This window comes from Ruania zhangjianzhongii, from assembly GCF_008000995.1.
GTDB lineage: Bacteria > Actinomycetota > Actinomycetes > Actinomycetales > Beutenbergiaceae > Ruania > Ruania zhangjianzhongii.
The window spans coordinates 2457114-2514385 of the sequence record NZ_CP042828.1; the positions used below are offsets into that span (position 1 = coordinate 2457114).

Genomic DNA, 57272 nt, shown 5'->3' on the forward strand with positions numbered 1-57272 from the left:
TGGCGCTCTCGAAGCGCGTAGTGGACGTGGCCCACGCGGTGGGCGTCTCGGTGGAGGCCGAGCTGGGCACGATCGGCAAGACCGACGGCTATGCGGAGGCCGGCACCGACGACATCATCTACACCGTGCCGGCGGATGCGGTGCGATTCGTGCAGGAGACCGGGGTGGACTCGCTTGCGGTGGCGATCGGTACCCGACACGGCCTCTATCCCTCGACGCTCACGCCAGAGCTGAAGCTTGACCTGCTGGACGAGATCGACGCGGCCGTGGACGCCCCGCTGGTACTGCACGGCGGCTCGAACAACCCCGATGCCGAGATTCGGGAGGCGTGCCGGCGCGGCATCAACAAGGTCAACATCTCCTCAGATATCAAGGTGGCCTACTTCCAAGCGATGCGGGAGGTGCTGCGGGATACCGGCCACCGCGAGCCGAACGTGATTCAGCCGCCCTGTGAGGCGGCGCTGAAGACCGTGGCCGCAGCGAAGATCGACCTGTTCGGCGCTGCCGGCAAGGCCTCGCTCTACTGAGGCCGTGATGGGTGCGGAGTCCGAGGTGCTGCTCGGGATGGGCGGCTGTGTGGATCACGAGGTGCGCTGGGACGCGGCCGTGATCGAGAAACTGGTGCGTGAGCACCGGATCTCCGCCGCTGAGCTCTCCGAGCCGGGGCATCCGGGTGAGGGCGGCAGCGTGCACGGCGAGCGCGAGATGCTCCTTGTGCTGCTCTCCCAGCTCGTCCGGGGCAGCGGGAGCGAGCGCTTCGTTGATGAGCCGACGGCGTTGCTCACGTTCTCCCGCAGGTTTCCGGTTCGCAAGAGCCTGGGTGGGTCCAGCGTGCGCGCCGCCGTCGCGCTGGACCGCCTCGGCTTGTCCTCGACGCTGCACCTGGTCTCGATTGACGACGACGTTCGCCGTCTGCTGCCGCGCTCCGCGACGTACATGTGCAGTGCGAGGCTGGACTCGACCCACCCGCACGTGATCGTGCAGTACCCAGCGGGCGCGCGCGTACGGGTGGGCGAGGAGGTTTTGGAGGCGCCGCAGGCCAACCGGCTCATCTTCGTGAACGATCCGCCGAACTCCGAGCTCCGGATCGCACCAGAGTTTGGCTTGGCCGTGAGTGCTGCCCGGGTGATCGTGATCTCCGGGTTCAACACGATGGCCGGTCTCGAGGCGGTGGGCGAACGCGCGGGACAGGTGCGCGAGCATCTGGCCGGGCGCACCCCTGGCGCCGTGGTGGTGTACGAGGACGCAGGGTTCCACCACGATGATCAACGAGAGGTGGTGCTACGGACCTTGCGTGACGGCGTCGATATCTGGTCCATGAACGAGGACGAGGCGCAGCATTATCTGGGCCGGGAGCTGGACCTGCTTGACCCGGCTCAGGTCGTGACTGCGGTGGACGAGCTGCACGATCTCGTGACGGTCCCGACCCTGGTCCTGCACACTCGATACTGGGCGCTCGCCCACGGACCCAGAGATCTTCGCGCAGCCTTGGCTTTGGGAATCTCGACGGCGAGCGCACGGTACGTCCATGGCGATGACTGGCAGCCCACTGAGCGGGATGCGATTGCCGGCATGTCCGCGACTGGGGAGGCGGAGCGCGCGGCAGCGGACATCGAAGCCGGGCTGGGCAGTACGGCGGTGGCAGCCGTGCCTGGGCTGGAGGTCGCCGAGCCCACGACGATCGGCCTGGGCGATACCTTCCTCGGCGGACTCGTGGCCGGGCTGGTGCAGTCATGACCGAGACTTCCTACCGAGCTGCGCGGACGGTGCACGAGTGGGCGGGGTTCTATCACGCGCTCGTGGTCCGCCGATCGGCGTTGGTGGCCGGCGCGGGCCCGATCGTGACCGGGTTTTCCGCGACCACCGATGCCCTGCACCGGATCACCGGCGCCTCGCTCACGCGGCTGCTCACCGCGGGGCCGAGCGGGTCCGAGATCTTCGATGCAGGGCTGGGGACGTTGGGGGGCTGGCTGGCGGAGGGACGCGACGGTGAGTTGTTCATCGACGATGTGGGCGGCGAACCACTCCTCGAGGCGCTGGTCGGCATGGCCGAGAAGGTGCAGTGCGGTGGCACATCGGTGCAGGCGTCATGGAGCTGGTCCCAGCTGGGGCTGCACCCCCTGCTCGCCCTGCTGAACCGCAACCCTCGGCAGCTCGGGGCCACTCCCGCAGGGGTGCGCTTGGCCACTGCTGACGGCGGGGTGCCGGTGCACAGCATCACTCCGGTGGCGGGCATGAGCGTGCCGTCGAACCATGTTCTGGAGCTGTCGGCTGGCCTCACCGGCGCAGGGGTCCAGGTACAGCGTTCGAGTCGCATCACCGTGGTCTTCGCCCGCAAACGCCTCCAGCTGGACGAGGCATTTCTCAGAATCTCGCCGAGCGCCGTACGCGGTGGGGTAGGCATGGTGTCCGGACTGAATGGCCTCGGCCGTGCGCGCGAGAAAGTATTGCCGATCGTGGCCGACACGGTGGCGGCGTGGAACGATGGCGGTGCCCGCCTGGTGCACCTGGAGCTCGCCGAGTACGCGAGCCCCGGCGAGCTGGCGCAGGTGATGACTGCCGTGGGGCCGCACGTGCACTCGGTGGGGATGAACGCGAGCGAGCTGGAGCGGCTCGTGGGTGGGGGAGACCCGGCACAGCGCGCCGCCGAGTTCGCCGCGGCGCACGGGCTGCTCCGGGTGGTGGTGCATGGCGACCACTGGGCAATGAGCGTGCACCGCGCCGATCCTGAGCGTGAGGAACTGGCGCTGGGTGCGGGCAGCTTGGCGGCTGCCAACCGCGCCGCGAACGGTGAGCCGCAGGCCGAATGGGCCGTGCCCGTGCGGGCGCGATTCTCCTCGGAGCTACCCGTGGCCGGTCGTCTGGACGGCGGTTACCGGATGACCATCGTTGCCACGCCCTATCTGACCACGCCGAGATCCACGATCGGGCTGGGGGACACCTTCGTCAGCGGTGACCTGCTGGTGCAGGCCAACCCCCTCGATCTGAACCGACACAGGAGAACACTTTCATGGAACACCCGCAGACCCTGACTGGCCGCCGCGTGATCGTCACTGGGGGAGGAGTCGGCATCGGCCTGGGCATCGTTCGGCAGTTTGCTGCCGCCGGTGCGCAGGTGGCCCTCACCACCCACAGCCGCGCCGCCACGGACGTGGTGCAGACCTTGGCCGGTGGCGGACTGACGGTGATCGGTGCTCAGCTTGACGCCACCGACAGTGCTCAGGTGAACACGGTGGTCGACGATCTGGCAGCGAATCTTGGCGGGCTCGACGTGGTGGTGAACAACGCCGGCGGACTGGTCGGCCGGCACACGTTCGCAGAGACCAGCGATGAGCACTGGGCCACGGTGTGGAGCGTGAACGTGACCTCGGCGTTCTACGTCTCCCGCGCCGGGCTGCGGCACCTGGGCGAGGGCGGCCGGATCATCAACATCTCCTCGCTGGCCGGGGAGAACGGGGGCGGAAACGGCTCGGGCCCCTATGCCACCTCGAAGGCTGCGGTGGACGGGCTGACCCGTGCACTGGCGAAGGAAGTGGCGCCGGCGGGCATCACGGTGAATTCCATCGCGCCGGGGCTGATCCTGGACACGCCGTTCCACGAGACCTTCACCCCCAAGGCTGCCCAGCAGCAGACCATCGCCGGGATCCCGGTGGGCCGGCCCGGCTATCCGGCCGACGTGGCAACGGCCGCGGAGTACTTTGCGCGGCTCGACTCGGGCTTCGTGACCGGTACGGTGCTGGACCTGAACGGGGGAGTGCACTTCTCCTGAGGTGCCGGAGGGCCGTGTGTCGGGCCCTGGCAACGAATGGGCGCCTCGGCCCTAGCTCCGGCTGAACCCCTTGAAGGAGTGCACACCGTCCCAGTCGGCGTCCGAGGCCGACTTGGATCGGTTGGTGCTGAAGTACAGGGTGCCGTCGCTGATCCCGAGGCTCTCGATCTCGAACAGGCGTGGATACGTCGAGGACGTCACCCGGAAGGACCGTTCAGGGTCCGGGGTGATCGCGCCTGAGGTCTCGTCCGTCACGTTCGGGTAGTGCAGCACGATGCTGCGGTTGCCCTTGGTCAGCGGGTGGAAAAGGTCCTTCACGTTCTCGTCGTAGAAGAAGCCCTGGTTCGTGAAGTCCCCGATGTCGGGCACTACCTCGCCGTCGACCTTGGCACCCGCGGTGTCGAGCGTGAACGCCTCGGTGATGTCGATGGTGCCGGAATCGTCCCGCAGCCCGATGCTGCCGCGATAGACGTTGAGCACGCTCTTGAAGAGGAAGTCGATCCTGGTACTGGTCTTCGCGGTCCGAGTGATCCCGGAGACCGCCTTCGCCGTGCCGCCGAGGTGGATGGCGAAGGTACCGACCTTGTAGTAGGTCTTTGAGACGTACTTCAGCTTCACCAGCTGGGCGCCCTCGGTGGTCATCGTGACGATGAACATGTAGTACTCACCGTCGATCGTGGCGAGGGTCATGTCATTGGCGTGCCCGAGCCAGGAGTTGTAGGCCACACCGTCCGTTCCGTTGGTCATGATCTCTGTGGCACCGCTCGTCCGGTTGGTCCGGTAGATGATCGCTCGGGCATCGTCCGAACGGATCTTCACGGAGTAGAGATAGGTCCCGCCGGCGGCAAAGCCCTGCGCCGCCGTGCACCCATGTGCGTTCGGAATCCTGGCGATCGTCTCGTAATCGTTGTAGTACGCGGCCTGTGCGCTACCGGCCGGCACAGTCGCCAGCCCCACACCAGCAGCGAGGATGAGCGCGGACCGTCGTGTGATCTCCATCGGAGTACCCCCTCGGCAGTGAAGAACTGACCTAGCGAAACCTCACGCTATGGCAGCCGGTTATCGCCGTCAACGGATCTCTCACCCGGCCCTCACCACATCCCACAGCGGCGTTGCCGGAACGAACTGCCCGTGCGCGCCCGTCGCCACGAAGTCACGATCCCGGACGACTGCCTCCCCGCGAACCAGCACCGTGACCGGCAGGCCACGGATCTCCCGGCCCTCGTACGGGGTGTAGTCGGTGGCCATGTGCAGCGTGCTTGTGCCCACCGTGGCGGTCGCTTCTGGGTCCCAGATCGCCAGGTCCGCATCTGAACCGGGTGCGATCAGTCCCTTGCGTGGGTAGAGGCCGTTCAGCCGCGCCGGGGTGGTGGCGGTGAGGTCCACGAACTGGGTCACCGGCATCAGACCGGACGAGACGAACTCGCTGAAAGCCACGGGCAGTCGAGTTTCGACGCCGGGTAGCCCGTTCGGCATGGATCGCACGTCATGCTTGGTGAGGAGCTTCTGCTCGGTGTCGTAGCAGCAGTGGTCGCTACCGATCGTGGAGACCCCGCCGGTCAAGAGCTTGCTGCGCAGCCCCTGCACGGTGCGCGCCGAGCGCAGCGGTGGGCAGCACACGAACCGCTCGGGGTGCTCGGCGGAGTACTCGCTCTCATCCAGGGTGAGATGGTGCACCACGGCCTCCCCGTACGCCTGGCGGCCCTCGCTGCGAGCGTGCTCCACGAGTGCGACGGCTTCCGGGGTTGACTGGTGCACGAAGTACACCGGTGCGCCCGCATGCTCGGCCAGCGCGAGCACCGCCGCCACGGCTGCGGACTCGGCAAGCTCCGGGCGGGTCTCGTGGTGGTGCCCGGCGCTGATGTCTCCGCTGCGCGCGACCTGGTCCTGGGTGTCCTCCACGATGGTGTTGGCCTCGCAGTGCACGTAGACCATGCCGCCGAGCGGGCTCAGGTGCTTCATCGTGCGCAGGATGGTCTCTTCGTTGGCCATCGTCTCGTCGCGGTAGGTGGTGAACAGCTTCACCGTCACCACCCCTTCACCCACCAGCTGGTCCAGCTGCGCCCCGGTGCTCTCGTCCCAGTCCACCACGCAGGCATGCAGCGCGCTGTCGCAGAAGCCTTGCGTCGCCTGTGCCCGCTGACGGTGCACGGCATCGACCACGCGTTCGCCGCGGGTCGGGATACCGAAGTCCACGATCGTGGTGGTACCGCCGTGGACCGCAGCCCTGGTCGCGGCCGGATAGTCATCGAGCGTGGTGAACTCACCGGAGGTGAAGCCCACGTGGCAGTGCGGGTCCACCCCGCCGGGGAGCACGAGCATCCCGGTGGCGTCCACTTCGTCATTGCCCGACGGCGCATGGCCGGGTTCGGTCAGCGCCGTCACCCGGCCCTGGCTCACGCAGATATCGGCGCGCACGATCGAGTCGGCGTTGACCACCTCACCGCCGCGGACCACCAGGTCTGGTCGGCTCACGCGTTCTCCCGCTCGGCCAGGTAGGCACGCCAGCCGCCGTGCTCGGTGATCTCCACCGTTCCCTCGGCTTCGATCGCCTCGGTGCGCATCACCATCGACAACGAGCCGGTACCGTCCTCGAGCTCAATGATGCTCAGCTCCAGCTCGGGCGGCTCCAGCGGCAGCAACTCGCTGCGCAGGGCCGCGTAGGAGACCTCGTACAGCTCTCCGGCGATCGAGGACCCACCCCGCTCCGCCCAGGACAACCCCGGAAACTCCGCCCGCACCGAGTAGAAGCGGTACGCGGCCGCGGTGGTTGCCGCACCCAGGAAGCGCGCGTTGCGCAACCCGGAGCTGATCGATCCGCCGGACATCGCCTGCCCGTTCACGAACATCTTCACCAGTTCCATCACAACTCCTTCGTCAGTGCCTCAGCGCTGGTGCGCTACGGCTTCGAGTTCCAATCGATCCACGCCCAGGTCGGCCACCGGTTCTGCGGGGCGGTTTCCTTCCACCAGGTCACGCAGCACGTGTCCCCACAGCGGAGCGAGGGTGAACGCGTACGTGCCGCCGGCCACGAAGAACCCCGGGCTGGAGGGCACCTCGCCGATCACGGGCATCTCGTCCGGGGTGGCGGCCAGCGGCCCCGCCCAGGTCCGCAGCAGGCGTAGCTCCCGTAGCACCGGCAAGATGGCCGCGGCCTGATGCAGGTTCCCGCTGATGCTCTCGGTGGCAACGCGACTGCGACCTTCACTGCGGAACTCGGTGGCTGGCCAACCACCGCCGATCAGGATGTTCCCCGCCGTCACCTGCTTGACCGACATTCCCGCGCCGATGTGCTGCACCAGGCAGCTCAACGTCCGTGGCGGCATCCGGGTGGTGATGTGCATCTGGATCGCCACCGGGCTCATGTCCAGCGCGATCCCGGCCAGGGCCGCCACATCGGCGATCCACGGACCCGCCGTGTCGATCACCGCGGCGGCCGACCACGCCCGGTGACTCGACCGCACCACGTACGCTCCGCCGTCGCGCTCGATAGCGGTGACCGGGCTGAAGGCTTCCACCTGAGCACCGTGCCGGCGGGCCGCGGCCAGGTAGGCGGGAGTCACCAGCAGTGGGTTGGCGTACCCGTCCTCGGCGCACCACTCCGCGGCGATCACCGATTCGGACAGCGCCGGCATCCGCGAACGGGCCTCGTCACCGGAGACGATCTCGCAGGACAGCCCGAGTTCGAGCTCCACGGCCAGCTTGGCGTGCAGCTCGGCGACCTGGTCCGGCGTCTCGGCCACCATGAACCCACCGTTACGGGTGAGCTCGATATCGGCATCCAGCTCGTCCGGCAACGCTGACCACATCGCCGATGCGGTGCGCTGCAGGGGCAGGAAGCGGAGATTGTCCGCCGCCACTGCCTGGCCAGGTCGTTTGGTGTGGATGCCCTGGATGTGCAGGTTGCCGGCCGTGGTCCCTGAACCCTCGCGGTTCGGTGCTCCTCGTTCGAGCACGGTGACCTGGTGACCGGCTCGAGCCAGTTGGTAGGCCGCCGAGGCCCCGAGGATCCCACCGCCGATCACCACCACGTCGGTCCTGATCACAGCTGCCTCTCCTCCATGGCCATCGCGGCGCGCACCGGGATCGGCTTCACCGGCATCCGGGCCGGCTGGCAGCCGACAGGTTCGCCGGTGCACGCCGAGACCAGGCAGGAGACGGTGCTGGCGCACTCGCGCCCTTGGCACGGACCCATACCGGCGCGAGTGGCGCCCTTGACCCCGTTCCGGTCATTCCAGCCGAGCCGGGCAGCTGTGCGAATCTCCCCGGCGGTCACGCTCTCGCAGCGGCAGACCATCGTGTGGTCGGGCATGGCCAGCATCGGCTCCCGGTCGTGCGCATACAGGTCGCTGGTCAGCCGGCTGAAGTCGTCCAGTCGGCGGGACCGTCGTTCATACCTGCGCACCGCCCGCTCCGGCGGTGCGGACAACCCCAGCTCCTCCCGAATCGTCGCCGCGGCGAGCCAGCCACGCACCTGGGCCCCCTTGCTGCCGGCGATCCCACGAGCCTCGCCGACGGCGTAGACCCCCGGGGCACTGGTCGCGCCCCGGGCGTCCGTGTCTGGGATGGGCACCCCGAGCTCGGGGTCGAGGCTGCACTCCACCTCCAGCAGCTGCAACAGCTCGGTGGCGGGGCGGAACCGGACCGCGGTGGCCAGGGTGTCGACGTCGAACGAGCGGTTGCCGGTCGTAGTCGCGATGCTGACCGTGCGTAGCCGCCCGTCGGGCCCCGCGGTGGATTCACTCACGTGTGCGCCCTGGAGGATCGGCACCCGGTGCCGGGCCAGCACGGTCAGGTACCGGGCCAGCTCGCCCAGCATGCCCGGATGCGCGGCGGCGCCGAGGGCGCGCGCCGACGGCCGCAGCGGCCTGCCCGCCTCGACCACCGCGGCTACCTCGCTGCCGGAGGCGAGCACGGCGCAGGCCACCGGCAACAGGAACGGACCGCTCCCGGCGATCAGCACCCGCTGACCCACCCGCACCACATCGGTGGTGGCCAGGTGCATCGCATGCCCGGGGGTGATCACCCCGGGCAGCTGCCAGCCCGGAAACGGGAGTACGTGCTCGGTGGCGCCGGTCCCCACCACGATCGCCCGGGCGGTGAACCGCACCGCATCAGGGCTGGTGGTGGAGGTGGTCAGCAGCGCCCGGTCCGGCGTGGTTCCCCACACCAGCCGGTTGGTGTGCACCTGCACCCCAGCCTGGCGAACCTGCGCGATCAGCGCGGTCCCGGCGGGGCGGAAATCACCGTGCCGGGCCAGCACCTGGCCGCGGCGGCGCTTGTAGTACTGGCCGCCCAGCTCGGCGCTCTCCTCGATCAACGCCACCCGAGCCCCCGCCGTCGCCAGTTCTCTGGCGGTGACCAGACCGGAGGGGCCGCCACCGACGACGACCACGTCATAGTCGAGGTGACTGGGAGCGGCCGCGGGCTGTGGGTCAGTCGTGGACACGTCCCACCCCCTCAGTGCGAACCACCAGGCCGCGTTCGACCTCGACCATGCACGCGCGGGTCTCCGCCGAACCGTCCACGTGCAGCTCGCACTCGTAGCACACGCCCATGCCGCAGAACGGAGCCCGGGGAGAACCGTCCACCGGGTTGCTGCGCCACGTGCGGATGCCGGCTGCTTCCATCGCCCCGGCCACCGACTGGCCCGCCAGGGCGCGGAGCGGATCGCCGTCCACGGTGATGGTGAGAGGGGCGGCGTCGTTGCTGCGGCTCATACCAGCTGGCCGAGGAACTTGCGGGCGCGCTCGGTCTTCGGATTGTCGAAGAACTCGGCCGGGCTGGCCTGCTCGACGATCTCACCGTCGTCCATGAAGATGACCCGGTCGGCTGCGGCCCGGGCGAAGGCCATCTCGTGGCTGACCACGATCATCGTCATTCCGTCCTTGCGCAGGTTGATCAGCGTCTCCAGGACCTCCTTGACCATCTCCGGGTCCAGGGCGGACGTCGGCTCGTCGAAGAGCATGATGTCTGGGCGCATCGCCAGGGCGCGAGCGATCGCCACCCGCTGTTGCTGCCCGCCAGAGAGATGGCTGGGGTAGTTCGCGCCCTTGTCCGGCAGCCCCACCATCGCCAGCAGCTCCTTGGCGGCGGCGGCCGACTTCTGCTTCGACTTACCGGCCACGTGGATGGGCCCGGAGGCCACGTTCTCCAGCGCGGTCATGTTCGGGAACAGATTGAACTGCTGAAACACCATCCCGGTACGGCGGCGCTGCTCCGCGATCCGGCTCTCCCGCAACGGGCGCAGGCCCTTGCCAGTGCGGCGCTGTCCCATCAGCTCGTCGCTGATGGTGATCTCGCCGGAATCGATGGTCTCCAGCACGTTGAGGGTGCGCAGCAGCGTGGACTTCCCGCTCCCGGAGGGACCCAGCAGAAGCACGACCTCGCCCTTGTGGATCTCCAGGTCGATGTCCTTCAACACGTGCAGGCTGCCGAAGGACTTGTTCACCTTGTGCACCCGCGCCACGATCTCGGTGGTCGGCTTGCTGGTGTGCGGCGGTGTGGCCAGAGTGCTCATCGGCTGACTCCTTCCAACTCGGATTCCAGCTGCAGCTCCCTGGCCTCGCTCTGGTTGGGTGCTGCCCGGTGGCTCTTGTTCAGGACGGACTCGATGCGGCTCTGGATCAGGGTCCAGATCGAGGTCATCAAGAGGAAGTACAGGGCGGCGGCCACGAGGCCCTCCAGGACCCGGAAGTCGACTTGTACGGCGTACTGCGTGCGTCGGAGCAGTTCCTCCACGGAGATCACCGAGACCAGGGTGGTGGTCTTGAGCATCCCGTTCAGACTGTTGCCCAGCGGCGGGACCATGATCCGGAATGCCTGGGGGAGTACCACCACGCGCATCACCTTGATCGGGCTCATCCCCAGAGCCCGCGCGGCTTCGTACTGGCCCTTGGCCACGGACATGATGCCGCCGCGGACTATCTCGGAGAGATAGGCCGCTTCGTTCAGCGAGAGGCCGATGATCGCGCACCAGACCGGGGAGAGCTTCAGGCCCAGCTGCGGCAGTCCGGTGTAGATGATGATCAGCTGGACCAGGACCGGCGTGCCACGGAAGAGCCAGATGTAGAAGTTTCCGAACCAGCGCAGCGGCAGCACCCGGGAACCCCGCGCAATCGCCAGGACCAGTCCCAGGATCAGGCCGAGGACCATGGTCACGACCGTGAGCCAGATGGTGGTGACCGCACCCTGGAGCAGGGTCTCGGCGGTCAGGTAGGTCAGGAAGGCGTCCCAGGACCACATGTCAGGTGTCCTCACCTTCGAGTTCGACCGGACCGGTGGTCACTTCGTACGGGCCGGGGTACGGAGTGACTCCGTAGCTGTCGAAGAGCTCCTGGACGAATCCGTCGTCCACCATCTCGCCGTAGGTTTCCGCGACGATGTCGGCGAGTTCGTTGTCCTTGGCGAACCCGAACGCCAACGGGCCGGGGTGCAGGCCCGAGATGGCGGTGGTGAACCGGCCGTCCTCCTCGTAGAAGCTGGTGACGGCCTCGACGATCGCCACCCCGTCGATCTGACCGGCCGAGAGTGCCTGGAAGGCGTCGGCGTTGGTGAGGGAGGTGTTGATGTCGAGTGGGTCGAGGCCTGCGTCGACGATCTCGTCGTTCACGGCGTTGACCGAGTCGAACTCATAGCCCGGGGCCTCGACTCCGATGGTGAGACCGGCCAGGTCCTCGACGGTCTCGATGCCCTCGGCTTCGCCGTCCTGCACCGAGATGGCCACAGCCTGGACCTCGTACGGCACGAGGTCCAGAGTCTCGGCACGCTCCTCGGTGTAGAACATGCCGGTGTTGATCAGGTCCCATCGGTCGCCCTGCACGCCCGGGATCTGTGCGTCGAAGGGGACGTTCATCACTTCGGTCTCGAGGCACAGTCGCGTGGCGATCTCGGTGACGAGCTCCACGCGCATGCCGACCACCTCGTCGCCGTCCACGTACTGCATCGGGGGCAGGGTGGCGTTGGTGGAGAAGGTGAGGGTGCCGGGGGTGATGAGCAGATCGTCGGAGACTGCTGGCTCGCAGCCGCTGAGGTCAGGCTCATCTTCGCCGCCGCCGGAGCAGGAGGCGAGGACGAGGGCACCGATGGCGGCGCCGACGGGGAGAAGTCGCGTGGTACGCATGGTCACTCCTTGTGACTGGGCTGGTGGGGGCTGAGTCCTGCTTCCGCCAACGCATGGGCGAGGTCGGTGCTGTTCTCCTCGGCCATGGCCAGCAGTGGCGGGCGGACCTGTCCACCCGGTTGACCGAGGAGGTTCATCGCAGCTTTGAGCTGCGAGGTGGGGGAGGCGAACTTCGAGCTGTAGTCGTTGTTGACCAGCACGGAGACCAGGCGCGCGTACCGGGTGCCGTGTTCTCGGGCGGCCTCGAGATTGCCGGCGAAGACCTCGTTGTAGAACGGGACGGCGAAAGGAGCACCGAGCCCGCCGCCGTCGATGTTCCCGTCTCCGCCCACGCCGAGCATGAAGGCCATCCCGCGTGGGTGGATGAACCGGCCGAAGGCGCGCACCCGATCGGCCACGGCCTCCACGGTTTCCATGCACTTCAGCTCGTCGCCGGTGCTGTCCTTGATGGCCACCACGTGCGGCAGGTCCGCCAGGAGCGAGGCCGTCTCCACCGAGATGTCCACGGCGGTGCCACGGGGCCAGTTGTACGCCATCCAGGGGATCTCGACGGCGTTCGTGACCGTCTCGTAGAAGGCGTAGATCTCGTCCTGGGACGGGTGGGCGTACGGGGGAGGGGTGGCCAGCGCGCCATCCGCGCCGATCGCCTTGACCTCGCGGGCGAGTTCGATGGTCTCGCCCGGGGTGTACGTGGTGCATCCGATGACCACCGGGATTCGGCCGGCGACCGTGGCCACGGCGATCTCGGCCACCCGCCGGCGCTCTGCCCGGGTCTGGGAGAACCACTCGCCGGTGGTCCCGTTGATCAGCACGCCATGAACGCCCTGGTCGACGTACAGCGCCAACAGCCGCACCAGGCCGTCCTCATCGAGTTGCCCGCCGGCTGTGTAGGGCGTCGGGGCGGCGGGCCAGTAGCCGCGCCACGGCACATCGCTTCGCTGCATGGGGTCCTCACTGACTATTGGGATCGATCCCAAGAATGAAAGCAGGATCATGACACGGCGTCAAGCACTCCACCCACGGTAGGCGTAGATACGCTAGCGTTATCAGCGGAAAGTCGAGATGAGTCTGGAGTTGGATCAATGGCATCGATCCCAAAGCGGAGGGCAACGCTGCTCGACGTGGCTGCCGCTGCTGGCGTTTCGCGCAGTACGGCGAGCCGGGTGCTCAGTGGTGAGGGGGCGGTATCCGCCGGCACCGAGGAGCGCGTGCGGGCCGCGGCGGCGGAGGTCGGGTACCTGCTGAACAGCGCTGCGCGCACGTTGCGGACCAGCCGCACCATGCTCACCGGGCTGGTCCTGAACAACCTGGTGAACGCCACGTTTCATGTGGTGGCCGAGATCGTGCAGCAGCGGCTCGCGCAGGACGGGTATCGGATGATCCTCTGCGTCACGGGCGGGCAGGCCGAGGAGGAGGCCGAGTACCTCACCACGCTCGCCGAGCAGGGGGTGGACGGGATCATCGTGGTGGGCAGCGGCGCGAACATCGAGCAGCTGAACGCAATCCACCGGGCCGGTACCGGGATCGTGAACCTGATCCGGGCCGGTAAGGGCGCGCCGGGGGACCGGGTACTCGCCTCAGACCGGGACGGTGCGGTACTGGCCACGGAAGAGCTGCTCGAGCTGGGCCATCGCCGGATCGGCTACATCGGGGGACCGGCGCAGACGAACTCCGGACGTGAACGCTTCCAGGGCTACCAGAACACGATGCACGCCGCCGGCCTGTTCGCCGAGGACCTGGTGCTGCGTGGGCCGTTCAGCCCCGACTTCGGTGCGGAAGCGATCCAGCAGATGCTGCGGGTGCCGGAGCCACCCACCGCGGTGTACGTGGCCAACCACGAGGCATCCTTCGGTGCGCTGCCGACGCTGCGCGACCTGCAGGTGCGCCTACCTGCCGACCTTTCCCTGATCGCCCACGACGAACCCTCCTGGTTCCAGTACTGGGACCCGGCGGTGAGCATCGTGGACAGCGGACCGGTGGAGCTGGCCGAACTCGCCGCGACCCGACTGATCGCCGCCATGCGGCCAGGCGGGTTGGCAGAGCGGCCGCGGGAGTTCCGGGTGGGCGCCCGGCTGGTGACGCGTGGGTCGAGTGCGGCGCTAGGGTCTTGAGTGGGCCCGGTCAGGGCTGTTCAGATTGAAGCGGCGAAGGTGAGGCCCTTCATCATGGGCTGGCGTCAACTGCCATCAGGACTGCCGCACGATCAGCTCGGGTGTCAGCAGCACGCTCTGGACTTCGGTGTCGCCGTCAAGCTTGCGGATCAGCGCGTCAGCGCTCAAGCGACCGATCTGCTCGGCGCTGATCGCCACTGTGGTCAGTGGGGGCTCCCAGAGCTGCGCCTCGAGAAGGTCGTCCGATCCGACGATGCAGGTGCGTTCCAGCAGACCAGGAGAGTGGTCCCGCAACGCCCGAGTGGCGCCGAACGCGATGGTGTCGTTGTGGAAGATCAGCGCTTCCGGCACCTGCCGCTCTTGGAGCAGCTGCGCCATACCGGTCCGGGCAGCCTGCGCTGTGAGGCTCGTGGGAACGTCGAACGACAGCTCGATGCCTTCCGCTGCCAGGACCTCCCGGACGCCGGACACGCGATCGGAGCGCAGCGTGAGCTCATGGGGTGCACCGAAATACCCCACAGACGTACAGCCACGTGCGACAACGTGCTTCGCTGCGAGTCGGCCGCTGAGCGGAATATCGGCAGTGACCGTGGTGAGTTGGCTGCCCTGCAGGGTGCGCATGCAGATGACCAGCGGAATGTCCAGCGTGGACAGCGTGGCGCGCAACGTCTGATCCGAAGCGACCGCCGGCATCACCGCCAGCGCATCCACGCCACGCTCCAGCAGTGCCCGGATCAGCGCATCCTGCCGGTCGGGATCCTCATAGGAGTGCACCGACAGCGCGGTGAACCCACGGGCGACCAGGGTGAGGTCGAAGGCCTCGATGAACTGCCCCATGAAGACGTTGGCGGAATTCGGAGTAATGACTCCGATGGTGCGCGTGCTGCCCTCGCGCATCGCTGCCGCGCCGCGGTTGTAGACGTACCCTAGGCGCCTCATTGCCGATCGGACCCGCTCCCTCGTCGGCTCTGGGATGTGCCCGCCGCCCCGAAGCACCAGCGACACCGTCGACTTCGAGACCCCTGCCGCCACGGCAACGTCCTTCAAGGTGGGCCGTTTCGGCGCTGAGCTGTCTCCCTGCCCCACGCTCCGGTTCTGATCGTGTGCTGACACTGTCTTGATCCCTCGCTGTTCAGGACGATTCCTCGTCAGGCTAGCCCGCTCGTGAGAACGGACGACCGGATTCGTCGCACCCTCCGTCTTGACAACCCCGACTCGAGGGTTCAGGATTGCATCCTAGTGGAACGTTCCACTGAAAGCCATCTCCGTTAGTACCGCACCACAGGTCAAGGGTGACGATGAATGACTGAACCGCTTTCCCCGCCAAAGATCGCAGTCCGTGCAGTTGGCAAGTCTTTCCCCAGCAAGAACGAGGCTGTTGCTGTCCTTGATGAAATCAGCTTCGACGTACAAGCCGGTGAGTTCGTCGCCCTCCTGGGCCCCTCTGGGTGCGGAAAGTCGACTCTGTTGAGCATCATCTCTGGCCTTGCCGACGCCACAGCCGGGGAGGTTCGTCAGGATGGCGCCGCCATCAATGGGCCCGGACCCGAACGAGGTGTGCTTTTCCAGGACTACGCACTGTTCCCGTGGAAGACAGTTGAGCAGAATGTTGAGTACGGGCTCAAGCACGGCCCCAAGAACCGACGCCCAAGCAAGGAAGAGCGGGTCGCGACCGTCGAGCGTCTCATCGCGATGGTGGGGCTGGCCGGCTCGGAGCACAAGTATCCTCAGCAGCTCTCCGGCGGCATGCGGCAGCGTACGGCGCTGGCACGCCTCTGGGCACCGAACCCGGATGTGCTGCTCATGGACGAACCGCTGTCCGCCCTCGATGCGCAGACCCGGATGGTGATGCAGGACGAACTGCTGCGCATATGGGGCCAGGAGAAAGACTTCGCCGACCGGAAAACAACCATCTATGTCACCCACGCCATCGATGAAGCCGTATTTCTGGCGGATCGTGTGGTGGTGATGTCCACGAAGCCTGGCCGTGTCCGCGAGATCATTGATATCGATCTCCCGTGGCCCCGAAATAGCGACGTTCGCACTGATCCCCGTTTCGATGAGCTCCACAACAAGATATGGGATCTCATTCGCGAAGAGGCCTACAACGCGACCCTCGCTTCCTAGTGCAAAGAAGAGGTCAATCATGAACAACATTCCACGCCGCAGTGTTCTTGCTGGTCTTGCTGCTGTCCCTGTCGTCGGCCTTGCCGCGTGTGGGAGTGACGGAGCAGGCTCCTCGGGCGGGACTTCCCTCGGGGTCTCCGTGGGACGTCAGCCCTACGCTGCCGGAAACTCACCCATCACCCAGTACATGTTCGAGAACCAACTGTTCGAGGAGGCTGCCGCAGAGTACGGCTACGACCTCACTGTCGAGTACCAGGACTTCCCGTCAGCCGCGCCCCAGGTAGAGGCCATGTTGGCCGACCGCCTCGACTTCGGCATGTGGGGCAACACCCCGGTGGTTCGCTCGAGCGCTCAGGACCAAGCGGTCAGCGTCATCGGCGTCGGTGAGGGTTCCATGCGGTTCCTGCTGGTGACCCGCAAGGACTCCGGGATCACCGACATCGCACACCTCGAGGGTAAGAGTGTCGGGGTGACCATCGGTGGCGATCCGCACCTGTGCCTGTTGCAGATGCTCGAAGCGGAGCTGGGCACCAACGACGTCGAGGCCCTGGGCATCTCTCTGGTGGATACCCCGTCGCCCGCCGCCGCTGCGCAGGTGCCACAAGGCGTCGACGCCACCATCACGATCCACCCGGCCTACCTGGCGGAGATCGCACAGAACGACAACGTCATTGCCGTGGCGAACAGCTACGGCCAGACCGAGGATGGCTACTCCGGCGAGCTGGGCGAGGGCGCTGGGCATCACTACCCGAGCGCGGACGAGTCCACGTTCGCACCCGAAGGTTTCTACGCTCACCGGTCCTTCTGGGTGACGCGTGACGCGATGATCGACGAACATCCCGACGTTGTCTCCGCCTTCCTGCAAGCCCAGCAGACGGCGATCTCCGCGCTGATGGAGATGGAGGGAGCCGACGTCGCCAGTCTGGTCACCGAGTACTGGGGCGAGGACGTCGAGGCCGGTGCCCGGATCGTCGAGGACGAGTTGCTCTTCCGTCGCGGCTGGCCCTGGGCCACGAACGGCGACGGGCAGGTCCTGTTGAAGCTGTCGGAGTCGCTGCACACGGCTGAGGTCATCGACGCACCGCTGACCTGGGAGGACACGGTCGCCATCTTCGAGCAGGCGAGCGAGCCCGCCGGGACGGCGTATGACAGCGCCGAGTCGGCGCCGGCACCTGAGGAGTTCGAAGTCACCGATACCGATGACGCCCGTGGCGCGCCGCAGTGGGAGCTGGACGGCTGGGAGGCGCCGTGACCGACGAAACGAGCCGCGATGGATGAGCAGGAGATGCTCCCGCCCATCTGCCAGACGTCAGTGGAGTCCCACCAGTGAACCGAACTCTCACCCGTGTGTGGTGGTACCTGCGTGCTCTTCTCCCAGCAATCGTGCTGTGGCAGATCATCGCCATGGTTACCGCGAACCCGGTGATCCTGCCGACGCCGGTCGTGGTCGCGGAGTCGTTGGCGGCGATGATCAGTGACGGAACGCTGACCGAGGCCACAGGTATCAGCCTGAGACGACTCGCCATCGCCTACCTCCTGGCCGTCGTGAGCTGTGTGCCCCTCGGTCTCCTCATGGGCATGTCCAGAACCCTGCGCGACGTCATCGACCCAGTAGTGGAGATGCTGCGACCGATCTCCGGCATCGCCTGGATCCCGCTCGCTCTGGTGCTCTTCGGCTTCGGCGACACCTTGGTGCTGTTCATCATCTTCTACGGCGCCGCGTTCCCGATCCTGCTCAACACCATCGCCGGCGTAAGGGAAGTGGACACGAACCTGGTGAACTCCGCGAGGACCTTCGGCACTCCCCGGCTCGGGGTGGTCACCCAGGTGATCCTGCCGGGCGCGCTGCCCACGATCTTCGTCGGGCTCCGTCTGGGTCTGGGCACAGCGTGGATGTCTCTGGTTGCGGCCGAGCTCATCGGCGCAGGCTCGGGGCTCGGCTACCAGCTGTCCTTCGCGCGGCAGATGCTGATGTCGGCGGAGATGATGGCCGGCATCGTCGTGATCGGCATCCTCGGCGCCCTGAGCAGCTTCCTCATCACCGGCTTGCAGCACGTCATCGCCCCCTGGTCGGCGAAGGAGGCCGCGTGAATCGCACCGACAACTCGCCCTTCGTGCGGCGCCTCGCTCTCGGCACGGTCGCGATCGTCGCCCTGGTTCTGCTGTGGTGGTACCTGACCCGCAGCACAGAGGCCAATGTGCCCCGGCCGCTGGACGTCCTGGCAGAGGGCCGAGACATGATCATCGACGGCACCCTGCTGGGGTCGCTGCTGACCAGCCTCGTCCGGGTTGCGGCAGGGTTCGTGATCGCCTTGGTCGTCGGATCCGTGGCCGGGATCGTGATGGCCCGCTCGCGGGTGATCTATCAGGTGCTCGACCCACTGATCGAGACGGTCCGGCCGATCGCGCCGGTCGCCCTGGTGCCGTTGGCGATCCTCTGGCTCGGCACGGGTTCCGAGACCGCCATCGCGATCATCGCCTACGCAGCGTTCTTCCCCGTCGTGCTCAACGCCTATGCGGCCGTGCGGGACATGGGGGAGTCGCTGATCAACGCCGCTCGAACGTTCGGTAGCTCCCGTATGGACGTCGTCTTCCAGGTGATCCTGCCCGGCGCCGTGCCCGGTCTGCTGGTCGGGGCGCGTCTGGCGATCGGACTGGGTTGGGCGGCGGTCATTGCCGCCGAGCTGGCCGTCGGCGTCGGCGTGGGCAGCACCAGCGGCATCGGCCAGCTGATGTTCAAGTTCTACCAGTTCGAGGCAGACCCGAACCCGATTGTCGTCTGCATGATCGCCGTCGGGCTCGTCGGCATCGCGCTCGACGCGCTCCTGCGCGAGACCGGCCGACTCCTGATGCCGTGGCGCAGTGACTCTCGCCGGCCACGCCGCCAGCGAACCCGGGTCGCCGCCTGACCACCCTCACGCACAACCGAAGGAACACGAAACAGCAATGACCAGACGGACCGATTCATCCGCCGACGCCGACTCCCGCACCGTCGGAAAGACGTACGCCGACACCGAACCCTGGTGGGAGGAGCCGACCCGCCCGCCGGCCGGCAGCCCGGATGTCATCGTGATCGTGCTCGACGACGTGGGCTTTGGCAGCTTCGGATGCTACGGCTCCGAGATCGACACCCCGAACATCGATGCGCTGGCTGCCGGGGGCATGCAGTACAGCAACTTCCATGCCACCGCGCTCTGCTCACCGACGCGCGCCTCCCTGCTGACCGGCCGCAACCACCACTCCATCGGCATGTCCCTGCTCTCGAACGCGGACAGTGGCTACCCGAGCAAGCGCGGGGCGGTCACCCGCAGGTCTGCGACCATCGCCGAGACGCTGCGGGAGAACGGCTACTCCACGGCCGCCTTCGGTAAGTGGCACCTCACCCCGATGGATCAGACCTCCAGCGTCGGGCCGTTCGAGCACTGGCCGCTGGGGCGTGGCTTCGACCGCTTCTACGGCTTCATCGAGGGCCTGAACGACCATTTCTACCCGGAGCTGGTGCGGGACAACTCTCGGGTACCTGCCCCGAAGACGCCCGAGAAGGGCTACCACCTCAGCGAGGATCTGGTTGACGAGGCGATCGGTTTCCTCGCCGACCAGAAGTCCCTCGCACCGGACAAGCCCTACTTCATGTACCTCGCGTTCGGCGCCGCACACACCCCGCACCAGGCGCCCCTGGAGTACCTCGAGAAGTACCGCGGCCGTTACGACCACGGTTGGGACGCCGTCCGCGAGGAGCGCCTGAAGAAGCAGAAGCAGCTGGGCCTGGTTCCGGCGGAGACCGAGCTCGCCCCCCGTAACGACGGCGTCCAGGCGTGGGACGACCTCACCGACGACGACCGCCGCGTGATGGCGCGGATGCAGGAGGCCTTTGCGGCCATGGTGGACCACACCGATGCTCAGATCGGCCGCCTGCGGGCGCGACTCGACGAGCTCGGCACCGCGGAGAACACCCTGATCGTCCTGATGTCGGACAACGGGGCGAGCCAGGAAGGCGGTCTGGACGGGACCACCAATACGATCGCGTTCGAGAACGGCGACGCCGTCAGCACCGCCCAGAACCTCAAGGATCTGGACGACATCGGCGGCTCTCGCAACCACACGAACTACCCGCACGGCTGGGCGCAGGCGGGCAACACCCCGCTGAAGCGGTACAAGCAGAACGTGCACGCCGGGGGCATCCGGGTGCCGATGGTGATGAGCTGGCCCGCGGCTGCGCGGGACGACTCTACGCCGATGCGCCACCAGTTCCACAGCGTGATCGACATCGCCCCGACCATTTTCGAGGCGACCGGCGCCGTGATCCCAGAGACCTACCAGGGGGTCGAGCAGATGCCGATCCACGGCGAATCGATGTCGTACACCTTCGCCGAGGCGGAGGCGCCGAGCGTGCGGCACACGCAGTACTTCGAGATGTACGGCCACCGGGCGATCTGGCACGACGGCTGGAAGGCGGTGGCCTACCACGAGCGGCACAGCCGCTATGAGGACGACGTCTGGGAGCTGTATCACCTGGAGGCGGACTTCTCCGAGTGCCACGACCTGGCGCAGGCAGAGCCGAAGCGGCTGGCGGACCTGATCGAGCGCTGGTGGGCGGAGGCCGAGCGTTACGGCGTGTTCCCGCTGGACGATCGCAACTTCGCCGAGCGGGCCGCGAAGTACCACTCACCGGTCTCGCCCCGGCGCTTCCGCTCCTACCGGCTCCACCGCGGGATGAGCCTGGTCCCCGGCGGCGTGACCCCGCTGATCTACGACCGCTCCTACGATCTGCTCGCCCGCGTCGAAGCCACCTCGCTGGACAGCGGTGTGCTCCTGGCTCAGGGCGACGTGAACGGCGGGCACATCCTGTACGTGCACGAGGGTGCCCTGCACTACGAGTACAACCACCAGGGCACGCGGTACCGCAGCTCGGGGATCCTGCCCGCCGGCGCGATCGCGGAATTCGGGGTTCGCGTGATCAAGACCGGCGAGCGGCAGGCCCGCACCGAACTGGTCTGCAACGGCGCGATCATCGGCAACGGCGAGATCGCTTCGACGGCGCGCTACCTGATCGGCTGGCAGGGGCTTACTGTGGGGCATACGGAAGGATCCCCGGTCACCTGGGATGTCGACCTCGCCGGCGGCTTCCCGTTCACGGGAACTCTCAGCGTGGTCGATGTGGAGCTGCACCCCGACGGCCCGCACGACGTGCACGAGGTCATCGACTGAGCAGCGCTGGGTGAGCGCACCGGCACCGACCGTCACCGGTGCGCTCACCGTGTACTAGCTGGGGCTTCTCCTGCTCGACGGCGCATCTCGCCGGGAGTGCACCAAGGAGCGTGGCACAGTCGGTACAGTTGGCATCCTTCGACTATCAGGTACGGGAAGTACTTGACGTACTTACCCATCCAAGCGGATCATGGATTCATGGACACGTCCGCACGAGTCACCCGCCACTTCCCGTCGTACACGCACACGCGCGAGCACCTGCGCGATGTGCTGGATGCTGCCGGTTCGGGTCTCGTCACGTCGGTCACCAGGGGCAGCGACAAATTTGTGGTCGTGCGTGCCGAGCAACAGCGCAGGATGCTCTCGCTGCTTCGTCCTGCTGACGCTCAAGTCGTGGCGGAAGGCGGTGGGTGGGCCGTCATCTTCCCGGGATTGCCGGTACACGGCGACGCTGAAACGTTCGATGGTGCCGTTGACGACGCGCTCGGCGCACTGCGCGAGTATGCGGAAGCGTGGAATGACCACCTCCACACCGCTCCGAATCACGTGGACAACCGCGCGGTGGTCGAGCTCATTGAGTTGTCCTCCGACGGTGAACTGCGAGCGTGGGTGCTCGGCGGGGAGGAACCGCGCGTCGAGGCAGGCGCGTGAATCCGGGGAGCCGCCGCGACCACAACAAGTTCTGCATGACGGAAGGCTGGACGCGAGTCGGCAATGCGCGTGGTAAGAAGGCAAGCCACCACGTCACCTACGAATTTCCCCTGCCAGACGGACGGGTGCTACGGACCCGCATCTCGCATCCGGTCAACGCAGCGACCTACGGCGCCAGCCTGTGGGCTCACATCCTCCGGGAACAATTGGATGTCACCGAGGCCGAGTTCTGGGCCTGCGTGAAGGACGGTGCGCGACCATCTCGCGGGTCGGCACCCGCGGCCCGTGAGGATGCCCTCCCGGCAGGCCTTGCCTGGCAACTCATCCACTCGGCCGGAGTTCCGGAGGCGGAGGTCGCCACGATGACCCGGGCTGAGGCGATCGAGCGCATGAACGAGTTCTGGGCGAAGCCTGCGGACGGCTGACCGACATCGACGGCGGGTTTGGTCAATCAGCAATCAGGCATTTTGCGATGGGCGACTCCGTTCGATCCCCGCCGGTGCCCGTGAGGGCATCAGGCCTTCACCCACGTCGGAGTCCCGAACGCCCACTGGTCGTTGGTCTGCCGCACGCGCACGTGGTACCAGTCGCGTCCCGCAGGTTCGCGCACGTCCTCAACGTCGACCTCTAGCTCCCGCTCACCATCTGCGACGGCGCGGTGGAACTGGAACGCCGGGCTGACGAACCCCGCGGTGTAGCCGGACCGCGGGCCCGAACGGAGTTCACCCACGGTGTACGCCTTGCGCACGCCGTTCACCACGGCGCGCACCACGGTGCGATCGGTGCCGGACACCCGGAGCACCAGCTGTTGGGTCGCGTCGGTCATCACGGTCGGGTTGGCCACGGTGCGGGTCCGCAAGCGGACCGTGTTCGTCGCGGTTCGCTCCCACGAGCTGAAGGCATAGGCCGACGGCGGTGGGCTGAGCGGGTCGACGATGTCGATCCCGCGTAGTCGCGGCTCCACCTCGGTGAGCGTCCCGTTCTCGATCTCGAGCTGCACGTCCCAGTCGGTGGTCGTTCCGGCCTGCCCCCACCCCACGCTCAAACTGACCAGACCGCTGAAGACCGACCCAGCCTGCGCCGTCGGGCCGGTTCCGGACCAGACCACCTCCCCGTTGCGGACCACCTCCACCAGATCGATCCGGTCCCGCGCGGTGATGCTCGCGCGCACGCGCCGCTGGCGGGTCGCTGGTGCGAGTCCGCCCATCGGTACCCCGTTGACGGCGGAGTGAGCGTGGTGGAACGGACCCCGCGATTGTCACCGGCGGGATCTAGCGTGAGGGCCCTTCGACGACCCCATCCAGACCTGTCCAGAATCGAGGCCCGCGAGGTGGCCCACTGCGCCGAACCACCGTTGTCCTACACCGGCCGACTGCCGCTTAGCACCACCCGTTCTGGAGCGTTTGTCTTTGACCGCAGCGACGCTCTCATTCCTGTGGGCTACGTGCGACCTGGTCGTGGATATCGATCCGCGCTGCGGACCCTTTACACAGCGCGCGCGGATAAGGACGGCAAGGTGGTCTCGGTTACCGAATCGCTTTCGTGGAGAGTGGTCGGAACCAGTCCGAACGGAAAGCCGTACACGCGTTGGTTCCCCAGCGCGATCACAGTACTGCGCCGTTTGCCGACAGGCCGCCAGGCGATCTTTCGTCGTGTCTGGTCACGTTCGGGTCAACGACGTTTCGGGTTCGCGTTCTACGCCGGTGACGAGACCATTTCTGACGCGCTCCGGGACCTAGCCGGTGAGCTGCTGGGCCCAGCGCCACACTTCCTCGAGATGCACCCTCTGCTTGGCGAGCACGATCGCCTGACCATCCAACACCAGACCTTCACTCGCAACTTCTGGAGGGTAGACAACATCCCCGACCTGACTCGGAACCTTTTCGGTGCTTCCCGCTACCGCAAGGATCTCGTCAAAGCTGTTGCTCGGGCGCGTCCGCTGGGCTTGTTCGCGGCTTGGTCGATGCGCGGACTGGTACCAACTGACTGGGTCATTACGCTGCTGCAACGTCACACTGCAACTGCTGAAGACCACCGTCTCGACGGGTGGGTCCGCCAGGTACCTCAGAGCGACCTAAGACCGCACCTTCGCGGTCTGGATGAGGTGACCCTGCGCCGGTTGACCCGTAACGTCACTGGCTTGACGAGCCAGCAGATAAGAGATCTGACTTGGATGCAGGTTGCCCCACCCGTGCGGCTACGGACATGGGAGGAACTGCATGACCACACCGCTCGGATCGACAACCTCGCCCGGCGGGCTCGCCAGAGGATGCGCTCGGCCGGCTCCGAGGTCCACGATCGCGCGCGCATCGATAGCGAGCGGTCAGCGTTGACGGGAATCACCGAGCGTGGGCTGCGAGTCTTCACCGCCACCGAACCTGAGACCCTCCTGGACTGGGGACGTGCCGCGCGAAACTGTATCTCGTCCTATGAGCAGGGACTGCTCTATGGGACGGTGCACCTGCTCGGGATCTACGACGGCGGGGCGCTCGTGGCCAACGCCGAGATCGAACCCGGCCCGCCGCCAAACCTCCGTCAGCTGCTCGGTCGCTTCAACAAGCATCTACCACGGGAGCAGCACGATGACATCGTCGCTTTCCTGACCGGCCGTGGCGTCGACTGCAGCGGGACCTATGAGGGCCGCATCGGCTGCACCGCAGCGTGATGTGTTAAGGGAATTGTCGGGTCTTCGGGGTAAAATACCGACTTTCGGTTCCATCTAGATCTCGTAGAACACGATTGTCTCGCTGCGTTGCTCACTTTCCCACGGTCGCGCAACAGATGCGCACCGGCGAGCTGTATTCGCGACGCGAACGGCCCTGCGGTGTCGGTGCCTCGTTGTACGGTGGGCGCATGCCAGCTACCCCGCCTCCCGATGGCCTACAGCCGCCAGAATGGGTCCTCGACAAACTCAAGGACCAGACACGCGAGTCCTACATCACCGATCATGGCTTCGACACGAACCAGTTGCGGCTGGACTGGTGGCAGAGGGAACTCGACAGGGTGGAGACGTGGCCGAAGGGCCGGTTCAAGGTCAGTGTCGACCCGAACGACCGCGGCGCCGCTCGGCTCACTCGCGGCGACCTATTCGAACTGGCGCGAGACGCGAAGTCCGACGACGACGTCCTCAACCTGCTCTGGCATGTGGTGATCTGGGGCAGTGGGAAGTTCGTCCGAAACAACCGCAGACGCATCAATTCCTTCGTCCAGGCGGAGGACGAACACAGGAACGTCAACCTACTGCGCGATGCTGCCGCGGCCGCCCGAGAGGGCGATGCCCGCACCGCCTACTCCACCCTGATCCGGCGAGGCGGCGGCGAGGTCAGTGGCCTGGGCCCAGCTTTCTACACGAAGTTCCTCTACTTCAACAGCGACCAGGACAGTGAGCGCATTTGCCCGATTTTGGATGCCCGCGTCGCCAAGGCCCTCTACGACCCCACGATCGGCTGGGACATCCACCCCTCATCGCGCAAGAAGGCCAGCCGAACCGCGTTTAGTGCCAACTGGTATACGGACACGTACGTGGACTACTGCTACCTGCTGCGCTCTTGGGCCAAGACGGCATCTGCTGATATTGGCCGGTTAGTAGTGGCGGATGAGATCGAGTTCGGGCTCTTCGATGGACCCCCGAAGCGCTGACCGCTCGCTCTGCCCAGATGGCTCAACATCGGGAGCGCGCGCTGTGTAGGTGTCGCCGGAGACGCACCCGAGCGGGTATCTGCCCCGGTCTCGCGACCTGTGGAGACCATGCTTTTGGCTCACAACGTAGTTGCTGTCAAGGGACATCCCATTGTCCATTGACAATCGTCGGCGACCCGAATTTGCGGGGGCTGTGGTTTCGCCCGAGTTCGACGGAGTCTGGTCGATCCGCAATCACTCCACGTCGAGCCCCATGCATCTGATCAAGACGTCCTGGCGGGCCCGACCCACCGAAGCGGTAGACGCTGCCACGACCCGACGGGTGCCAGCTCCCGGTCTGGCCGCGAGCCACAGTTCCGATCGGTGGCCCCCACAGTCTCAAATGGCCACGAGACTCCCACCACTTCGTGTGGCTGCGTGTCAGACCTCCCACGCTTCATCGCTTCGAAACTGCTCGATGACGATCCGATGATCTTTGAGCTCCGAGAATGGATTCTTGGTTGCCAGCGTGGTGATCGCGGATAGCACATCGGTCACCGCCTGCTGGTTTTGTGACGCCAGAGCAACGTCGAGCCGGGCGAAGAGGTCCTCGAACGCGCTTCGTCGCTCGTCGAACACTAGGTCCAGGGAGCGGAGCAGAAAGTCCCGCTGTGCTTCGATTCCAGCGATGGCCGTGTCGCGCTGTGCGTTGACGGTCGTGACGGCGACCTTTGTCTTGCGCTCTTCCTCCAGCCACTTCGAGACCGATTCGACGACAGTGGTGAACGCCCTGAACATGTCAGAGGCTGGAATCTGGTTGTTTCCTGCAAACTTACTTGTCACCGGTACCTCGCAACGATCTGGATTGACGCTTCTGTCAATTGACCGTCTTCGTCGATGACAGCCACCTTGAGGATCTCACGCAGTGCTCGGATCAACGTTACAACCCGGAGTAGTTGTGGGCCGTGAGCATCAGGGTCGAAGTCCAATCCTTCGAGTTCGCTGAGCGCGTCTTCGGTTCGGGTCGCGGTTGCGCTGAGCACGTCGCGGAGTTCGTTCACGCGGTCGCCGATGCGAAGGGTCAGATCGCCGGCTGCCTGCATGGACTCGATTTGCACCCGCGCCTCAGCGGCGTTCTCTGCGACCTTTCGACGTCGGCGTGTCCCAGACCAAGCGAGGGTTGTGCCGGCCACGACTGCAGCCGGGGCCGCGATGATGAAACCGAGGACGATCGTCCCACCCGCCACACCGGCCCCGCCGGCGGCGATCGGTCCGCCGCCGAGCCAAGCAAGGGTAGCGTTCTGTGCGGCGACACCGCTGAGGCTCGAGATTGCAGTGCCGGTGCTCGCTGAAGCCAGTGAGCCGACTCCCCATAGGGCTGCTGCCTGCGCTGAGAAGCCAGCTGCGCCCGCGGAAGCAACGCTGGTGATCCCTCCGGCTGCCTGCTGTAGGTCGAACTTCAGGACCTTCAGTGTCGGGACTGTCAACTCGATGCCGTCTACTACCTGCCCGTCCAGACGCCGGACCAGCTTCTGGTGGCTCTCGAGCCACCGTACGAATCGGCCGATCGTCTGCCCCTGTACCTGGAGCTGACGGTTCCCATAGTCGGTCACTGTCTGGTTGGTAGCGGTCTGAATGCGCTCAAGCTCACCCAGAGCTTCTGCGTGCATTTCGACCACGGCCCCTTGTTCGCGGTGCGCTACGACGTGTTGTTGGACACCGCGCGCAGCCGCACCGGCGCCGGCGACAACTACGGCGCCGAGGCCAACAACTACGAGGGGGATAGGCATAGGGGCACCTTTCGGGAATGAGGCGAGCATACTGACCGAACTCGGAGCCTGTGTTCAGTCCCGATAGTTCAGATGTTCCCATGCACCAGTGACAAGCGAGGGCGCTTCTGACACTTTTCCGGCCTTCTGCGAGTTAGCTTCCGACGACCGGGGGCCCAGATCAATCCGCAACCGCTCCACGTCCGGCCCCAGGTACCGGACGAGGTCCTCCTGCCGCGGCTGGCCCATCACGAACCGGTAGGCGCCCAGCGTGGTCTGCAGCTGCTCGTACTGCTTCGCCTCACGGCTAAGCGGCATCGCGGGCACGTAGCGGTCGATCGTGGCGCCACCCGGCAGCGGGAACACCCAGTACGGGTTGATCAGCGAGTCGCCTTCGGGGCGATCCGCCTCGGCGGCATCGAAGACCGCCTGCCACGGGTCGGTCCCGGATGGCGTCACCGCCTTAGCACCGTGGACCGCCGCCACGTTCTTGCGCACCGCATGTCCCTTGTACCGATGCACCCGCCCCTCGCGCTGCTCCAGGTCCACCGGGTTGCTCGGCAGGTTCCAGTGCACCACCGCATGGGAGTACGTATGGAAGTCCAGACCCTCCTGACCCACCGACGTGCTCGCGAGCACGAACGGCCAGAACGGCGACGTGTACCCGTCGTGCACCGTCGCCTCCCGTGCCTCCGCCTTCTCGTCCGAGGCCGCTCGCCCGAACCGCGCCGCCACGTGCGACCTGACATTCCGCTCCGTCACCGAGATCCGCCCGCCACGCACGCGCACATCGTGCACCACGTTGCGCACCGCCCGCACCGACGCCGCCATTCCGATCCGCTCGGCCAGCATCCGCGCCCGCTCGGCCGGCGAGGCTCCGGCCAGCGCTTAGGACTCGGCTCGAAGGCGGCCGTCAGCTCCCCGTCCGAACGCCAGCTGCTTCTGCCTTTGGACCGCCACGGAGTCACCTCGATGACCGTTCTCTCTTCCCCCACGGGCGCAGTAGGCACCCCGACCACGACGCGCCGCCCACTTGTAGAGGCGCGGTGCGAATCCCGCAAGAGCACGCATCATCCTCGACTAGGCTCGGATGCGTCCAACAAGATCGCGAATTGCTGAACGGGAGGCTGCACAGGCGTGTCCGAACCTTGACTGTCAGCCGACTACTTCGGCGTAACGAAGGACATGGCCCACTCGTGGATCTCCGACAGGGCGACGCCGGCCCAGAAGGTCGACCGCCTCGCGGTGGCCCACGCCAGCGAAGTCGCTGCACGGCTTGGCTCGGGCCGTGCCGATGCCCCCGCAGGGGAGGGTCCGCTGGGCTGATCCACCTCCGTCTGTCACACGTGTCGGACGGCTCCGATATCCTGATCTACTTTGCTATTCGCCCGGAGGAGGTGCCCATCATGGGGGAGTCGCCGCGCTACGCGCTCTCATTCACCAGCGGTGCCCTCCTGGTGCGCGAAGCGCTCGTGGCCGCGCCTCTCTACCTGCGCGAGCATGACTGGGCCACGGTCCGACGGTTGATCGAGGAGGACAACCTCCTCCAGACCCGCACCCGCTCATCTGGCTCCCGTCTCGCCCGCGAAATTGTCCAGCGCCTCTCGGTTCTCAGCGACACCGAGCTGGAGTTGCTCATCGACGCGACACCCACCGAACGCGGCTGCCTCATGTGGGCCGCGACCTGCCGCCGCTATGACCTGATAGGTGAGTTCGCCGAAGAGGTCCTGCACGAGCGGTTCCTCGTGCTCGGCACGACCCTCGACTACGACGACTTCGACAGCTTCATCCGGGGCAAGGCCCTCTGGCATGAAGAAGTGGCCAACCTCAAGGAATCAACGTTGCGAAAGCTCCGCTCCAACGTGTTCAGGATGCTCGTCGAGTCAGGCCTGTTGTCCGAAGACGGGCGTATCGTCCAAGCAGTCTTGTCGGCTCACCTCGCACACACCCTCGCTAGCGACATCCGCTTCTTCCCGTCGAGAGGTGTTGTATGAGCAAAGCACTCGACCTGCACCAGCAGGAGGAGCACCTATTCGCCGTCCTTAGCGGTAGGCGATTCCTCCAGATGGAGGGCCTCAGCAACGAGGTCCCGTTCTTCATCTACCCCTATCCGCCTGAGTCCGCACTCGCCGTCGCACAGGCGAAGAAGCGTGTGAAGAACAAGCTCAGCCAGAAGGGCATCACAGTGCGCGAGGTCAATCTCTACGACTTGGCGGTGGAGATCCTCAAGGACCGCGGCGTGTGGGAGCGTGTACTCGCGGTCGAGGCTGACACAGACAAGGAAGACTTCCGCGAGATGCTCCAAGCGATGCTGGACCCGCAACTCCACATCGCTCCGGCCATCCGGTCCAAGATCGAGGACGTCGACTTCGACATCTTGTTCCTCACCGGGATCGGCGAAGTCTTCCCCTTCATCCGGTCCCACAACGTGCTCAACAACCTCCAGAGCGTCGTGACCGGCAAGCCCATGCTCATGTTCTTCCCCGGCCGCTACGAGCAGTCCGACACCCTCGGTTCCTCGCTCGTGCTCTTTGGACGGTTGAAGGACGACCAGTACTACCGAGCCAAGGACATCCTGGAACAGGAAGCGTGACCCGATGCAGCTGAACGAGATCTTCGCCAAGGACGTCCAGCGCCCGATCGAGGGCGTCATCAAGGCAGACGACGTCGCGCACCTGGGCACTGAGGTTGAGGAGTACGTCCTCACCAACGAGGCCGCCAAGGGCGTCGAACTGTTGCTTGAGGAGTACACCAACTACACCAACGCCAACGGGGTCTGGATCTCCGGCTTCTTCGGCTCTGGAAAGTCGCACCTGTTGAAAATGTTGGCTCACCTGCTCGGCGATGTAGAGGGCCAGGAGTTCGACCGCACCCAAGTCGTCGAGACCTTCCGATCCAAAGCGTCCGATGCTTTCCTCCCGCCGTTGCTCGACAAGGCGGCGCGAATCCCGGCGAAGAGCCTGCTGTTCAACATTGACCAGAAGGCCACCCTGATCACCAAGGACCAAGCCGACGCCCTGCTCAAGGTCTTCGTCAAGGTTTTCGACGAGAGCCGCGGCTACTACGGCAACCAAGGCCACGTGGCCCGCTTCGAGCGCGACCTCGACAGCCGCGGTCAGTACGGCGCCTTCAAGGAGGCATTCGAGCACATCGCCGACATCCCGTGGACGCAAGGGCGTGAGCAGAGCGCTCTGGAGGGCGCAAACATCGACGCCGCATTCGCCGAGGTCGACGGCAAACCCACGAGCGGGATCATCAAGCAGTACCAGACCTCCTATGCGGTCTCGATCGAGGACTTCGCCGACGAGGTCAAGGGATGGCTCGACAAGCAGCCCGAGGGGTACCGCCTCAACTTCTATGTCGACGAGGTCGGCCAGTTCATCGGCTCCAACACCCACCTGATGCTCAATCTCCAGACCATCGCCGAGAGCCTCAACACCAAGTGCGGTGGGCGTGCATGGGTCATCGTGACCTCGCAGGAAGACATGGACAAGGTCGTCGGCGACCAAACCAAGCAGCAGGGCAATGACTTCTCCAAGATCCAGGCACGGTTTAAGACGCGCGTGAAGCTCACCAGCGCCGACGTCGAAGAGGTCATCCGCAAGCGCCTGCTGGACAAGAACGACCGCGGGGAGTCCTCGCTCAAGGCGATCTACGCCGAGGAGTCGGCCAACTTCAAGACACTGTTCAACTTCGTCGACGGGGCGAAGACCTATCGCAACTACACCGACGAGGACCACTTCGTCGGGACCTACCCGTTCGTCAGCTACCAGTTCCCGCTCTTCCAGCAGGCGATCGAGGGCATCTCGGACCACAACGCGTTCGAGGGCCGCAACAGCTCAGTCGGCGAGCGGTCGATGCTCGGTGTCGTTCAGCAAGTCGCCAAGGACATCGGCAACGTCGAGATCGGCACTCTCGCGACGTTCGACCACATGTTCGCCGGCATCCGCGCGTCCCTGAAGACCGCAGCGCAGAAGCAGATCCTCACTGCCGAGCGGAACCTCGACAACGACCTCGCCATCCGGCTGCTCAAGGCCCTCTTCCTCGTCAAGTACGTCGAGAGCTTCCACGCAACCCCCCGCAACCTCACCGTCCTGGTCTACGACCGCTTCGGCCTCGACCTGCCTGCACTCACTGAAGACGTCAAGGAAGCACTCGCCGAGCTGGAGCGACAGACCTACATTCAGCGCACCGGCAACGCGTACGAGTACCTGACCAACGAGGAACAGGTCATCGAGGAGGAGATCAAGAACGTCGACGTCGACTCCTCCGAGGTCAGCGCCCAGCTGTTCAAGATCCTCTCCCAGGACGTCATCAAGACAAACAAGATCCGCTACGCCAAGAACGGCCAAGACTTCCCATTCGGCTTCAAGCTCGACGACCAGGTCCATGGGCGACAGCAGGAACTCTCCGTCCACTTCATCACGCCCGAGTACCCCTACACGGCCGACGAGACCCGGATGCACAGCGCCGGGAAGGACGAGGTGCGCGTCGTCCTCGACCCCGACGAGCGGATGCTCTCCGACCTGCGGCTCGGGTTGAAGACAGACAAATACATCAAGCGGAAGCAGACCACCTCACTGTCCGCGATCGAGCAACAGATCCTCCAGTCGAAGGCGGTGCTGAACCGCGAGCGCGAGAAGGAACTCATCCAGCGCATCCAAACCGCTGTCGGCAAGGCGGAGCTCATCATCAACGCCGCCGACCTGCAGGCAACCTCGCAGGATGCCGTGGGTCGCGTTACCGAAGGGTTCCAGGAGCTTGTCAGCCGCACCTACACCCAACTCAAGCTGCTGGGCGGCGCAACCTACAGCGAACAACAGGTGGCCCAGGCCGTCGAGCCCGACAGCCCGTTCGCCGATCCCGCGCACAAGATCAACCAGCCCGCCGACGAGGTGCTCTCCACCATCACCCGCAAGGTGGCACAGGGCGAGCAGGTGACGATGAAGTCCATCGTCGACACCTTCCAGGCCAAGCCCTATGGGTGGGACCTGGCCGCCATCGAGGTCATCGTCGCGTCGCTGATCGGCAAGTCCAAGGTGACCCTGACCGTAGATGGCAACCTCCTCAAACGCACCGAGGTCGCAGGGGCACTGCGCAACACCCAGAAGCACTCCCACGAGGTTCTCGCCCCGCAGAAGTCCTTCGACGAGCGCAAGGTCGCCAGCTTCCGGAAGTTCTGCAGCGATTTCTTCGACGAGGGCAACCCGCCCAAGGACCCCATGGAGCTGGCTCGCCATGGTGCCGACATGCTCAAGGGCAAGTTGGACGAGATCAAGGCCATCGTCAACGGTTCGAAGTATCCCTTCGTCGAGCAGCTCAGCGGACCGATTGGCTTGTTGGAGCAGACAGTCGGCAAGTCTGACGAGTGGTACTTGGGCGATTTCAACCTCGGCGACGACCTACTGGAGGCAAAGGAAGACCTGATCGACCCGATCCAGTCCTTCCTCAACGGCGCACAGCGGGCGATCTACGACGAGGCGGAAGCCTTCCTCTCGGCCCACGGCGGCAACCTCAGCTACCTACCCCCTGGCAGCGACGAAGCTGTAAAGGGTGCGCTCGGGGACCGCAACGCGTTTCGCGGCAACAAGATGGCGCAACTCAAACAGGCCGTCGACGGCCTTCTCGCACAGATCGACGACATCGTCGCCGCAAAGCGCTCGGGCGCCGTTGACGCGATCGAGGGGCGCAAGGCGGAACTGCTCGCCAGCGCGGCCTACGACGGAGCGACCGCTGAGGCACAACAGCAAGTCCTCAGTCGTGTTGAATCCACGCTCGCGCGGGTTGGCAACGAGAATCAGGCCGCGCTCATCCTTCAGATCGCAACCGACTTCGAGTCGACAACCTATCCAGCGCTGCTGGATCTGTTGGCGGCCTCACCCAAGGACGGGGGCAAGGGGGCTCCGCCTCCGAAGCAAACTGTCTCGGTCAAGACGATTCACGTGTCCGGGGTGTCCGGCGTCCTTGAATCGGACGCGGACGTCGACAAGTACCTCGAAGCTCTGCGCACCGCGCTCGTCCAGACTCTGAACGACGGAAAGCGAATCTCTCTCTGATGGAAACCGCACCGCTGAAGAACTTCGCCACGTGGGCTCGCACGGCGCTCATCCGTGAGGTCAGCGCGCGCATCGCTGCGGTGCTCGCGCCCGGCTCGTCCGAGCGGATAGAGCAGGCGAAGGCAGTCACCGCTCTGGAGAAGGCTGTGGCCGCCGCGGGGGGTGGCGAGAAGGGGCGCGCCGCAGTCGCAGACAAGGTTGCCTACACGTGGTTCAACCGGATCATCGCGCTCCGGTTCATGGACGCCAACGGATACACCGGCATCGGTGTCGTCTCTCCGCAGGCGGGGATTGAGGTCGGGCAGCCGGAGGTCCTCGCCGAGGCCAAGCGTGGGGTTGTCGACCCCGAGATCGTCAGCGACGCGACCCGCAAGACCGTGGTTGCGCTGCTTGACGGCAGCCGGGGGAGCGGCGATCCCCAGGGTGAGGCGTATGCACTGTTGCTGGAGGCGTACTGCAACCACTGGCACAAGGCCATGCCGTTCATGTTCGAACGCGAGGGCGACTTCACCGAACTGCTCATCCCGGCCAACCTCCTCGCCGACGACTCGGTGCCAAACCGCGCCGTCAAGGTGCTCACGGCGGACGTATGCCAGGACGTCGAGGTCATCGGATGGCTCTACCAGTTCTACATCTCGGAGCGAAAGGACGAAGTCTTCGCCGGGTTCAAGAAGAACAAGAAGGCCGGCGCCAATGAGATTCCCGCCGCCACCCAGCTCTTCACCCCGCACTGGATCGTCCGATACCTCGTCGAGAACTCCCTCGGCCGTCTCTGGATGCTCAACCGCCCGAGCTCGGACCTGCAGAGCCAGATGGACTATTACATCGCCCCGGTCGACGAGGAGACCGACTTCCTCAGGATCAGCAAGCCTGAAGAGCTGAAGGTCATCGACCCTGCCTGCGGTTCCGGCCACATGCTGACCTACGCCTTCGACCTCCTCTACTCGATCTACGAGGAGGAGGGCTACGCGCCGTCGGAGATCCCGGGCCTGATCCTCACCCACAACCTCTACGGCACCGAGATCGACCCCCGCGCGGGAGCACTGGCTGCGTTCGCGCTCACGATGAAGTCCACCGCTAGGCGCAAGCTCTTCCTCAAGAATCCGGTCGAGCCGAACGTCTGTGTTCTCGACCCGATTGCGTTCACGCCGGACGAGCTGAACTTCCTCGTCACCGAGGACGGTGACAAGCACGCCGAGGAGGCGTTCTGGAATCAGTTCGAGCATGCTGACACCTTTGGCTCGTTGATTCGGCCCGAAAACGAACTCACGCTCCGCCTCAAGGCGCACATCGGACGCCTTGATGACGGCGGCGACCTCCTGTTGGCTGACGCACTTGAGTGGGCGCAACGGGTCGTAGAGCAAGCCGAGTACCTCAGCCGCGCGTACTGCGTCGTGGTCACGAATCCTCCGTACATGGGTAACGGGAACATGGACGACCGGCTCAGCGACTTCGCCAAGGAGCGCTACCCAGACTCCAAGGCCGACCTGTTTGCCATGTTCATTCAGCGATCGTTTGAGATGTTGGAGGCCAAGGGCTACTCCGCGCTCGTGACGATGGAGTCCTGGATGTTCCTTCGCGCATACAAAGACTTGCGGGAACTGATCGTCACGAGCAAGGCCATCGCCGCGATGGTGCACATGCCCTACCTCGGTAAGGGGGGAACGCCGATGGGCATCAATTTCGGGACGGCAGCGACCGTGATCGCCAACCGCAAGGCAGGCGAGTCTGCGGGGTCGTTCCAATGCGTCCGGTACTACGAGACAGACCCGTTTGGCGTTCCGCTGACCTTCCCCGTGCGGAACGAGCGACTCTCCGAGGTTGACCCTCGAAAGTTCTTGGAGATTCCGGGCATGCCCATCGCCTATTGGGTGAGCGACACGTTCCGGTGCGCATTTTCGGCCGAGTCTCTTTCCGCGCACTTCGTTACCCGGCTTGGGATGTCTACGGCGAACAACGATCGATTCTTGCGCCTTTGGCCGGAAGTCAGTTTGAGCGATCTCAAGCTTGATGCTGCGTCGAGGCAGGATGCACTTGAGTCTGGACGGCGGTGGTATCCGTATCAGAAGGGGGGTGACTTCAGGAAGTGGTACGGAAATCTTGAGTTCGCAGTAAACTGGGCCTCGGATGGCAAGGAGATCCGCGGGTTTGCGGATGAGAAGGCTGGACGCATCCGATCCCACAACTACAACTTGGATCACATCTTCCGTCAAGGAATCACTTGGTCTGACTTCACGTCCGCGGTGAATGCCTTCAGGTTCATGCCGGCGGGGCAGCTCTTCGACGGCCGGGGGTCGGCTGGGTTTGCAGATAGTGAAGAGGATCTCCACCTGATCCTCGGCATCTTGAACTCGCGTGTGTCCAATGAGGCCATCAGTGCAATCAACCCGACGATCGCCATCAATGTGGGTGAAGTCGCACGTCTGCCCTTCCCAAAGCTCGACCATGACGATCGCAAGACTGTAATCGCCAACGTCGCTCAGCTCGTGGAACTCCACAGATCGGACTGGGACAGCAGCGAGCGGTCCGTGGGCTTCGCGCGGTCTCCGCTAGCGGGTGTCGACGGCACGCTTGCATCCAGGGTTGCATCACTTGTCGCGGATGGCGTAGTGGCGACCGCACAGGCGAAACAGCTTGAGGAGATGAACAATCGGCTCTTGGCGTCGGCGTATGGGCTTGACGGGGAAATCGAGCCTGATGTCGCATCGGTACACATCACGCTCTCAGCTAACCCCTCCTTCCGGTTCCCTAAGACCGCGGCGAGCGAGGCGGAAGGACTGCTTGCGCGTGAGCTCGTGCGGGATCTTGTCTCGTACGCCGTGGGTTGCATGTTCGGCCGTTACAGCCTCGATGAGCCAGGGCTGATCCTTGCCGATCAGGGTGCGACGATGCAGGACTACCTCGCGAAGGTGCCATCCCCGACGTTCATGCCTGATGCCGACAACGTCATCCCGATCGTGGATGGTGACTGGTTCGAGGATGACATCGCCGAACGGTTCCGCCAGTTCCTGCGTGCGGCGTTCGGGGAGCAGCATTTCGAGGAGAACCTGCGGTTCGTTACTGAGTCGCTCGGGGTGAAGAGCTTGCGGGCCTACTTCGTGAAGTCGTTCTACAAGGACCACGTCCAGCGGTACAAGAAGCGCCCGATCTACTGGCTCTTCTCCAGCCCCAAGGGCTCGTTCAACGCACTCATCTACATGCACCGCTACACGCCGGCGACCGTCTCAACCGTGCTCAATGAGTATCTGCGGGAGTTCCAGGCCAAGCTCAGGGCGAGCATGGAGCACGCCGAGCGCGCCAACAACGCCAAGGAAGCCGAGCGACTCCGCAAGGTGCTGCTGGAGTTGGAGGAGTACGAACACGACGTCCTTTACCCCCTGGCGTCGCAGAATATCGAGATCGACCTCGACGACGGGGTGAAGGCCAACTACCCGAAGTTCGGCGCAGCTTTGAACGACGCTCCGAAGCTGGGGGGGCGTTGATGGGTCAGGTCGCAGCACTGCGCCCACATCTGGAGCGCCGCTTCGCTGAGCACCGAGTCGTGTTCTGGCACGACACGGACGGTCAGTACGCATCCGATCTCGACAGCCTTGGTCTTCCGGACGTCACAGTGGTCCGTGTTTCTAACGATGAGTGCGCGGTGAAGAACCGACTGCTGCACGACCACCCGAAGGACAAGTTCCTCGTCTACCGTCAAGGCCAGGTCCCCGCCGGTGTCGGCAACTGGCTCCTCGACCTGGAGCTCGCCTACGGCGTCTTCACAGCGGACCGCGGCTCGCTCGTCACCCAAGACCTTGGCCTGACCGCCGACGGCATCGACGAGGTCATCCGGGACCACGACAAGTTCTTCAACGCGAGCAAGCGAGTCGACAGCCTCAAGGTGCTGCTCAGCCCGGAGGACGACGCCGACCGGCTGCGAGCCAAGATGTCGGCGGTGATGCTCGGCCAAAAGCAACACAGCCTGGAGGAGATCACCCGCACGCTGCTGATCGCCAACGCCAAGGGACAGAGTGGGAGGTACGACGGCCTCGTCGACTTGGGCCTCGCCGACTTCTTCTGGCAGGGAGTGGGGTCCATCTACGGCTACAAGGAGCCGTCGCCGAGCGTCGACGATTTCGTGCTGTGGGTCTTCCGTGCCGCGGAACGGGACTTCGCCGGCGACGCGTCCGGCCCGCTGCACAACCTGCGCAGAGACTTCGGCAGTTGGCGCTTCCACCCAGACAGCTCCAAGGCCCTGCTCCAGCTGGCAAAGCGTGCTGAGTCTGACCTCGATTACGCGGGTCGGGTGCAGGGTAAGTCGTTCCGTGACCTGGTGGGCGATGACATCTTCGAGGAAACCGACAAACAGATCATCCGCGATCTCGTCAAGGCTGTGACGGACCAAACCGTGACAGCACGTGAGGTGAGCGAGGTGATCAGCGTTCGCCAGCGAAGCCTGTGGATCGATCAGTACGGCCAGCTCTACGCAGCGATCGGTGCGGCGGCAGATCTTCTCGCCAAGGTTGCGTCCCTTGACGTCTCACTGTCGTCGTTCGATGAGGCGCTGGAGCGCTACCGCGGCGAGTGGTTCCGCATCGACCAGCTCTACCGCCAGTTCACCCACGCCCATCGGACTTACGAAGGACCCCACCCGCTTGACTCGCTGCGCGAGCAGGTCGAGAAGCGATACATCAACACGTTCGTCTACGAGCTCGGGAACGCCTGGCAGCAGCAGGTCGACGCGGCCGACAAGTGGACCTCGGCGACGCTTCGATCGCAGCGGAAGTTCTACGGCGACTACATCGAGAAGTTGGTCCGCGAGGACAAGAAGTCTGTCGTGATCATCTCTGACGCCCTCCGCTACGAGGTGGCTGACGAACTTCGAGGCCGAATCAGGCAGGAGGACCGCTTCGACGCCGACCTTGACGCCGTACTCGGCGTGCTGCCGAGTTACACCCAACTCGGCATGGCAGCGCTGCTGCCCCACCGCACGCTGAAGCACTCCGAGGACGGCAAGACCGTGCTCGCCGACGGGGCGCCTACGAACGGCACGGGCCCACGCGCGAAGATTCTTGAGTCGGTTGGCGGCACAGCAGTGCGCGCTGAGCAGTTCCGCGGCATGTCCGCCGACGCTCGTCGCGGGCTGTTCAAAGCCAACCGAGTTCTGTACGTCTACCACGACACCATCGACAAGACCGGCGACGACCACCTTTCGGAGCAGAGCGTCTTCGAGGCCACCGAAACTGCTCTGCGGGAGATCGTCGACCTGGCGAAGAAGGCCGCCAACGCCAACTACACCAACATCTTCGTCACCGCCGACCACGGCTTCTTGTTCCAGGACGAGGCCCTACCCGACCAGTTCTTCCTCTCCGAGAAGCCTCAGGGCGACAAGATTCTCGTGCCCAACCGGCGCTACGTCCTCGGGCACGGGCTGAAGGCCGACGACGCCTTCACCACCTTCAGTGCCGAACAACTGGGACTCGACAGCGACATCGAGGTTCAGATCCCCAAGTCGATCCACCGGCTCAAGGTCGCGGGCGGCGGCTCGCGGTTCGTCCACGGCGGCGCGACGCTGCAGGAGGTCGTCGTACCTGTCCTCGTCATCAATAAGAAGCGCAAGAGCGACACCCGCCAGGTCAACGTCAAGATGATGCCGGACAAGGACAAGATCACCACCGGGCAATTTGTCGTGAATCTCGCCCAAGCTGAGCCAGTGAGCGACAAGGTGCGGCCGCGTGTACTCCGTGCCGGCCTCTACGTGGGGGACACGCTGATCTCCAACGACCCGCCGCCTGAACTGACATTCGACTCCACCTCAGAGGACCAGCGAGACCGATACCAGCGCCTTCAGTTGCTGCTCAGCAAGGACTCCGACGACTACAACAACCGTTCCGTGGAGTTCCGCCTCGAAGAACGCATCTCTCACACGAACCAGTGGCGGGTCTACGAGAAGGCGACGTACACCCTCAAGCGATCCTTCACATCGGACTTCGACTTCTAAGGCGGTGAGATGACTGACGACACTGAACTTCACGAGATCGGCAGTGACGTACTCCCCGAGCCGGGAGGCCCGGACGAGATCGACCAGACCCCAGAGCAGACCCTGCTGGACAAGAAGATCAACCAGCACTTCGCCGGCGTGGTCGTCCGCAAGGATCTGGTCAAGGCCGTCAAGGGCAACGCGATCGTGCCGTCGTACGTGCTGGAGTACCTCCTCGGCCAGTACGCGGCTTCCGACGACGAGGCAACGATCCAGGCTGGCATCGCCTCGGTCCGGAAGATCCTCGCCGACCACTACGTGCACCGGAACCAGTCCGAGCTGGTGAAGTCGACCATCCGCGAGCGTGGGCGCTACAAGATCATCGACCGAGTCACCGTCGCGTTGAACGACAAGGAAGACCGCTACGAGGCAGAGTTCTCCAACCTCGGCATCAAGGGTGTGATCGTTGAGGCCGCCACGGTCAACGCCCATCCCAAGCTGCTGGTCGGCGGCGTGTGGTGCATCTGCGACATTGACTACTTCCACTTCGACGACAGTCGAGTCGTCCCTTGGCAGCTCGGCTCGCTGAAGCCGATCCAACTCTCCAACTTCGACTTCGACGCCTACATCACAGCCCGGCGCGAGTTCACCACGGACGACTGGATCGACCTGCTGATCCAGTCCATCGGATTCAACCCGGAGCTGTTCGGCCGGCGAGACAAGCTGATCCAGCTCGTACGGCTGATTCCGTTCGTCGAACGCAACTACAACCTCGTCGAGCTCGGCCCGAAGGGGACTGGCAAGTCGCACATCTTCTCGGAGTTCTCGCCCCACGGCATGCTCATCTCCGGTGGCGAGGTCACTGTCCCCAAGCTCTTCGTCAACAACGCCAACGGCCGCCTCGGGCTCGTCGGCTACTGGGACGTCGTCGCATTCGATGAGTTCGCCGGCAAGAAGAAGCGTACCGACAAGGCGCTCGTCGACATCATGAAGAACTACATGGCGAACAAGTCGTTCTCCCGCGGTGTTGAGACGTTGGGCGCTGATGCGTCAATGGTCTTTGTCGGCAACACGTCACACAACGTGCCCCACATGCTCAAGCACTCCGATCTGTTCGCAGAACTACCCGAGAGCTATCACGACTCCGCCTACCTCGACCGCCTGCACTTCTACATCCCCGGGTGGGAGGTCGACACGATCCGCGGTGAGATGTTCTCCGAAGGCTACGGGTTCGTCGTCGATTACATCGCCGAGATCCTCAAGTCCATGCGGGACCAGGACTTCTCTGATCGCTACCAAGAACACTTCACGCTCGGATCCGACATCTCCACCCGTGATCGGGACGGCATCCACAAGACCTTCTCGGGGCTGATGAAGATCCTGTACCCCCAGGGAGAAGCGACGAAGGAGGAGATCGAGGAGATCCTCCGGTTCGCTATCGAGGGACGCAAACGCGTCAAGGACCAGATCCTCCGCATCGACACCACGATGGCCGAGGTGAAGTTCGGTTACCTCGACAGGGCAGGGGAGTGGCGGGCAGTAACGACACTGGAGGAGGATGAGTACCCGGCGTATTACCACCCCCGGAGCAACGATGGCGAGGCCGCGGACTCGGACAGTGGAGGTTCCGAGGCCGAGGCTGGCGACGCCGCTCCGGCGGAGACCGCGCCGAAGATCGAACCGCTGTTTGAGGGGTACCGCGAATTCCAAGAGAACCAACGCGGCGTCTCCTACGAGACCTTGCTGCTCCCGTATCTGCGTGGCGCCACCGAGATCACGATCGTCGATCCGTACATCCGCCAGTTCCACCAGGCGCGAAACCTGATGGAACTGATCGAAGCCCTCGCTGTGGTCTGGGACCCCGCGGACGAGTTGAAGGTGTTCCTCCGGACAAGCGAGCACACCGACGGCGCCGGAAAGCTCCAGAAGCAGATGGAGTTCCTCTTCCGTGTGAAGCAGGCAGCGGAGGTTGCTGGCATCACGCTCGATGTGAAGTTCGACGACACGATTCACGACCGCTGGATCGTCGCCGACACAGGTTGGCGGATCAATCTCGGTCGCGGTCTCGACATCTTCCAGTACGTCGCGAACGACGCATTCGACCTTGCGGTGAAGCTCCAGAAGTACCGGCAGGTCAAGGCCTTCGGGGTGACATACATCCGAGAAGGCGAGGCGTCTCGATGAACACAAACAACCGTGGGGAGGACTCCTCACAGCATGTATTCTGGCCGTGAAGCGTTCGTGCCGGAGAACCCACGGCACAATGACCCCATGACGACTCTCAGCGATGACGAGCTCGCGGTGCAGGCCGTGGGGCGGGCCGTGCGGGCCGGGCGCAAGCGCCTGGGGCTGTCGGTGCAGCAGTTCGCGGACCGGGCGGAGGTCAGTCTCGGGCTGGTGTCCACGCTGGAGCGCGGTCAAGGGAATCCCTCGCTGCACACGCTCAGGCGCCTCGCAGGCGTTCTCGGCCTACCGGTCGGCGAGCTCCTCGAACCGGCGCTCGAGGACGTCACGGTCATCCGCAACGACCAGCGCCACCAGCTCCCGGTCCCGGACGGTCCCGCCGAGCAGCGCGTCATCCGCGAGCTGCTCACCCCCCGCGGGGACACCCGCCTCCAAGTGATCCGCTCCACCCTGCCGGCCGGGTTCACCAACGAGGCGCACCCGTTCCGGCACCTGGCCACCGAGTCCGTCACCGTCGTCACCGGCCGCCTGCTCATCGTTCACGGTGAGAGTCGCAACGAGCTCGGCCCGGGGGACACCGCCACCTACGGCTGCGAGACCCCGCACTGGTGGGCCAACCTCGCCGACGAGCCCACCGTCGTCCTCGGCGCGGTCACTGCCGCTGACCGATAACCCCAGCCCGCACGTCCACCAACCGAGCCAGCTCACCCACCGGGTCCACGGCGTCGTCGACCCGCAGGTCATACTCCAGCACCTCCGCACCCACGGCCCCCACCAGCAGAGCCACGCTCTGCCGGCCACGGGAGTCCCCGCCGGCAGCCTCGCCGGCCGCCAAGGCGCCGACCAATGCCGACGCGAGCTCATCCACCCCCACGGGCGCAGCAGAATTGTTGAGCCGCAGACCCGCCCGCATCGCCCCGAGCACCTCAGGCCCGGTGAGGATATTTCCCAACACGACTACGCCGTCGTCGATCTCGTGCCCCCGCCACGCCGTGGTGGCCCTACCCGTGAAAGCCGAACCGCGCCCATCCACACCGAGCACACCCACTTGTCGCAGTTCCACCTCGCTATCCCAGGACCCGAGCCGATCCAACGCCGCGGCGGGGGAGTCGCCATCGTGAACCGCTCCCAGCACCAGCCCCCGCAGGCGCTCGTTCGTCCACGCCTGGCTGGCCACAGCCCCCACCCGCGGATCCAACGCCGGCACCACCGCACCCACCGCCAGCGCACAGCTCGCCGTCGCCACCCCGATCGCCGAGCGATCACGGTCCAGAGCCAGCACGGTGTAGGTCATGAGTCTCGATTCGGTGACGGTCGGCCGGGGGAGTTGCTTCCACTTGCATCCTGCCACATACTGATCGAATCATCACTGAACTGATCACAGGAGATCCTCATGCGACGCGCCGCACCCCTGACCGCCGCTGTGGCCGGCCTCGCTCTGCTCGCGGCGTGCTCGACCGGTGAGCCGGTGGACGTCGGCGACGGTACCGACACCGGCGGCGGCGAGACAACCGCCCAAACCCTGAACGTGGCCATCGGCGGTGAACCGGACCAGCTGGACCCGAACAAGACCTCCTCCTACTTCTCCTTCCAGGTGCTGGAGAACGTGTACGACACTCTGGTGGAGACTGACGCCAATCTGGAGATGCAACCCGCGCTGGCCGAGTCCTGGGACATCAGCGAGGACCAGCTCACCTGGACCTTCCACCTGCGCGAGGGCGTCACCTTCCACGACGGCTCGGACTTCACGGCGGAGGACGTGGTCTACTCCTACAACCGGATCATCGACGAGGAGCTCTCCAACGCCTGGAAGTTCACCTCGATCGAGAACATCGAAGCCCCGGACGATCTCACCGTGGAGATCACCCTGTCCCAGCCCACTCCGAACCTGCTCTCCAACCTCGGCGGCTTCAAGGGGATGGCGATCGTGGACCAGGCGAACGTGGAGTCCGACGAGATCACCACCGCCCCGGTGGGCACCGGCCCGTTCTCCTTCGAGGAGTGGACCTCCGGGGACCACATCACCCTGACCGCGAACCCGGACTACTGGGGCGGGGCCCCGGAGATCGCCGGGGTGGAGTTCCAGTTCATCTCCGAACCCTCCACCGCCCTGGCCGCCCTGCAGTCCGGGGAGGTGCAGTGGACCGACGTGATCCCGCCGCAGCAAGTAGAACAGCTCCAAGGTGAGGACCAGATCGAACTGGGCGTCACGCCGTCGAGCGACTACTGGTACCTGGCGCTGAACGAGGCCAACGAACCCTGGGACGACGTGCGCGCCCGGCAGGCGATCGCCTACGCGATCGACCGGGAGGCAATCATCCAGGCCGTCTCCTACGGCAACGCCGCCGCGAACCAGCTCGCCATCCCAGAGCAGAGCATCTGGTACACCGAGTACAGCACCTACAGCCGGGACATGGACAAGGCCCAGGAGCTCCTCGACCAGGCCGGGGTCACCGGCGGCACCATCGACTTCATGGCCACCACCGAGTACCCGGAGACGGTCACCGCCGCGCAGATCATCGCCGCCAACCTCGAACCGCTCGGCATCACCGTGGAGATCCGGCAACCGGACTTCTCCACCTGGCTCGACGAGCAGAACTCCGGCAACTTCGACCTGCTGATGATGGGCTGGCTGGGCAACATCGACCCGGACGACTTCTACTACAACCAGCACCACAGCGAGGGCACCTCCAACGCCCAGGGCTACGCCAACCCCGAGGTGGACCAGCTGCTGGAGGCCGCCCGCACCGAGACCGACCAGGACGCCCGCTACGACCTCTACGCCGAGGCCGCCACGATCATCGCCGACGAAGCCAGCTACATCTACCTGTACAACCCGTCGGTGATCCAGGCGTGGAGCCCCGAGCTGACCGGGTACGAGGTGCTGCCGGACCGGGCGATCCGGTTCCGGGACGTGCAGCTCACGGAGGGCTGAGGTGCGGGGATCCCCACGCGCGCTGCTGGTCTTCCTCGGCCGGCGCCTGGTCTACTCCGCCGTGGTACTGCTCGGGGTGATGGTGGTGACGTTCGCCATCGTGCAGCTGGTGCCCGGGGACCCGATCCGCCTGGCGCTGGGCACCCGGTACAACCCGGAGGCCTACCAGGCGCTGCTGGAAGCCAGCGGGCTGGACCGGCCGCTGCCCGAGCAGTTCTTCTCCTACATCGCCGGCGCGCTCACCGGGGACCTGGGGGTGAGCTTCCGCTCCGGGCAGCCGGTGACCGTGCTGCTGCTCGAGCGGCTGCCGGCCACAGTGTCTCTGGCGGTGGTGGGCATCGGGCTCGCGCTGCTGATCGCCCTGCCCGCCGGGATCTGGGCCGGGCTGCGCGAGGGCCGCGTGGCCGATGCGATCGTGCGGGTGACCAGCCAGTTCGGGGTGTCTGTGCCGGACTTCTGGATGGGGCTGCTGCTGATCACCCTGTTCTCCGGGATGCTCGGCTGGTTGCCGTCCTCCGGGTACACGCCGCTCGCCGAGGACCCCGGCGGGTGGGCCCGGCAGGTGGTGCTGCCGGCGCTGACCGTGGGCCTGGTGGCCGCCGCGATCCTCACCCGGTACGTGCGCGCCGCCGTGCTGGAGGTCGCGCACAGCGGGTTTGTGCGTACCGCTCGGTCGAAGGGGCTGAGCCCGAAGGTGGTGACGCTGCGGCACGTGGTGCGCAACGCCCTGGTGCCGGTACTGACCATCGTGGGTATCCAGCTGGCCACGATCGCCTCCGGGGTGATCGTGGTGGAGGTGGTGTTCGCCTGGCCCGGGCTGGGCCGGCTGGTGTATGAGTCGGTGGCCGCCCGCGACTACGCGATGATCCAGGGGGCGGTGCTGCTGATCGCGGCGATGTTCCTGTTGATCAACCTGATCGTGGACGTCTGTTACGCACTCGTCGATCCGAGGATCCGGCTGTCATGAGCACTACTGAGGATCGCCCGACGGCGGAGGGCCGGGTTGGCGAGGCCAGGCTGGGTTCGCTGCGGCTACTCGCCGCCAGCCCGGTCACCGTGGCTGCCGCCGTGGTGCTCGTGGTGGTGGTGATCGTGGCGCTGACCGCGCAGTGGATCGCCCCGTACGGCATCAATGACGTGGACGTGGCCCGGGCACTGCAGGGCCCGAGCGGGGCGCACCCACTGGGCACTGACGATCTGGGCCGGGACATCCTCTCTCGGGTGATGATCGCTGCGGGCACCTCGCTGCAGGTGGCGCTGGTCTCGGTGGTGTTCGCATTCTGCGTGGGGGTGCCGATCGGGATCGTCTCCGGGTACGTGGGCGGCTGGCTGGACACCGTGCTGATGCGGATCGTGGACGTGATGTTCGCCTTCCCGGTGCTGCTGCTGGCGCTGGCGATCGTGGCCATCCTGCAACCGGGACTGGCGACGACGATGCTCGCCATCGGGATCGTGTTCACCCCGATCTTCGCGCGGGTGGCGCGAGCCTCCACCCTCTCGGTCCGGGTGGAGCCGTACGTGCAGGTCGCCCAGACGATGGGCACCCCTGGCATGCGGATCTTGGGCCGGCACGTGCTGCCGAACATCACTGGGCCGCTGATCGTGCAGACCTCGCTGTCGCTGGCGTTCGCGATCCTGTCCGAAGCGGCACTCTCGTTCCTGGGGTTGGGGATTCAGCCACCGGACCCGAGTTGGGGCGGGATGCTGTTCGCCGCGCAGGGATTCGTCTCCCAGGCGTGGTGGATGAGCGTGTTCCCCGGGCTGGCGATCTTCGTGACCGTGCTCGCCTGCAACCTGCTCGGGGACGGGCTGCGGGACGTGCTCGACCCCAAGCACCGGACCCGGATGGAGGCGAGGCAACGATGAGCAGCTCTCTGGGCGGGCACAGCGCTTCCGCGGAAGCGGTGTTCGAGGTCCGCGACCTGCACGTGGCGATCGGGAAGAACGAGATCGTGCGCGGGGTGGACCTCTCCCTGCAGCGCGGCGGAACCCTAGGCATCGTGGGTGAGTCCGGGTCGGGCAAGTCGATGACCGTGCTCGCCGCGACCGGGTTGCTCGATGCGCCCGGGGCGCGTGTGAGCGGCTCGGCGCTGGTGCGCGATGACCGGCTCGGCGAGCAGCAGCTGGTGGGTGCCAGTGCGAAGGCGCTGCGCAAGGTGCACGGGGACGCCATCGGGTTCGTGTTCCAGGACCCGTCCACCTCGCTGAACCCGCTGCTGACGTTGGAGCGGCAGATCACCGAGTCCCTGGAAGCGCACCGGGGAATGACGAGGCGCAGTGCACGTACACGTGCGCTGGAACTGCTCACCGCCGTCGGCCTTCCCGACCCGGAGCTGCGGTTGGACGCCTACCCGCACCAGCTCTCCGGCGGGCAACGCCAGCGGGTGATGATCGCGATCGCGCTGGCCTGCGACCCGGCACTGCTGATCGCCGACGAGCCGACCACCGCACTGGATGTGACCACGCAGGCGCAGATCATTTCCCTGGTGCGCGACTTGCAGGAGCAGCGCGGCACGGCGGTGGTCTGGATCAGCCACGATCTCGGCGTGATCGGGCAGGTGGCAGACGAGGTGGTGGTGCTGCGCGAGGGGGTGACGGTGGAGCAGCGGCCGATCGTGGACCTGGTGGACGATCCGCAGCACCCCTACACCCGCGAACTACTGGCGGCCCGGCCGCGGCTGGGCGGGTCGCCGCCACCACCGGTGGACGCTGACGGTGCGGTGCTGCTGGACGTGCAGGATCTGGATGTGCAGTTCGGGGTGTCCACGCCGACCGGGCGTTCGGTGGTGCACGCGGTGCAGGAGGTGTCCTTCCAGGTGCGGCGCGGGCGGACGCTGGGCGTGGTGGGGGAGTCCGGGTCGGGGAAGTCGACGATTGCCAATGCGCTGACCGGGCTGGTGTCGGCCGGGGGCGCGGCGACGCTCGACGGCGTGCCGCTGCTCGGGCGGGTGCCGCGGGCGCTGCGGCGCCGGCTGGCGATGGTGTTCCAGGACCCGTTCTCGTCGCTGGATCCGCGGATCCGGGCCGGGGATGCGATTGCGGAGCCGTTGAAGGTGCATCGGCTGCATCCGGGCCGCGGCAGGCAGCGGGTGGGGGAGCTGTTGGACCTGGTGCACCTGCCGGCGGCGTTCGCCTCCCGGTTCCCGCACGAGCTCTCCGGCGGGCAACGCCAACGGGTCTCGATCGCGCGGGCGCTGGCGTTGGAACCGGACCTGCTGATCCTCGATGAGGCGACCGCGTCCTTGGATGCCTCGATCCAGGCGCAGGTGCTGGAGTTGCTCCGGGATCTGCAGCAGGAGCTGGAGCTGACCTACCTGTTCATCGCCCACGACCTGGCGATCGTGCAGCAGATGAGCCACGACGTGCTGGTGATGCAGCAGGGCGTCGCCGTGGAGTACCGGCCCGCAGCCGAGCTGTTCGCCGCGCCCGCGGAGGAGTACACACGGACCTTGATGGCGGCGATCCCGCCGGAGCGGCCGCGGGCCGCGATTGGGTGATGGGAAGGCGTTGCTCAGACAGTGGGCGATGGGCCCTCTGCTACTAGGCCTTCCTCGGCGTCACTCGTGAATTCCGCCATCTCTTTCGGCTCGGCGGCGTCAGAGCCCATGGCACTGGTGTCTTCGAATCGAAGGCCAGGCTTCGTGAGCTCCAGGCTGGCGAGGTGATTCTGCAGCTTCTTGGACATCGGGAGAAACGTGCCGAGGGTCAGGCCGCCGGAGAGCACACGCCCACAACCGGGATTGCCTTCGCGACTCCGCTCGCGAAGAGCTTCTTGGTCATGGACACGCCGAGGAGTCCCGCGACCTTCTTGACGATCGAATAGAGCGCACCCTTGGTGAGCGCCCTTTGGGGCAACTTCTTCACTACCTGTGAGGCAATCATGGTGGACACCTTGCTCACGCCGCCCTGAGCAAACTGGACACCAACCATGACGCCGACGAAGAGGGTGAGGATCCCCTCAGTGGCTTCATCGAGTTCTTCACCGGCATCAGCGAAGAGGTCAGGCCAGCTGTAGATGTAGGCGAGCTTCTGGGCAATGCGGAGCAGGTGGCCGATGTACTGCGCCAAATCAGCAGAAACTGTGCCGAGCATCGCGAAGCCGCCCGGGATTCCCGCGATCGTTGAGATCGCGGTTACCTTGCTTGTTTCGTAGTGATGGAGCCATTGGCTACTGCCGTGATGGTCGTGAGCGGGACGCCAGCTGCCGCGGGGGTGTCCGCGACGGCTCGCTCAATCTGTTCCGCATCGCAGTGACGCCTGAGCGCTGCCCGGAGGTAGGTCGCGCGGTCGATCCGGACGCCAGGTAGTTTCGCAGCAGCATCCAGCACCTGAGGGAAGCTGGTTGCACGGCGCTGGATCTCCTGGGTGTCGACCATGAGCGGACTCTATCGGTCGGTTCAGGCTGACATGCACGTTTGCGATGGGCCGATGAAGATCAACGGTTTACGCTCCGGCTCCGGTGAGCTGCGCCGTCGAAATCGCCGCTCCTTAGGCTTGATCTGCCTCGCGGCGGATGATCTCTGTCGCGGCGCCCATGTCGTACCGCGCTTCCATCAGGAGGAGCAGTTCGTGGACGCTGCGCTGCGGCCGCTGGTATCGGAGCGCGAGTTCTTGCACGGCGCAGAATCCACGGTATGAATCGATCTTGACGGTCTGGAGCACGAACTCGTTCGGTGGTTGCACGCGGATCCGGGCGGGCACTCGACCGGCGGGGAAGTCCGGGAGGTTCGCCGTGACGATCGCTTCCGCGCCGCCGACCACCGCCGCGGCGACCACGTGTTCGTCGTCAGGGTCGGGCAGGCTGAAGTTGCCCTCCAGTGGCTCCCACCCCTGGACGCACGAGTCATCGAACGCCCTCTCCATCTGGGTGATGAGATGCTTCGCCGCGGTCTCGGCGTCGGCACCACTGGCACCGCGGCGGACGAGCTTCCGCGCTTCATGCTCCTCCAGCTCGGCAAGGATCGAAGACGACCACAACGGTCGATACAACCCTTGGATTGCCAAGCTTAAAAGGACGTCGCGCTGCAGACTTGGCCACAGCACGCACGTGTCGAGAACGGCAGCGATCATGGGGAGCCCCCGAGCGGGCCGTCTCAGGCTCGGCGGCGGTCGGCTACGACATTGCGAACCTCTCGCAACTGGGCCGCAACAGCGACGGGATCGTCCTCGTCGTCGATGTCGATCGCGGTGGCGGCAAGCATCTCGTACTGCTGTGCACGACGCCGTTCGCGGTAGTCCAGCACGTCACGGAGCAACACCTTCCGGCGATTTCCCGGCCGCTCTGCAGGCAATTCTCCGGCATCGATCAGACGCACCACCGTCGGTCGTGAGACGCCAAGGAGGTCGGCTGCTTGCTGCGTCGTCAGGGTGGTGGCGTGGGGTGCGACCGTGACGGCGCGTCCTGCTCGCAGGGATTCGACCACCTGGAGGAGGAGTTGGTACATCGGAGCAGGCAGTTCGACCTGGTCGTTCTCACCGACGAGGAGGCATCTGGGCCGCACGCGTGTGCCGTGGATGCCTTCATGCGCATCGAGAAAGCTGTACACCTCCGCGAGGCCGGGCTCTTCTGTCGGCAGGTAGGTGCGTTCGGCCATCGGCTTCGGTTCAGGTCTCATGGTTGCATCACCACCAGGCTCGTGTATTACGAACATAGCGTACTCCCTTTCGTAACATTCGAATCGTGGGCGGGGTTCCATCGATCCTGCCCGATCGGACGTGTGCGTGGGCGACGAAGCTTGTCGCTGTGGATAACGGACGCCCGGCTACGCCACTGCGGTGACCGATCCTGGCCGACGTCGGCGTGCCGCAGTAGTCTCGGTGTATGGCCTCGAAGCCGGAGAACTACATCGCGGAGGGCAAGGCTCTCGACTCCAAGGAACTCGAGATCGCCGCTCTTGCGCTTCAGCAGATCGATGAGTCGGAGCAGGTCGAAGTCGATAGCCCCTGGGAGGATGTGGTCACCCGCAGGCTCGAGGAGTTGAAGAGCGGGAAGGTCGAGGCGGTGAACGGCCGCGAGACTCGTGAGATGGGTCGCAGCCTGCTTGCACAGCGGCGCAGGTGACTCTCGACTGGAACGAGCACCCCGAGGCGCGTCAGAAGTATCTCGATGCCCTCGCCAAGTACGAGGGCATCGGTGCTCTCGGCGAGGAGTTCGCCGACACGGCCGCTGCAGCCTCGGATCTCATCCTGCAGTCGGCAACACTCCCCTGGCCCGGCGATCCCAGAGTGAACATTCAGAACAGGCATGGCAAGGCGAAGGCCTACCAGGTGGGTCAAGTACTGGCTGCAATCGAGAAGAAGGAGGCATCGTGACAGGCACGCTCGGACAACCGCAGGTCAATGCCGCGCACTACGGCTACCGCGTGGTGTGGTCGGCAGAGGACGGGGAGTACTTCGCCACGTGCCTAGAGTTCCCATCGTTGTCGTGGGTGGCAGGGACGAGGAACGCCGCGATTGACGGCCTTGAAGCGCTTCTGAACGACGTACTGGAGGACATGCGCGCCCAGGGAGAAGAAGTGCCCGTCCCCATGTCGGAGCGGCGTTACTCCGGAACCTTCAATGTGCGCCTCGGGGAGCACCTCCATCGCTCGCTGGCGATGCATGCCGCGGAGGAGCGGGTGAGCCTCAACCAGTATGTGAGCAAGAAGCTCGCCGCCGGCTGACTCTCGCGGGCGTCGCAAATGCGGAGCATGGAGTGGTCTGCGGCCCCTGGGCGGACTGCGCTTGCCTTAAACGCCCAGGTCCTCCCGGGACGCCAGGGCGAGACGTCGGACGAAATCGTCCGGGATGGGCTTGGTGGGAGAGAAAGTGACGCCGGTCTTGCTCACCTTGAGACCGGCGGCAGCGAGGTCGTCGGCGAGTGCCGTGATGGCACCGGGTGAGAGGTAAAGGCCGCACTGTCGGCTGAAGGCGGCGTAACCGGCGATGGTGGCCTCACCCACCGCAAACCCGGGCATGTTGAACTTCATGATCTCCACTGCATCCGGAAGAGAAGCAGAGAGTTGCGCGCGCACCTGCTCCAGCAGCGGTTGTAAGGCCTCATTGGCGTAGTAGAGCCTGCTGGCCTCCATGAAGGCATTGGCGTCGAGGAGATACATCACGCCGCTCCGAGGCGGCGGCTGTACTCGTCGAAGCTGCTCAAGGACCGCATGGACATGAGCGCCATTGCCTCGTCTATGGTGGTGTGCCCTTCGAGGGCATCGGCGATCAGGGCACGGGAGAGGCGCTCGCCCACTCGATAGGGCTGGTTGTGGTAATGATCTCCGCCTGGCCGGTCCCGCTTCTGGCTGATGTCTCTCAGTTCGCGCAGTCGCGTGACTTCCGCGTCGTAGGCGGCTGCGAAGTCATCGATAGCGCGCACCCCCGTACGGTGCAGTGCGTGCAGCACGACCAGCGTGCCGCACCGGAACTGGGCGGCAAGCTGGTCCAGAGCGTCAGTGAGTCCGACATCGACGAGGCGGCGGTGGCGTGCCTCGAGTTCATCACGCGGCACCAGGACCTCGGACGCGACAGCGTTGCACCAGCGTTCGGTCGTGGAACGAGGGCTGGACCCGGCATCCTCGTTGCCGAGGCCCGCGGACCCGTGCCAGACGTGGGCGCACTCATGAATCAGGGTGAACAACTGGCCGTTCAACGTCTGCCCGGTGTTCACGAACACCAGCGGAGCGATGTCATCGATCAAGGTGAAGCCACGGAACTCGTCGGCATTCAGGAGCCGATGCGTGTTGTTCTCGACCATGGAAGTTGCGACCGTGAGGCCCCCGAGAGACTCGAAACCCTGCAGCAGTGCCTTGCGGGTGTCAGCCCACGTTCCGCGCCGGTGCTGCACTTCGAAGCGCAGCGCGGCGCGGATAGTGGCAGCGGTCTCGAGCGGATCACGGCCGCGTGCAGACCCGACGAACGGCAAGGGCACAGCGCCCATGCCGAGTGCGTACTCGCGGTACCAGGCCTGCCGACGCTGAGACTGGTTGATCACCGCGATCAGGTCGGCGCTCGGCGTGTCCCGTCCGGTGAAGCCCTCGCGGAAATCCGGAATCGGGAGCGTCCATTGTGGCGGCTCCGGTAGCAGGAGGTAGCCGAACGGGATCCCGGCCGCTCGAGCGAAGCCCTGGAGTTGTTTGAGCGTGGGTTCCTTCTGGCGGGACAACCATTGATCGATAGCGAATCGCTGCCGGAGGGAGGAGGGGTCGGCTGCCGCATCGAGCGCCCAGGACACGACCGCTGGTACGACGTTGACGCGAACGGACATCACCTGCCTCCTCTTCCGATCTGGTCCTGACTGCAATCCTGCCGCAGAAGTTAGGTCCGCGGGCCGTCCTGCCGCGGCATGTGGATGGCCGGCGCTGCCTTCGGATCTCACAATCCCAGCGAGGGCAAGCGTACGGCGACATGCGCTACGCCCCTCCAGTTCCGCCGTCGGGGGAGCGGGAGGGCACGGCAGGGGCCGCTGGAGGTGGTGTTGCTATCGTGGCTGCGCTGGTGCTCAAGGGGACACCGGCACGGAGCCAATGGAGGTAGGAGCTCAATGGGGAACGAACAGTCGCGACCGCCGGCCAGGGCACGGACCGGCCGGTCACGAGTCCTAGTCGCTGCGCTGGCTGCAGCCGGCCTGCTGCTGGGTGGAGCGCCGTCTTCTGGGGCAGAGGCGGCGCCCGGCGGTTCTGCCGCCGAAGCCGCCGCCAACGAGGTGGTGACCTGGGGCGCGAGCCAGGTCCAGCTGGACGAACCGGAGAACTTCGGCGATATGACGGTGCGCAACCTCGTACACACGAGCGTCGGCGGACGCGGGCTGCAGGTGACCCTCTCGAACGCCGAAGGCGAACGGCCGATCACCTTCTCCCCGGTGACGGTGGGTGTCCAGGCCGAGGGCGCGGCGGTCGTCCCGGGCAGACAGCACCAGCTCACCTTCGACGGGGAGGCCTCGGTCACCATCGCGTCCGGCGAGACGGCGCAGAGTGACCCGCTGAACTGGAACGTGCCGGCGGATACGACCCTGGCGGTGAGTGTGCACACCATGGGTGACACCGGTCCGGTGACCGGGCACGCCTTCGCCAACCAGGTCTCCTACACCGCGCCGGGCGATGCGACCGACGACGTGTCCGGCGATGCCTTCGACGGCACGATCAACAGCTGGTACTGGGTGGAGGCGTTGACGGTCCAGCCGCCCCGGCAGGCGTCCACCCTGGCGTTCTTCGGCGACTCCATCACCGACGGAGTCGGCGCGACAACCGGCGCCAACCTGCGCTGGCCCGACCAACTGGCCGATCGCATCAGCAACAGTCGCTATGTGCACCGCTTTGGCGTGATGAACCAAGGAATCTCTGCCAACCGGCTCCTGGAGGACGGCATCGGAGACGCCGGCATCGATCGATTCGCCGGGGACGTGCTCGACGAGCCGTCGGTGTCCACGGTGTTCGTGCTCGAGGGCGTCAACGACCTGCGCTGGGACGTGGCCACCACACCGGAAGACCTCACCGATGCCTATCAGCAGCTGATCAGCGAGGCGCACGCCGAGGGGGTCTGCGTGGTGGGTGCCACGATCCTCCCGTTCGGTGGCAGTAGCCGGTGGAACGCCGAGCGGGAAGAGATCCGCCTCGAGGTGAACGACTGGATCCGCACCAGCGGGGCCTTCGACAGCGTCGTGGACTTCGACGCGGTCGTGCGCGACCCGGACAACCCGGTGGAGATGGACCCGCGCTACGGCGACGACGACCACCTCCACCCGAGCGACGAGGGCTACACGCAGATGGCCGAAGCCGTCGACCTGACCACGCTGGACTGCGACCGCGAGCGGTGACCGGGTATCCCGGCCGACGATCACGGGCGGGGGACTACGGCTCGTCTGAGTCCAGAACTGCCGTGCGCGACCCCGCACACCCGCAGGACTCCCGCTTCGCCAGCGCATAGTTGGCCAGGTTGATCGTCTGCACCAGTTCGTCGCCGGCCTGGCCCACTGCCTTGATGGCCGCCCCGGCGATGTCCAGGGTTGGCGCGACCAAGGAGGTCAGCGAGGGCACGGTGAACTGGGCCAGGTCGGTGGCGTTCGCCACGGCGAAGGCGAAATCGTCGGGCACCGTGACGCCCCGCTCGTACAGGCGGCGCACCACACCGAACGCTTGCACGTCGTGCGACACCAGAGCTGCAGTAGGCCGCGGGTTCATCGCCAGCACCTGATCGACTGCGTGGTAGCCACCGGACTCGGTCAGCGGTGCCGCACAGACGTAGTCGTCGCCGGCATGAAGCCCGGCCCCGGCCAGCACCTGTCGCCAGCCCTGGTGGCGGCGCCTGGTGGAGGAGATCCCCTCTGGACCGCCCAGCATCGCGATCCGTTCGTGCCCGTGGCTGAGCAGATGTTCGGTGACCAGGGCGGTCCCGCGTACGGCGAACTCCGGACGGTCCACCACCACGATCGGAGTGCCCAGGGTGGTGTACGGCCCGAAGTCTTGGTGCCGGTCCACGCTGACCACGATGATTCCGTCCACCCGGCGCTCCACCAGCGCCCGGAGGTTGGCCCGCTCCTTCGCCAGATCCCAGTCGGTGGTGGCCACCAGGAGCTCCAGCCCTTGCTCGAAGGCCAGAGACGAGATCGCCTGGCTCAGCCGTCCGAAGTAGGGCATCACAATGTCGGGGACAACGAGTCCGAGGGTGGAGGAGCGCCCCAAGGCCAGCATTCGGGCGACGCCGTCGCGCTGATAACCGAGTTCCTCGATCGCCGCGAGCACCCGGGCGCGGGCGGCCTGCGAGACCGGCCGGGGGCCATCGTTGAGTACGTAGGACACCACGGCCGTCGAGACCCCTGCGCGAAGCGCTACGTCCTTTCTTGTCACGGCCACAGTTGATCGTATCCATCGGCACGATTGAGGGAGTCGGTTCGCGCGGGCGAGTGCGTTGCGGCCCTCACCCGTGCTGTCCCTTTCCGACGGCGGTCGTTCGGGTGCCCGGTTCGGCTCCCGTGGCGAGCATCTCGGCCAGGCGCGTGGCTGCCCGCTCGAGCACTTCGGCGTATCCCGTGGTTGCGGCGATCGGGACGCGCGTGGACGGTCCGGAGATCGAGACCGCCATCGGGGCCGGCCACCCAGGTACTACGGCGGCGAGGCAACGCACGCCCACCTCCTGCTCGCCGTCATCGATGGCGTACCCGCGCGGACGGATCCGGCTGAGCTCGTCGAGGAAGTCGTGCTCGGTCACGAGCGTGGCCGGCGTCAAGCGCGGCATCCCACTGCGCCGCAGCAGAGCACGGACCTGCTCATCGGGCATCGTCGCGAGGATCGCCTTGCCCACTCCGCTGCAGTGCGCGTGCACCCGGTGGCCCACCTCGGTGAACATGCGCATCCCGTAGGCGCTGGGGACCTGGGCCACGTACACCACCATGTCGCCATCGAGAACTGCCACGTTGGCTGTCTCGTGGAGCTCGTCCACCACCTCTGCCAAGACTGGCCGTGCCCAGATCCCCAGCCAATGCTCGCGGCGATCGCCGAGACGGACGAGACCCGGACCCAGTCCGTATCGGCGCGAGGCCACCTGCTGGGCATATCCCTCGGCGACGAGGGTGCGCATGATGCGAAACGTCGTCGGCACCGCCAAACCCAGCTCGTCCGCGATCGAGGTAAGAGTGGCTGCCTCGTCCCGGTTGGCCAACGCCTCGAGGACGGCGAAAGCGCGCTGCACAGAGCGGACCGGTGGGTCCGACGTGCCCGGTGGAGACATCGGCATCCTTTCGTAGTGCGCATGCCCTCACTCGCCGTGCGGTGACGGCTCGATTCAATCTACGCGGGTTGACCGTCATTGTCTACGCGGGTAGAGTCACGTTCAATTCACCCCAGCGGAATCCAGATTTCAGTTCGAACCGACGCGCACCGCGGCGTGACCCCTACTACGGCAGTAAGGACGAACGATGAACACCCACCACATCCTCAGTCGGCGGAACTTTCTCATTGCAGGCGGAGGCGCCGCAGGCGCAGTGCTCCTAGCGAGCTGCTCGGGAGGCACCGCCGAAGGCAACCCGGACGAGATCACCGGCGCAGGCTGGGCCGACGGGCTCAACGACCTCGTCTTCGGCCAGATCAAGGACGATTTCGAAGCCGCCACCGGACTCACCGTCACGCCACAAGCTTCGGTGCCCTTCGATGACTACCAGACCAGGTTCCGCACCCTGATCGCCGGCGGATCGCCGCCGGACCTGATGCGTCTGAATGACGACTTCCTCCGGGAGATGTCGGACAAGGAGACGATCATGGACATCGGGTCCTATCTGTCCGAATCGGACGTGGACACCTCGGACTACTTCGAAGGCGTACTTGACTTCACCGACCTCCCGAACGGTCGCGCGGGCTTGGCCATCGGCGCTCTGCCCCGGGTCATCTACTTCAACAAGACCCTGTTCGAGGAGAAGGGGGTGCCGCTGCCACCAACCACCTGGACCTCGGAGGGCTGGACGTGGGAGGACTTCCTGGAGACCGCCCGCGCCCTGACCGACGACGAGACATGGGGCGCGTGTGTGGTGACCGATACCGCCTACGAGAACACCTTTGCCGTGAACAACGGCGGTGAGGGGATCTTCTCGGAGGACGGACGCTCCTTCGCCCTCGCCGGACCGGAGGGCCTGGAAGCGCTGCAGTGGGTGGCGGACCTTGCCCTCGTTCATGAGGTTGCTCCCACGTGGGCCGAGGTATCCGGGGATGACGCCGAGCAGCAACTCTTCGTCGGTGGTCGCCTCGCGATGCTGTTCTCCTCGATGTCGATCTCCGGGTACCTGAGCGAGAAC

General features: G+C 65.7%; 55 protein-coding genes (2 of these 55 cut by a window edge). 30 read left to right on the forward strand and 25 right to left on the reverse strand.

Annotated elements, in window-relative coordinates:
• The 4 genes in view from FU260_RS11400 to FU260_RS11415 are tightly spaced (at most 7 nt apart) and all read left to right on the forward strand, a layout consistent with a single transcriptional unit that may run on beyond the window.
• Positions 1-527 carry the 3' portion of a ketose-bisphosphate aldolase gene (locus FU260_RS11400; RefSeq protein WP_147917172.1) on the forward strand. It extends 334 nt beyond the left edge of the window, so 527 of the gene's 861 nt are visible here — the last part of the coding sequence; its start codon lies off the left edge, out of view; it ends in the stop codon at positions 525-527.
• A 7-nt stretch (positions 528-534) separates the two neighbouring features.
• Entirely contained in the window at positions 535-1737 is a 1203-nt protein-coding gene (locus FU260_RS11405; RefSeq protein WP_147917173.1) for an ADP-dependent glucokinase/phosphofructokinase, read from the forward strand.
• Positions 1734-3032, forward strand: a complete 1299-nt coding sequence (locus FU260_RS11410) for an ADP-dependent glucokinase/phosphofructokinase (protein ID WP_147917174.1) — start codon at positions 1734-1736, stop codon at positions 3030-3032. The genes FU260_RS11405 and FU260_RS11410 overlap by 4 nt, the downstream gene beginning before the upstream one ends.
• On the forward strand, positions 3011-3769 hold the full coding sequence (locus FU260_RS11415) for an SDR family NAD(P)-dependent oxidoreductase (protein WP_147917175.1): 759 nt from the start codon (positions 3011-3013) through the stop codon (positions 3767-3769). The genes FU260_RS11410 and FU260_RS11415 overlap by 22 nt, the downstream gene beginning before the upstream one ends.
• A 51-nt stretch (positions 3770-3820) precedes the next feature.
• Here FU260_RS11415 and FU260_RS11420 read toward each other — a convergent pair whose 3' ends face one another.
• From FU260_RS11420 to FU260_RS11465, 10 genes are all read right to left on the reverse strand, one after another.
• Positions 3821-4768, reverse strand: a complete 948-nt coding sequence (locus FU260_RS11420; RefSeq protein WP_147917176.1) for a hypothetical protein — start codon at positions 4766-4768, stop codon at positions 3821-3823.
• An 81-nt stretch (positions 4769-4849) separates the two neighbouring features.
• A complete protein-coding gene (hydA, locus tag FU260_RS11425; protein ID WP_210418257.1) occupies positions 4850-6244 on the reverse strand; it encodes a dihydropyrimidinase in 1395 nt (464 codons plus the stop codon).
• Positions 6241-6633 (reverse strand): allophanate hydrolase-related protein, encoded by a 393-nt coding sequence (locus FU260_RS11430; RefSeq protein WP_147917177.1) that lies wholly within the window; start codon positions 6631-6633, stop codon positions 6241-6243. Before FU260_RS11430 ends, hydA begins: the two co-directional genes overlap by 4 nt.
• A gap of 21 nt (positions 6634-6654) precedes the next feature.
• Positions 6655-7815 carry an NAD(P)/FAD-dependent oxidoreductase gene (locus FU260_RS11435; RefSeq protein ID WP_210418258.1) on the reverse strand — a complete coding sequence of 387 codons (1161 nt, stop codon included), beginning with the start codon at positions 7813-7815 and terminating at the stop codon, positions 6655-6657.
• Complete coding sequence (locus FU260_RS11440) at positions 7812-9218, reverse strand: FAD/NAD(P)-dependent oxidoreductase (RefSeq protein ID WP_147917178.1); 1407 nt, start codon at positions 9216-9218, stop codon at positions 7812-7814. Before FU260_RS11440 ends, FU260_RS11435 begins: the two co-directional genes overlap by 4 nt.
• On the reverse strand, positions 9205-9489 hold the full coding sequence (locus FU260_RS11445; protein ID WP_147917179.1) for a (2Fe-2S)-binding protein: 285 nt from the start codon (positions 9487-9489) through the stop codon (positions 9205-9207). Before FU260_RS11445 ends, FU260_RS11440 begins: the two co-directional genes overlap by 14 nt.
• A complete protein-coding gene (locus FU260_RS11450; RefSeq protein WP_147917180.1) occupies positions 9486-10289 on the reverse strand; it encodes an amino acid ABC transporter ATP-binding protein in 804 nt (267 codons plus the stop codon). The genes FU260_RS11445 and FU260_RS11450 overlap by 4 nt, the downstream gene beginning before the upstream one ends.
• Positions 10286-11029 carry an amino acid ABC transporter permease gene (locus FU260_RS11455; protein ID WP_210418259.1) on the reverse strand — a complete coding sequence of 248 codons (744 nt, stop codon included), beginning with the start codon at positions 11027-11029 and terminating at the stop codon, positions 10286-10288. Before FU260_RS11455 ends, FU260_RS11450 begins: the two co-directional genes overlap by 4 nt.
• Positions 11016-11891: a transporter substrate-binding domain-containing protein gene (locus FU260_RS11460; RefSeq protein ID WP_147917181.1), complete on the reverse strand. Its 876-nt coding sequence runs from the start codon at positions 11889-11891 to the stop codon at positions 11016-11018. The genes FU260_RS11455 and FU260_RS11460 overlap by 14 nt, the downstream gene beginning before the upstream one ends.
• A gap of 2 nt (positions 11892-11893) precedes the next feature.
• Positions 11894-12835: a dihydrodipicolinate synthase family protein gene (locus FU260_RS11465; RefSeq protein WP_147917182.1), complete on the reverse strand. Its 942-nt coding sequence runs from the start codon at positions 12833-12835 to the stop codon at positions 11894-11896.
• A 138-nt stretch (positions 12836-12973) separates the two neighbouring features.
• Between FU260_RS11465 and FU260_RS11470 the strand changes: the two genes are divergently transcribed.
• The gene (locus FU260_RS11470; protein ID WP_147917183.1) at positions 12974-14002 is read left to right on the forward strand and encodes a LacI family DNA-binding transcriptional regulator; all 1029 of its coding nucleotides are present in this window, start codon (positions 12974-12976) and stop codon (positions 14000-14002) included.
• A gap of 75 nt (positions 14003-14077) precedes the next feature.
• On the opposite strand, the gene FU260_RS11475 is transcribed toward FU260_RS11470, so the two are convergent.
• A complete protein-coding gene (locus tag FU260_RS11475; protein ID WP_168211751.1) occupies positions 14078-15115 on the reverse strand; it encodes a LacI family DNA-binding transcriptional regulator in 1038 nt (345 codons plus the stop codon).
• A gap of 189 nt (positions 15116-15304) precedes the next feature.
• Between FU260_RS11475 and FU260_RS11480 the strand changes: the two genes are divergently transcribed.
• The 7 genes from FU260_RS11480 to FU260_RS11510 all read left to right on the forward strand — a co-directional run bounded on the left by FU260_RS11480 (position 15305) and on the right by FU260_RS11510 (position 22413).
• Positions 15305-16129 carry an ABC transporter ATP-binding protein gene (locus FU260_RS11480; protein ID WP_147917185.1) on the forward strand — a complete coding sequence of 275 codons (825 nt, stop codon included), beginning with the start codon at positions 15305-15307 and terminating at the stop codon, positions 16127-16129.
• A gap of 187 nt (positions 16130-16316) precedes the next feature.
• Complete coding sequence (locus FU260_RS11485; RefSeq protein WP_168211752.1) at positions 16317-17381, forward strand: ABC transporter substrate-binding protein; 1065 nt, start codon at positions 16317-16319, stop codon at positions 17379-17381.
• 74 nt (positions 17382-17455) lie between these two features.
• Complete coding sequence (locus FU260_RS11490) at positions 17456-18220, forward strand: ABC transporter permease (RefSeq protein ID WP_147917187.1); 765 nt, start codon at positions 17456-17458, stop codon at positions 18218-18220.
• Positions 18217-19038 (forward strand): ABC transporter permease, encoded by an 822-nt coding sequence (locus tag FU260_RS11495; RefSeq protein ID WP_147917188.1) that lies wholly within the window; start codon positions 18217-18219, stop codon positions 19036-19038. Before FU260_RS11490 ends, FU260_RS11495 begins: the two co-directional genes overlap by 4 nt.
• A 37-nt stretch (positions 19039-19075) precedes the next feature.
• Positions 19076-21337 carry an arylsulfatase gene (locus FU260_RS11500; RefSeq protein WP_147917189.1) on the forward strand — a complete coding sequence of 754 codons (2262 nt, stop codon included), beginning with the start codon at positions 19076-19078 and terminating at the stop codon, positions 21335-21337.
• A 198-nt stretch (positions 21338-21535) separates the two neighbouring features.
• The gene (locus FU260_RS11505) at positions 21536-21988 is read left to right on the forward strand and encodes a prevent-host-death protein (protein WP_147917190.1); all 453 of its coding nucleotides are present in this window, start codon (positions 21536-21538) and stop codon (positions 21986-21988) included.
• 35 nt (positions 21989-22023) lie between these two features.
• Positions 22024-22413 (forward strand): cytotoxic translational repressor of toxin-antitoxin stability system, encoded by a 390-nt coding sequence (locus FU260_RS11510; RefSeq protein WP_147917191.1) that lies wholly within the window; start codon positions 22024-22026, stop codon positions 22411-22413.
• A gap of 89 nt (positions 22414-22502) precedes the next feature.
• On the opposite strand, the gene FU260_RS11515 is transcribed toward FU260_RS11510, so the two are convergent.
• Positions 22503-23195: a hypothetical protein gene (locus FU260_RS11515; protein WP_147917192.1), complete on the reverse strand. Its 693-nt coding sequence runs from the start codon at positions 23193-23195 to the stop codon at positions 22503-22505.
• A gap of 309 nt (positions 23196-23504) precedes the next feature.
• On the opposite strand from FU260_RS11515, the gene FU260_RS11520 reads away from it, so the two are divergent.
• A complete protein-coding gene (locus FU260_RS11520; RefSeq protein ID WP_147917193.1) occupies positions 23505-24653 on the forward strand; it encodes a PcfJ domain-containing protein in 1149 nt (382 codons plus the stop codon).
• A 188-nt stretch (positions 24654-24841) separates the two neighbouring features.
• Positions 24842-25627: an 8-oxoguanine DNA glycosylase OGG fold protein gene (locus tag FU260_RS11525; RefSeq protein ID WP_147917194.1), complete on the forward strand. Its 786-nt coding sequence runs from the start codon at positions 24842-24844 to the stop codon at positions 25625-25627.
• A gap of 420 nt (positions 25628-26047) precedes the next feature.
• On the opposite strand, the gene FU260_RS11530 is transcribed toward FU260_RS11525, so the two are convergent.
• The 3 genes from FU260_RS11530 to FU260_RS11540 are packed head-to-tail and all read right to left on the reverse strand — an operon-like array spanning position 26048 to position 28227.
• The gene (locus FU260_RS11530; protein WP_147917195.1) at positions 26048-26404 is read right to left on the reverse strand and encodes a hypothetical protein; all 357 of its coding nucleotides are present in this window, start codon (positions 26402-26404) and stop codon (positions 26048-26050) included.
• 41 nt (positions 26405-26445) lie between these two features.
• Positions 26446-27396 carry a hypothetical protein gene (locus FU260_RS11535; RefSeq protein ID WP_147917196.1) on the reverse strand — a complete coding sequence of 317 codons (951 nt, stop codon included), beginning with the start codon at positions 27394-27396 and terminating at the stop codon, positions 26446-26448.
• Between the two features lie 54 nt (positions 27397-27450).
• Positions 27451-28227: a C-terminal helicase domain-containing protein gene (locus FU260_RS11540; RefSeq protein WP_147917197.1), complete on the reverse strand. Its 777-nt coding sequence runs from the start codon at positions 28225-28227 to the stop codon at positions 27451-27453.
• A 494-nt stretch (positions 28228-28721) separates the two neighbouring features.
• On the opposite strand from FU260_RS11540, the gene FU260_RS11550 reads away from it, so the two are divergent.
• The 7 genes from FU260_RS11550 (at position 28722) to FU260_RS11580 (ending at position 42246) form a co-directional block, all read left to right on the forward strand.
• Complete coding sequence (locus tag FU260_RS11550) at positions 28722-29369, forward strand: DUF1819 family protein (RefSeq protein ID WP_342355256.1); 648 nt, start codon at positions 28722-28724, stop codon at positions 29367-29369.
• Positions 29366-29968, forward strand: a complete 603-nt coding sequence (locus FU260_RS11555; protein ID WP_147917198.1) for a DUF1788 domain-containing protein — start codon at positions 29366-29368, stop codon at positions 29966-29968. Before FU260_RS11550 ends, FU260_RS11555 begins: the two co-directional genes overlap by 4 nt.
• A 4-nt stretch (positions 29969-29972) precedes the next feature.
• Positions 29973-33431: a BREX system P-loop protein BrxC gene (gene brxC / locus FU260_RS11560; protein ID WP_147917199.1), complete on the forward strand. Its 3459-nt coding sequence runs from the start codon at positions 29973-29975 to the stop codon at positions 33429-33431.
• A complete protein-coding gene (gene pglX, locus FU260_RS11565) occupies positions 33431-36913 on the forward strand; it encodes a BREX-1 system adenine-specific DNA-methyltransferase PglX (RefSeq protein WP_147917200.1) in 3483 nt (1160 codons plus the stop codon). The genes brxC and pglX overlap by 1 nt, the downstream gene beginning before the upstream one ends.
• Positions 36913-39411, forward strand: a complete 2499-nt coding sequence (pglZ, locus tag FU260_RS11570) for a BREX-1 system phosphatase PglZ type A (RefSeq protein ID WP_147917201.1) — start codon at positions 36913-36915, stop codon at positions 39409-39411. The genes pglX and pglZ overlap by 1 nt, the downstream gene beginning before the upstream one ends.
• 9 nt (positions 39412-39420) lie before the next feature.
• Positions 39421-41574: a BREX system Lon protease-like protein BrxL gene (gene brxL / locus FU260_RS11575; RefSeq protein WP_147917202.1), complete on the forward strand. Its 2154-nt coding sequence runs from the start codon at positions 39421-39423 to the stop codon at positions 41572-41574.
• An 87-nt stretch (positions 41575-41661) separates the two neighbouring features.
• The gene (locus FU260_RS11580) at positions 41662-42246 is read left to right on the forward strand and encodes a helix-turn-helix domain-containing protein (protein WP_147917203.1); all 585 of its coding nucleotides are present in this window, start codon (positions 41662-41664) and stop codon (positions 42244-42246) included.
• Here FU260_RS11580 and FU260_RS11585 read toward each other — a convergent pair.
• The gene (locus FU260_RS11585) at positions 42227-42868 is read right to left on the reverse strand and encodes a DUF1028 domain-containing protein (RefSeq protein ID WP_147917204.1); all 642 of its coding nucleotides are present in this window, start codon (positions 42866-42868) and stop codon (positions 42227-42229) included. The two genes, FU260_RS11580 and FU260_RS11585, sit on opposite strands and share 20 nt — an antisense overlap.
• Before the next feature lie 99 nt (positions 42869-42967).
• Between FU260_RS11585 and FU260_RS11590 the strand changes: the two genes are divergently transcribed.
• Genes FU260_RS11590 through FU260_RS11605 form a run of 4 tightly spaced genes read left to right on the forward strand, consistent with a single transcriptional unit; the run spans position 42968 to position 48006 of the window.
• The gene (locus FU260_RS11590; RefSeq protein ID WP_147917205.1) at positions 42968-44509 is read left to right on the forward strand and encodes an ABC transporter substrate-binding protein; all 1542 of its coding nucleotides are present in this window, start codon (positions 42968-42970) and stop codon (positions 44507-44509) included.
• 1 nt (position 44510) lies between these two features.
• Complete coding sequence (locus FU260_RS11595; RefSeq protein ID WP_244951275.1) at positions 44511-45476, forward strand: ABC transporter permease; 966 nt, start codon at positions 44511-44513, stop codon at positions 45474-45476.
• A complete protein-coding gene (locus FU260_RS11600; RefSeq protein ID WP_147917206.1) occupies positions 45473-46375 on the forward strand; it encodes an ABC transporter permease in 903 nt (300 codons plus the stop codon). The genes FU260_RS11595 and FU260_RS11600 overlap by 4 nt, the downstream gene beginning before the upstream one ends.
• Positions 46372-48006 carry a dipeptide ABC transporter ATP-binding protein gene (locus FU260_RS11605; protein ID WP_147917207.1) on the forward strand — a complete coding sequence of 545 codons (1635 nt, stop codon included), beginning with the start codon at positions 46372-46374 and terminating at the stop codon, positions 48004-48006. Before FU260_RS11600 ends, FU260_RS11605 begins: the two co-directional genes overlap by 4 nt.
• A gap of 14 nt (positions 48007-48020) precedes the next feature.
• On the opposite strand, the gene FU260_RS23815 is transcribed toward FU260_RS11605, so the two are convergent.
• From FU260_RS23815 to FU260_RS11620, 5 genes are all read right to left on the reverse strand, one after another.
• Positions 48021-48194, reverse strand: coding sequence for a hypothetical protein (locus FU260_RS23815; RefSeq protein WP_210418261.1), 174 nt, complete (start codon positions 48192-48194; stop codon positions 48021-48023).
• A gap of 20 nt (positions 48195-48214) precedes the next feature.
• Complete coding sequence (locus FU260_RS23820; protein WP_210418262.1) at positions 48215-48601, reverse strand: hypothetical protein; 387 nt, start codon at positions 48599-48601, stop codon at positions 48215-48217.
• A gap of 41 nt (positions 48602-48642) precedes the next feature.
• Entirely contained in the window at positions 48643-48885 is a 243-nt protein-coding gene (locus FU260_RS23825) for a hypothetical protein (RefSeq protein ID WP_210418263.1), read from the reverse strand.
• Between the two features lie 112 nt (positions 48886-48997).
• Complete coding sequence (locus FU260_RS11615) at positions 48998-49579, reverse strand: PIN domain-containing protein (RefSeq protein WP_147917208.1); 582 nt, start codon at positions 49577-49579, stop codon at positions 48998-49000.
• A 23-nt stretch (positions 49580-49602) separates the two neighbouring features.
• Complete coding sequence (locus FU260_RS11620; RefSeq protein ID WP_210418264.1) at positions 49603-50103, reverse strand: helix-turn-helix domain-containing protein; 501 nt, start codon at positions 50101-50103, stop codon at positions 49603-49605.
• A 227-nt stretch (positions 50104-50330) separates the two neighbouring features.
• On the opposite strand from FU260_RS11620, the gene FU260_RS11625 reads away from it, so the two are divergent.
• The 3 genes from FU260_RS11625 to FU260_RS11635 are packed head-to-tail and all read left to right on the forward strand — an operon-like array spanning position 50331 to position 51171.
• Entirely contained in the window at positions 50331-50570 is a 240-nt protein-coding gene (locus tag FU260_RS11625; RefSeq protein ID WP_147917209.1) for an addiction module protein, read from the forward strand.
• On the forward strand, positions 50567-50821 hold the full coding sequence (locus tag FU260_RS24140) for a hypothetical protein (RefSeq protein ID WP_244951276.1): 255 nt from the start codon (positions 50567-50569) through the stop codon (positions 50819-50821). Before FU260_RS11625 ends, FU260_RS24140 begins: the two co-directional genes overlap by 4 nt.
• Positions 50818-51171, forward strand: coding sequence for a type II toxin-antitoxin system HicB family antitoxin (locus FU260_RS11635; RefSeq protein WP_147917210.1), 354 nt, complete (start codon positions 50818-50820; stop codon positions 51169-51171). Before FU260_RS24140 ends, FU260_RS11635 begins: the two co-directional genes overlap by 4 nt.
• 66 nt (positions 51172-51237) lie before the next feature.
• On the opposite strand, the gene FU260_RS11640 is transcribed toward FU260_RS11635, so the two are convergent.
• Together FU260_RS11640 and FU260_RS11645 are read right to left on the reverse strand one after the other, a co-directional pair.
• Entirely contained in the window at positions 51238-51606 is a 369-nt protein-coding gene (locus tag FU260_RS11640) for an iron chaperone (protein ID WP_210418265.1), read from the reverse strand.
• Entirely contained in the window at positions 51606-52868 is a 1263-nt protein-coding gene (locus FU260_RS11645) for an ImmA/IrrE family metallo-endopeptidase (RefSeq protein ID WP_147917211.1), read from the reverse strand. The genes FU260_RS11640 and FU260_RS11645 overlap by 1 nt, the downstream gene beginning before the upstream one ends.
• Before the next feature lie 165 nt (positions 52869-53033).
• Here FU260_RS11645 and FU260_RS11650 point away from each other — a divergent pair, with 165 nt between their 5' ends.
• The gene (locus FU260_RS11650) at positions 53034-54305 is read left to right on the forward strand and encodes an SGNH/GDSL hydrolase family protein (protein ID WP_147917212.1); all 1272 of its coding nucleotides are present in this window, start codon (positions 53034-53036) and stop codon (positions 54303-54305) included.
• Between the two features lie 34 nt (positions 54306-54339).
• Here FU260_RS11650 and FU260_RS11655 read toward each other — a convergent pair whose 3' ends face one another.
• Together FU260_RS11655 and FU260_RS11660 are read right to left on the reverse strand one after the other, a co-directional pair.
• Positions 54340-55341, reverse strand: a complete 1002-nt coding sequence (locus FU260_RS11655) for a LacI family DNA-binding transcriptional regulator (protein ID WP_168211753.1) — start codon at positions 55339-55341, stop codon at positions 54340-54342.
• A 64-nt stretch (positions 55342-55405) separates the two neighbouring features.
• Complete coding sequence (locus FU260_RS11660; protein WP_244951277.1) at positions 55406-56215, reverse strand: IclR family transcriptional regulator; 810 nt, start codon at positions 56213-56215, stop codon at positions 55406-55408.
• Positions 56216-56402: 187 nt separating this feature from the next.
• Between FU260_RS11660 and FU260_RS11665 the strand changes: the two genes are divergently transcribed.
• Positions 56403-57272, forward strand: the 5' portion of a protein-coding gene (locus FU260_RS11665) for an ABC transporter substrate-binding protein (RefSeq protein WP_147917215.1). Its footprint extends 414 nt past the window's final position; 870 of the gene's 1284 nt are visible here — the first part of the coding sequence; it begins with the start codon at positions 56403-56405; its stop codon lies off the right edge, out of view.

Coding starts and splice junctions, on each gene's coding strand:
- FU260_RS11580 (WP_147917203.1), top strand. CDS start 41,662: ATGACGACTCTCAGCGATGACGAGCTCGCGGTGCAGGCCGTGGGGCGG.
- FU260_RS11600 (WP_147917206.1), top strand. CDS start 45,473: ATGAGCACTACTGAGGATCGCCCGACGGCGGAGGGCCGGGTTGGCGAG.
- FU260_RS11620 (WP_210418264.1), bottom strand. CDS start 50,103: ATGGCCGAACGCACCTACCTGCCGACAGAAGAGCCCGGCCTCGCGGAG.
- FU260_RS11590 (WP_147917205.1), top strand. CDS start 42,968: ATGCGACGCGCCGCACCCCTGACCGCCGCTGTGGCCGGCCTCGCTCTG.
- FU260_RS11535 (WP_147917196.1), bottom strand. CDS start 27,396: ATGCCTATCCCCCTCGTAGTTGTTGGCCTCGGCGCCGTAGTTGTCGCC.
- FU260_RS11585 (WP_147917204.1), bottom strand. CDS start 42,868: ATGACCTACACCGTGCTGGCTCTGGACCGTGATCGCTCGGCGATCGGG.
- FU260_RS11415 (WP_147917175.1), top strand. CDS start 3,011: ATGGAACACCCGCAGACCCTGACTGGCCGCCGCGTGATCGTCACTGGG.
- FU260_RS11485 (WP_168211752.1), top strand. CDS start 16,317: ATGTTCGAGAACCAACTGTTCGAGGAGGCTGCCGCAGAGTACGGCTAC.
- FU260_RS11465 (WP_147917182.1), bottom strand. CDS start 12,835: ATGCAGCGAAGCGATGTGCCGTGGCGCGGCTACTGGCCCGCCGCCCCG.
- FU260_RS11650 (WP_147917212.1), top strand. CDS start 53,034: ATGGGGAACGAACAGTCGCGACCGCCGGCCAGGGCACGGACCGGCCGG.
- FU260_RS11640 (WP_210418265.1), bottom strand. CDS start 51,606: ATGTATCTCCTCGACGCCAATGCCTTCATGGAGGCCAGCAGGCTCTAC.
- FU260_RS11420 (WP_147917176.1), bottom strand. CDS start 4,768: ATGGAGATCACACGACGGTCCGCGCTCATCCTCGCTGCTGGTGTGGGG.
- FU260_RS11555 (WP_147917198.1), top strand. CDS start 29,366: ATGAGCAAAGCACTCGACCTGCACCAGCAGGAGGAGCACCTATTCGCC.
- FU260_RS11510 (WP_147917191.1), top strand. CDS start 22,024: ATGACGGAAGGCTGGACGCGAGTCGGCAATGCGCGTGGTAAGAAGGCA.
- FU260_RS11525 (WP_147917194.1), top strand. CDS start 24,842: ATGCCAGCTACCCCGCCTCCCGATGGCCTACAGCCGCCAGAATGGGTC.
- FU260_RS11450 (WP_147917180.1), bottom strand. CDS start 10,289: ATGAGCACTCTGGCCACACCGCCGCACACCAGCAAGCCGACCACCGAG.
- FU260_RS11445 (WP_147917179.1), bottom strand. CDS start 9,489: ATGAGCCGCAGCAACGACGCCGCCCCTCTCACCATCACCGTGGACGGC.
- FU260_RS11605 (WP_147917207.1), top strand. CDS start 46,372: ATGAGCAGCTCTCTGGGCGGGCACAGCGCTTCCGCGGAAGCGGTGTTC.
- FU260_RS11530 (WP_147917195.1), bottom strand. CDS start 26,404: ATGTTCAGGGCGTTCACCACTGTCGTCGAATCGGTCTCGAAGTGGCTG.
- FU260_RS23820 (WP_210418262.1), bottom strand. CDS start 48,601: ATGCTCGGCACAGTTTCTGCTGATTTGGCGCAGTACATCGGCCACCTG.
- FU260_RS11500 (WP_147917189.1), top strand. CDS start 19,076: ATGACCAGACGGACCGATTCATCCGCCGACGCCGACTCCCGCACCGTC.
- pglX (WP_147917200.1), top strand. CDS start 33,431: ATGGAAACCGCACCGCTGAAGAACTTCGCCACGTGGGCTCGCACGGCG.
- FU260_RS11660 (WP_244951277.1), bottom strand. CDS start 56,215: ATGTCTCCACCGGGCACGTCGGACCCACCGGTCCGCTCTGTGCAGCGC.
- FU260_RS11515 (WP_147917192.1), bottom strand. CDS start 23,195: ATGGGCGGACTCGCACCAGCGACCCGCCAGCGGCGCGTGCGCGCGAGC.
- FU260_RS11480 (WP_147917185.1), top strand. CDS start 15,305: ATGACTGAACCGCTTTCCCCGCCAAAGATCGCAGTCCGTGCAGTTGGC.
- FU260_RS11505 (WP_147917190.1), top strand. CDS start 21,536: ATGGACACGTCCGCACGAGTCACCCGCCACTTCCCGTCGTACACGCAC.
- FU260_RS11430 (WP_147917177.1), bottom strand. CDS start 6,633: ATGGAACTGGTGAAGATGTTCGTGAACGGGCAGGCGATGTCCGGCGGA.
- pglZ (WP_147917201.1), top strand. CDS start 36,913: ATGGGTCAGGTCGCAGCACTGCGCCCACATCTGGAGCGCCGCTTCGCT.
- FU260_RS11625 (WP_147917209.1), top strand. CDS start 50,331: ATGGCCTCGAAGCCGGAGAACTACATCGCGGAGGGCAAGGCTCTCGAC.
- FU260_RS23815 (WP_210418261.1), bottom strand. CDS start 48,194: ATGTCCAAGAAGCTGCAGAATCACCTCGCCAGCCTGGAGCTCACGAAG.
- brxC (WP_147917199.1), top strand. CDS start 29,973: ATGCAGCTGAACGAGATCTTCGCCAAGGACGTCCAGCGCCCGATCGAG.
- brxL (WP_147917202.1), top strand. CDS start 39,421: ATGACTGACGACACTGAACTTCACGAGATCGGCAGTGACGTACTCCCC.
- FU260_RS11405 (WP_147917173.1), top strand. CDS start 535: ATGGGTGCGGAGTCCGAGGTGCTGCTCGGGATGGGCGGCTGTGTGGAT.
- FU260_RS23825 (WP_210418263.1), bottom strand. CDS start 48,885: ATGGTCGACACCCAGGAGATCCAGCGCCGTGCAACCAGCTTCCCTCAG.
- FU260_RS11410 (WP_147917174.1), top strand. CDS start 1,734: ATGACCGAGACTTCCTACCGAGCTGCGCGGACGGTGCACGAGTGGGCG.
- FU260_RS11460 (WP_147917181.1), bottom strand. CDS start 11,891: ATGCGTACCACGCGACTTCTCCCCGTCGGCGCCGCCATCGGTGCCCTC.
- FU260_RS11615 (WP_147917208.1), bottom strand. CDS start 49,579: ATGATCGCTGCCGTTCTCGACACGTGCGTGCTGTGGCCAAGTCTGCAG.
- FU260_RS11540 (WP_147917197.1), bottom strand. CDS start 28,227: ATGCTGGCCGAGCGGATCGGAATGGCGGCGTCGGTGCGGGCGGTGCGC.
- FU260_RS11470 (WP_147917183.1), top strand. CDS start 12,974: ATGGCATCGATCCCAAAGCGGAGGGCAACGCTGCTCGACGTGGCTGCC.